The sequence below is a fragment of the Vibrio sp. 1069 genome, from assembly GCF_033340555.1.
The window spans coordinates 1-57,671 of the sequence record NZ_JAWOWP010000017.1; the positions used below are offsets into that span (position 1 = coordinate 1).

The window sequence follows — 57,671 nt, forward strand, 5'->3', positions numbered from 1 at the left end:
GTACAGTTTGGTATCAACCCGAAAGATGGTCGTATGGTCATCATCGAGATGAACCCGCGTGTATCTCGCTCTTCTGCGCTAGCATCAAAAGCAACAGGCTTCCCAATTGCGAAAATTGCCGCGAAACTGGCTGTTGGCTTTACGCTAGACGAACTACAAAACGACATCACAGGTGGTGCAACACCTGCGTCATTTGAACCAACTATCGACTACGTCGTAACTAAGATCCCTCGCTTTAACTTCGAGAAATTTGCTGGTGCAAACGATCGTCTGACAACTCAGATGAAATCGGTTGGTGAGGTAATGGCGATTGGTCGTAACCAACAAGAATCTCTTCACAAAGCACTGCGTGGCCTAGAAGTTGGCGCAACTGGTTTTGATGAGATGGTCGATCTGGAAGCGCCAGATGCACTGACTAAGATTCGTCACGAACTTAAAGAAGCAGGTGCAGAGCGTATCTGGTACATCGCCGATGCATTCCGAGCGGGTATGTCAGTCGACGGTGTGTTCAACTTGACTCAAATCGACCGCTGGTTCCTGGTTCAAATCGAAGAAATTGTAAAACTCGAAGAACAAGTCAAGGCGGGCGGCTACGCAGGTTTGACCAAAGAAGTGCTTCGTCAGATGAAACGCAAAGGCTTCTCTGATGCTCGCTTGTCTAAATTGCTTGGTGTCGCTGAAAGTGAAATTCGCCGTGCTCGTGAGCAGTTTGATATTCATCCGGTTTACAAACGTGTGGATACATGTGCAGCAGAGTTTTCTTCTGACACGGCTTACATGTACTCATCTTACGATGAAGAATGTGAAGCAAACCCAACAGACAAAGATAAGATCATGGTTCTTGGTGGCGGTCCAAACCGTATCGGCCAAGGTATCGAATTCGATTACTGTTGTGTTCATGCATCACTTGCGCTGCGTGAAGACGGTTACGAAACCATTATGGTTAACTGTAACCCAGAAACGGTATCTACTGACTACGATACGTCTGATCGTCTGTACTTCGAGCCAGTAACTCTGGAAGATGTACTGTCTATCGCTCGCGTTGAAAAACCAAAAGGTGTGATTGTTCAGTACGGTGGTCAAACGCCACTTAAACTGGCTCGTGCTCTAGAAGCGGCTGGTGTGCCAATCATTGGTACTAGCCCAGATGCTATCGACCGTGCGGAAGATCGTGAACGCTTCCAAGCCGCTGTTGACCGTTTAGGTCTACTTCAGCCAGAAAACGCGACAGTAACAACGATGGAGCAAGCGGTTGAGAAATCGAAAGAAATTGGCTTCCCATTAGTTGTTCGTCCATCTTATGTACTCGGTGGTCGTGCGATGGAAATCGTATACGACGAGCAAGACCTGCGTCGCTACTTCAACGAAGCAGTAAGCGTATCGAACGAGTCTCCAGTTCTGCTAGACCGTTTCTTGGATGATGCAACCGAAGTTGATATTGATGCTATCTGTGACGGTGAACGCGTCGTTATCGGCGGTATCATGGAGCACATCGAACAAGCGGGTGTTCACTCTGGTGACTCTGCATGTTCACTGCCTGCATACACGCTAAGTCAGGAAATTCAAGACAAGATGCGTGAGCAAGTCGAGAAGTTAGCATTCGAACTCGGTGTACGCGGTTTGATGAACACGCAGTTTGCTGTGAAAGATAACGACGTTTATCTAATTGAAGTGAACCCTCGTGCTGCTCGTACGGTACCATTCGTATCGAAAGCGACAGGCGCTCCTCTAGCGAAAATCGCTGCACGTGTAATGGCGGGTCAATCTCTAGAGTCACAAGGCTTTACTAAAGAGATTATCCCTCCTTACTACTCAGTGAAAGAAGTGGTTCTGCCGTTCAACAAATTCCCTGGTGTTGACCCTCTATTGGGCCCTGAAATGCGCTCAACAGGTGAAGTAATGGGTGTGGGTGCAACGTTCGCAGAAGCTTACGCGAAAGCAGAGCTAGGTTGTGGTGCGGTTTATCCTGAAGGTGGTCGTGCGCTACTGTCTGTACGTGAAGGTGATAAAGAGCGTGTTGTTGACCTAGCTTCTAAGTTAGTGAAACTGGGTTACCAGTTGGATGCGACACACGGTACTGCTGTAATTCTGGGCGAAGCGGGTATTAACCCACGTTTGGTAAACAAAGTACACGAAGGTCGTCCACACATTCTTGACCGCATCAAGAACAACGAATACACCTACATCGTAAACACGGCTGCTGGTCGTCAAGCGATTGAAGATTCGAAAGTTCTACGACGTGGTGCACTGGCAGAAAAAGTGAACTACACAACGACACTGAATGCAGCGTTCGCAACATGTATGTCTCATACTGCAGACGCAAAAGCGTCAGTAACTTCGGTTCAAGAGTTACACGCTAAAGTGAAAGCGAGTCTAGACGCGTAACAGATAAAAATCAGTAAGCTCATTAATCAGGGCTTACATGACAACCTCATTGCCCGCTCATTTGAGCGGGCTTTTTTATATCGAGGTTTTTCTAAAATGAAGAGCATTAAAGTGTGCTAGGAACGATTGGTATGCTTCGCTTTTGAAGATCATTAAGCTAATGATGGCAAGCAATGTACCCAAAGATGAAGAAATAGTACTACCACTTGCTGCAACAAAATTAATGCTGCAAGTGAGAATGATAAAAGAGATAGTAAGTAAGTTTATTTTTGCAGCAATACTTAATCCTTTGCTTATTGTCAGAATGTTTGGAATGCATACAACAACAACCGTAATAGCTCCCAATGTAAGAAGGTAAGTATCTAGAGCAATGTGTTGAGTGAAAGAAAACCAGTCATTCCAAATGCTCAAGCTAATAGCCAGACCAATAGTCAATGCCAAGTATAAACATATACTTAGTGAGATGTTTGCTATGCTAATTGATTTAGTATTCAACTTTCAATTCCTCATAGATTCCAATTGCAAGATTTCTTAACTCTCCCGAATAACCACTTCCTACTATGCTAATTGAGCCTCCAATTGCATCTAGAAGCTGATGAGAAATGGATGCGGATATTGTTGCTTGCGAATACCTCTTAGGAATTTCTCCTGACAACATTAGCTGTTTACGAGCTTTACTCGAAATACTCGGAAGGTTTTTACGGATGATTTCTTTAGTTAATCTTGTTCTCTCTTGTCTGTTTAAGCCTTTTAGAATCTCGGGAACGCCTTTCTTAGTGGTTTGCTTAAGAGATTGAACCATTTTTATCGTTTGATATCCGCTAGCACCCGCTCCAGCTAAGGATATGTAATCTAAAGCTTTAGTTGTATTTTGATACCACTCATTACTGTCTATATCCGATAATTTATCTGGTGATTTAGATACCATACGGGTTCTTGCTACTCCAATAGCACATTGGGCTGTGGCAGCAACAGTAGCGGCGTGTGAGATATAGGACATAGTTACGCCCACAGGACCACTTACTGGTATTGTTAGCCCCGAACCAACTACTCCAATCCAGCCAATTGCTGCACCAATACAGCTAATGCTCGCTGATAGAAGCTCTTGATTGAATCTTGATTTTGATTCTTCCTGTTTTATTTTTTTTGCAAATTCTTGAGATGATTGTAATTTTATCGGTTCTCGTAGAATGATAAAGGTAGGATTGATATGGCATGTGGATTTAAAGTCTCTTAAGCGTACAACGGTGAATTTGTTATCAATATAAATTACACCCGCACCGCTAGTCTCTGGTTTAGCGTCAATAACGTTGAATAGCTGATTAACATTCACTATCTGTTCGATTTTTAAGCGTAATTGCTGTTCTTTTATTGATGGTCGAGTCAGTAAGGCTTCCATTATTTTCGTTTTTTATCAGATTAAATATTTCCTATTAAGACAGCATTTTCTTTTTCTATCAAAATATTAAGAGGCTCTTGAGGTGAGGCTCTATATTTGGATGTAATTGATATTTTTAATGTATCATTCTCTAGATTTATTGACTGATGAAAACTAGGAATAGATTGGTGTCTTGACTTTCCATTGGTAGTTTTGTGAATAAGTGCTACCGTTTCTTCCTCTTTGATACCTCTTCAAAAAGGAAGTGTAGTGGAAATCACGGTTGAGATTTTGTTGGCCTTATTTTTGGTTGCGACTGCCGCAGGCTTTATTGATGCGATGGCTGGTGGGGGGGGGCTCATTACGCTCCCTGCGCTTTTGGCTGCGGGGTTGAGTCCGACTCAAGCTCTAGCAACCAATAAGTTACAAAGTTCGTTTGGCAGTTTCTCTGCTAGCTGGTATTTCGTGCGTAACGGTATTGTCAGCTTAAAGGAAATGCGTTTTGCGATACTCTGCACTTTTATAGGCGCTGCAATCGGTGCCGAGGCTGTGCAGTTTATTGATGCTAGCGTACTCACCAGTTTGATCCCTGTTCTTTTGATAGCCATTTCCCTCTATTTTTTACTCGCGCCAAGTACGCGAAAAATCGATGGAGAACCAAAGTTATCTGAAGCGATGTTTGCGCTATGCATTGGTGGCGGAATCGGTTTCTATGATGGCTTTTTTGGCCCTGGGACTGGATCTATTTTTACTGTTTGTTTTGTTGCACTAGGTCACTTTTCTTTGGTCGAAGCCACTGCTAGAACCAAAATTCTCAATTTCACGTCAAACATTGCGGCACTACTCTTTTTTATCTTCGCTGGGTTGCCTGTGTGGAAGCTTGGCTTAACCATGGCTGTTGGCGGTTTTCTTGGTGCTCAGTTAGGAGCGAAGGTCGTGGTAAGTAAAGGACAAAAATGGATTCGTCCTCTAGTTATAGTGATGTCGATGCTTATGGCAACGAAACTTCTTTGGCAACAACATCAGCAATGGATTCTGTCAGTGCTTTAACTCGTTCGCTACGATATGTGCTGTGACGTAAGCAGATATGTATTGGTCGAACTAACTGATCTAGCTCTTCAAAGTCATAGCAGAACTTAGATGTGATATTAAGTGTCGTTAGGATAGATTTAGGGATTAAAGCGGGAGCCATACCTCCCAAAGCCAGTTGTGCTGCCGCAGTATACGAATCCATTTCCATCAAAGGTTCGATTCCGTGTTTGGATAAAATAGCTTGTTGATATGTGTTGGCAGGGTTAGTTAAGTCATTGGTCAAAATAGCTTTAGGTAGTTGTGAAAGTGAATGTCGACTGACAATTGAGAAAGGTTCATCGGCGAGGTGAAGGCTCATTAATCCATGATGAGGTGGTAGATAGCCAGCGCAAAATCCCAATGTTGCTTTGCCTGATTTCACATTCTCAATAATGCGTGGCGTATGATTGGTCGATATTCGTATGTACTGATCATGGGCAAAGTGTTCTGCCATGATCATGCTGAGGTATCCCGCCACTAAGGTTTCAGAGCAGTCCATTTTGATTAAAGAAGTATCTTCTATTTGTTGTTGATCGTGGATTTTTCCTCTTAACTCATTGAACGTGGGTTCTATTGTGTTTATGAGGGCAAGGCCATCGGAGGTCAGCTTTATGTGCCGACCATTTGGCTCTATCAATTTTTTTCCTAACTTCTTCTCTAGATTTGAAATACGTTTACTCACGGCAGATTGACTAATATAGAGTTGACTGCCTGTGCGGCTCATGGTTTTTTCTTTACTGAGGACAAGTAACGTTTCAATACCTTCAAGCAACATAATGATTAATGAAAGTTAGGAATGGTTGAGATAATTTAGCGAATTGCCCAAGAATTGGCGAATCAAATGAGCATAAATGAGAGGAGCCGACACTTGGTCGACTCCATGGTGAGTGATGTTGTTGGTGTTTAACGGTTAATGGCGAAAGTTGGCAGGGATAGATGCCAACGAATCGCACCGAGACGTATAATGAGCGTTGAGATTACACCAGCGAGTAAAGCCGTTGAGTGGTCATAACCCATGTTTACCGCCATCGTATGGAAGATGCCGCCAATAATACATGCCGTAGCATAGACTTCACTTCTTAATACCATAGGAACTTCGCGAGCCAGCACGTCTCGTATAATGCCACCGCCACAGCCAGTAATAACCCCCATTATCACCGCGACCATCCCAGATGCATTGTAGGCGAGTGCCTTTTCTACTCCTATTCCCACAAATACAGCGAGACCGATGGCATCACAAACGGGTAATACCCACCATGAGAGTCGCTTGGGTCTTCGAATAACAAGCATGGTTAGTAGACACGTAACAAATATCACCCATAAGTAAGTCGTATCTGTTATCCAAAATACGGGAGTGGCACCAAGCGCCATGTCTCGGATTGTTCCGCCACCTATAGCAGTCACACTGCCGAGCACGATAACGCCGAATGGATCCATTTTTAAACGGCCCGCCAGTAATACGCCAGAGATAGCGAAAACAGCGGTACCGAACAAATCGATCATATAAAGCAGCATGGAGTCCATGTTACTTAGTACCTTTAAATAGTGTGAGAAAAAATGGGCGGAAATTGTACGGTATTTGCCACGAAATCGTTAGCGTTTTTGACGAACGCTTTTAAAGTGCTCACACACTTCCTTGATCGCGTTCAATGTGCGTGGTGTCGGACGGTTAATCCAATCAGAGTTTAGGGACCAGATGTGTTTGTTTTTAAGGGCAAGAAGCTCATTACTCCACTCAGCCCACATACCATCGTTACTCATTGCGTGACGAGAAGTAAAAATAACCTCTGGCTGGCGAGTAATGACTTGTTCGATGCTAACTTGAGGATAAGGCGCGCTGGATGCGGCGAAAATGTTCTCACCACCGCAAAAAGTAAAGACTTCACTTGGCCAGTTCTTTCCGGCGACAGTGATGATAGGCTTTTCACTCAACTGATAAAAGTAACGAACTTTCTCGTTCGTGTTGTACTGTTCTTTTAGTGTACTCAGCTGCGTTCTAAAATCTTCAGCGGCCTTTTTTCCTACTTGTGGAGTTTCGCTGTATTGGCTGAGTTGCTCGATATTATTGGCGATATCTTCTAATGAACCTGTAGTGGAGTAATAGATAGGAATACCGAACTGTTTAATTTTCTCCAACTCTTTAGCGGGGTTTCCGGCTGGCCAAGCAATCACTAAGTCCGGTTGAAGAGCAATAATGCGCTCTAATTTAATTCCTTGATAATTTGAGACTCTTTCTAGCTGCTTTGCCTGTTCTGGATAATCGCTCATTTCGCTGACAGCAACAAGCTGGTCTCCTAGCCCTGCAGCAAAGGCAATTTCGGTGGCATGTGGAGCTAAACTTATAATGCGTTGAGCGGGTTGAGCGACGGTCGCTGTCGAAACAAACAGCGTTAATGCGAAGCATAATTTATTCATCATAATCCTTGATAAATTATTCCTAAAAGCAAACTTTGGATTGCGATCCAAGCCAGGACGCGCCAAACGAGCAGCGTATGTATTTGTGAAAGGTGAATAGCCGATGGCGCAATGCGCCCACCGATTTTTGCGCGCTCTGCACGCACACCTTGATAGATAGCAGGGCCGCATAAAGACAGTTGTAGTTTGTGTCCGATAGTACATAACACCCAACTAGGTCCTGGTAAGGGCCAAGACTTCGCTTGCTGTTGTATTCCAGAGAGCACATTACTTGTATTCTTTCCGGCAGCTAAAAGTATGGCAAAGAGACGAAGTGGAATAATATCCAGAGTAGCAACCAGTTGAATCACAGGTTTACCAAAGGGCAAATATTGGCGTCGGCTAGAGGACCACACTCGCGCTAATTCTGTTGTGAGTCGATACATTAACGCACCAATACCACCTGTTAGTGCGTACCAAAATAGCACACCGATCACGTTGCGGCTGTATGCCATAATCAGGGTTTCTGAGCCAGCTTTACCTATGCCAACGAGCGAGAGGCTACCAGTATCGCGATTAAGGTATGGTCTCAGTAATGCTCGACACTGAGCTTTGTCTTCCGAAGACATACTAGTTACGAGCTGTTTCGTTAACGTTTCGCTGTTGCGCCAGTCTAGCGCAAGGATCAATAGAACCAGTTCATATAAAGGGATTTGCCAAACAAATGGCTTTACTGCAATCAGTAATATCAAACAAGGAAACAGTATCAAGCCTAGTGCAAGACTGCCTGAGATTACACTCTGTGAGTAATTGTGATTATTGTTCACTTTGTTGGCTAGCTGTTCTGCTAGCTTTCGCCATAAAGTGATGGGGTGCGCTGAATGGGGGATTGGCACTAGAAGGTGCAAGAGCAGTGCGCCCCACATTATAAGGAGCGCACCGTTGGCATAAAATGACTGAAAAACTTCTTCCATGAATGAGTCGTTTACTTAATGAGTTCCAGCATTTTGAATACCATTTCGGAAGAGCTTTTTGCTGCTAGAGGCAGGAACTCATCAAAGCTCATTGGTGATTCTTTATCAGCGACATCAGAGATTGCACGCACAACAACAAACGGAGTGTTGAATTGATGACAAGTTTGAGCGATAGCAGATGCTTCCATTTCTACAGCGATAACTGACGGGAAGTGTTTACGAATAAACTCTTGACGCTCAGCAGTACAAACAAACGCATCGCCAGTACAAATTAGGCCGCGAACCGCATGAGTGTTTTCCATTTGTGCTAGGGCTTTTTCGGCTAAGTCCATTAGCTTGTCATCCGCTTTGAATGCAGCTGGTTGACCGGCCATTTGGCCAATCTCATAACCAAAAGCGGTTACGTCTGCATCGTGATGACGAACTTCTGTAGAGATAACTACATCGCCAAGGTTTAAGCTTGAATCGAAACCGCCAGCAGAGCCTGTGTTAATCACAACGTCTGGTTGGTATTCATCAAGAAGGATTGTCGTGCCCACCGCCGCTGCAACTTTACCGATGCCCGATTGTAGTACGACGACTTCAACATCGTTAATTTGACCAGAGAAAAACGTACAACCTGCTTTATTTACAGTTTTGCAGTTTGTAATTGCTTGCTTCAGGATGGTCACTTCTTGTTCCATCGCACCGATGATACCAACTTTCATAACACTCTCTTTAAGTAAATATTTTAGTTGGCCGAGAGTATAGCACTCCCCGTTGGCAGTTTTCTATTTGATGAGCTTCGCTTGAGTGAGCTTTTCTCGTAATTGATCGGCGCGCTTTCTGTTTACGCCAAAGTCAGAGTAGCCCACACGAGATTCCGAGCGCACAATCAGTTGGTCTCCTGCTATTTTTAGTTCGAGGTCATCCACGAAGCGCATGATTTTAGATGTGCACTCGATACGAAGGTAGTTGCTTTCTTTCACCGCGGTTTTCGCGCCTGGCAGTTCAAGCGCAACTTGCTCAATAGCGTCGATGTTCGCTGAATCCACTAAGATGAATGGCGTTAGGTTGTATTTTTCTCGCGTGTCTTGGGTGGAGACGCAGTTTGGTTTGTCACCACAAGGTGATTGAGAACGATCCGTCATGGTTGTGACTCCTTGGCTACAAGCGGTTAAGCCGAGCAAAGTAATGGAAAGGAGAGCGGCTTTTTTCATTGTATTTACTCTTATAATTTTGTTTCTAATTATATGGATACAAAAGAAAAAGGATCCAATAACAGGACCCTTTTTGTGAGGTTAGCTGAGATTAAACTTCGAGGTAATCGAGAATGCCTTCTGCCGCTTTTCGTCCTTCATCAATTGCGGTTACGACAAGATCAGAACCTCGTACCGCATCGCCACCCGCGAAGATCTTTTCGTTGCTGGTCTGGAACTGGAACTCTTGCTTCGCTGGGGCTTTGATACGACCCCATTGATCCAAATCGACATCAAACGGTGCTAACCAGTCCATTTTGTGCGGCTGGAAACCAAACGCCATGATAACAACGTCTGCTGGTAGAACGTGCTCGCTGCCTTCAACGGGTTCTGGACGTCGGCGACCCGCTTCATCAGGTTCACCAAGTGCGGTTTTCACCACTTTGACCCCCGAGACTTTGCCTGACGCATCCACTTCCACTCCCAAAGGCTGAAGGTTGAACATGAACTTCACGCCTTCTTCCTTTGCGTTTTTTACCTCGCGACGAGAGCCTGGCATGTTGGCCTCATCACGACGATAAGCACAAACTACGTTGGAGGCACCTTGGCGAATTGAGGTACGAACGCAGTCCATTGCTGTATCACCACCACCCAGTACGACGACTTTCTTTCCTGCCATATCGATAAAGGGTTGGTTACTCTCAAGATCCATGACTTTGTAGGTGTTCGAAATTAAAAATGGCAGCGCGTCATACACACCCGGCGCATCTTCATTATCTAGACCTGCACGCATGTATTTATAGGTGCCAACGCCCAAGAAAACAGCATCGTATTCATCAAGTAGCTCTTGCATTTGGACATCTTTGCCTACTTCCATGTTCATGCGGAACTCGACGCCCATTTCAGTGAACACACGGCGGCGGTTTTCCATCACGCCTTTTTCAAGCTTGAAGGAAGGAATACCGAAGGTCAGAAGGCCTCCAATTTCAGGGTAGCGGTCAAACACGACTGGCTTAACGCCATTGCGCACTAGGATATCCGCGGCAGCCAAGCCAGCTGGGCCTGCTCCAATGATTGCGACCTTTTTATCGGTCCACTCCACCTTGGACATATCTGGCTTCCAGCCCATTTCAAACGCTTTGTCGGTAATGTACTTTTCTATGTTACCGATGGTGACGGCACCAAAGTCATCATTAAGCGTGCATGAACCTTCACATAGGCGGTCTTGAGGACAAACGCGCCCACATACTTCCGGTAGGCTGTTGGTTTGATGCGATAGTTCAACCGCTTCAAGAATACGACCTTCATTGGCAAGTTTTAACCATTGAGGGATGTAGTTGTGGACTGGGCATTTCCATTCACAATATGGGTTGCCACAATCTAAGCAGCGATCCGCTTGTGCAGTCGCCTGTTGTTTAGTGAACGGTTCATAGATTTCAACGAACTCGATCTTACGAACTTTGATAGGCTTTTTCGCAGGATCTACACGCTGCACATCGATAAATTGATAAACGTTCTGGCTCATGATTCAAACATCCTCCATGATTACTGTGCTTGAACACGCAGCTCTGCGGCACTGCGGCTCTGGTGACCAAGTAGCGTGCGAAGATCTGCCGCTTGTGGTTTCACCAAATAGAACTTTGGAATCCATTCATCAAAGTTCGCCAAAATATTTTCAGCATGACTCGACCCTGTTTCTTCAAGGTGTTCCGCAATTAGGCCACGCAAATGTTCTTGGTGGATGTAAAGATCGGACAATGAGATGGCTTCGACAGACTCAGTATTAACTCGACCTTCAAAGCTTTGGTTCTCATCCAGAACATAGGCAAAGCCTCCAGTCATACCCGCGCCAAAGTTCACACCTGTCGCACCAAGAATGGCAACAATACCGCCAGTCATGTACTCACAAGCGTTATCGCCAGCACCTTCAATGACGGCTATCGTACCTGAGTTTCGTACGCCGAAACGCTCACCTGCTTTACCGGCTGCAAATAGTTTACCGCCGGTCGCGCCGTACAGACAGGTGTTACCAATGATGGTTGCTTCATTACACTTAAATGCAGTGCCAAGGTGAGGTTTGATAACCACTTTACCACCCGCCATGCCTTTGCCCACGTAGTCGTTCGCATCGCCCGTGAGGTAAAGCTCTACACCACCTGCGTTCCAAACACCAAAGGACTGGCCTGCGGTGCCGTCAAGATAGATTTTGATAGGGGAAGCCGCCAACCCTTGGTTGCCATAGCGTTTTGCTATTTCGCCAGATAAGCGTGCACCAACAGAACGATCAGTGTTGATGACATTGTAGAAGAAACTTGCCGATTGACTGTTTTCGACCGCATGCATGGCATCATCAACGATCTTTTGGTTGAGCTCAGCTTTATCAAACGGTTTGTTTGGCTCTGTCCAAAATAGCGGATGGCCCTCAGGTGATACTGGAGCTTCTAGAATATTGGATAGATCCAGCTTGGTCTGTTTCGCTGTAAATCCCTCTACTGCCTCAAGTAAATCGGTACGACCAATCAAGTCCGTCAGCTTTTCAACGCCAAGTTCGGCGAGTAATCCGCGCACTTCGTCTGCCAGGCCGATGAAGTAATTCATCACCATTTCTGGTAGACCTTTGAAGTATTCTTTACGCAGTGTCTCGTCTTGAGTCGCAACCCCAGTTGCACAGTTGTTGAGGTGACAAATTCGTAGGAACTTACAACCCATAGCGACCATTGGCGCAGTACCAAAACCGAAGCTTTCTGCACCTAAAATTGCGGCTTTAACTACGTCTAAACCAGTCTTTAGACCACCGTCTACCTGTAGGCGGATCTTATGACGCAGACCATTAGCAACCAGAGCTTGTTGTGTCTCTGCCAACCCCAACTCCCAAGGGCTACCAGCGTATTTTACCGAAGTTAATGGGCTTGCTGCGGTACCACCGTCGTAACCCGAAATGGTAATAAGATCAGCGTAAGCCTTGGCTACACCCGTTGCGATGGTGCCGACACCTGGCTCGGAGACGAGTTTTACCGAAACCAGCGCATTCGGGTTGACTTGTTTAAGGTCGAAGATCAGCTGGGCCAAATCTTCAATCGAATAGATATCGTGATGCGGAGGAGGGGAGATCAGAGTCACGCCTTGTACCGAATAACGCAGTTTTGCGATTTCTGCGGTGACTTTGTGTCCTGGTAGCTGTCCACCTTCACCCGGTTTCGCACCTTGTGCCACCTTGATTTGCAGTACATCCGCATTAGTCAGGTAATGCGGCGTTACACCAAATCGGCCAGAAGCAATCTGTTTGATACGTGAGTTACGCTCAGTACCGAAACGGCGAGGATCTTCACCGCCTTCACCCGAGTTAGAGTAACCACCAAGACGGTTCATCGCCGTTGCAAGTGCTTCATGCGCTTCTGGGCTAAGTGCGCCAATGGACATTGCCGCTGAGTCAAAGCGTTTGAACAGTTCAGTGCGTGGTTCTATTTGCTCAAGTGGCAGCGGTGAGTCTGATTTTTTCAGCGACATTAAGTCACGCAGCATGGCAACAGGGCGTTGGTTTACCTGCTTAGCAAAGCTCTGATAGTCGTTACTTTCGCCAGATTTAACGGCCTGTTGCAGCGTGCCGACGACATCCGGGTTGTAAGCATGATACTCACCTCCATGGACGTACTTTAACAAGCCGCCATGATCAATCGATTTGCGTTTCGCCCATGCTTTACGAGATAAGTTTGTAAGATCTTGCTGGAAGTCGTCAAAATTCGCGCCTTCAATTCGAGTTGTGACGCCTTTAAAACACAGATCGACCACATTTTGGCTCAAGCCAACTGCTTCAAACAGTTGTGAGCAGCGGTAAGAGGCGATGGTTGAGATCCCCATTTTCGACATGATCTTGTACAGGCCTTTGTTGATGCCGTATTGGTAGTTTTGCATCACATCGCGGTAGTCTTTCTCTAGTGCTTTATCATCAATCAGTTTACCTAACGCTTCATAAGCAAGGTATGGGTAAACCGCAGTGGCACCAAAACCAAGTAAGACGGCAAATTGGTGTGGATCACGGGCTGTTGCGGTTTCGACAACAATGTTGGCATCGCAACGTAAGTTCGCGTCAATCAGACGAGTTTGAACGGCGCCGACTGCCATTGCTGCCGGAATTGGTAACTTACCTTTGACCAAGGCTCTGTCCGAAAGAACCACTAAAACCGTGCCTTCACGAACGACTTGCTCTGCTTGCTCACACAGATCATTAATGGCTTGTTTAAGATCTTTTTGTTGTGGGTCGTAGTTGATATCGAGAATGGTATTACGGTAATGATCGTCACTCAGCTCTAGTAGTTGCTGCATGTCAGAATAGAGCAGTACTGGAGAATCAAAGGTTACACGATGCGCGTGGCCATCGGTTTCACAGAAGACATTCATTTCCTGACCGATGCTGGTCGCCAGCGACATGACGTGTTTCTCACGCAGTGGATCGATTGGTGGGTTGGTGACCTGCGCGAACTTCTGACGGAAGTAATCAGTCACCAAGCGCTCTTTCGAAGAAAGAACCGCCATCGGGGTGTCATCACCCATCGAACCGACGGCTTCTTGCCCCATATCACCGAGGACACGCAATACTTGATCGACTTCTTCATTGCTCATAGCAAACTGCTTTTGATAAGTCTTAAGCAAGTCTTCATCAAAGCTGCGCTCACCTACTTGATCTTCAGGCAGCTGAGAGAACGGTGTTAGTTTGCGAACGTTGTTCTCCATCCATTCGCGATAAGGGTGACGAGATTTCAGGTCATTATCGATCTCGCTAGATTGCCAAAGCTTACCTTTACGAGTGTCGATGACGAGCAATTCCCCCGGACCTACACGACCTTTTTTGGCAACTTCATCTGGGGCGTAATTCCAAATCCCTACCTCAGACGCCAGAGTGATCAACTTGTCTTTGGTAATTACATAACGCGCAGGACGTAAACCGTTTCGGTCTAGGTTACAAGCAGCATAACGACCATCGGACAGTACGATACCTGCTGGGCCATCCCATGGTTCCATGTGTTTGGAGTTGAAATCGTAAAACGCACGCAAATCCGGATCCATGTCAGGGTGGTTTTGCCATGCTGGCGGCACAAGCATACGCATGGCACGGAAGATATCCATGCCGCCAGCTAAAAAGAGATCTAGCATATTATCTAGGCTAGACGAGTCTGAGCCTGTCTCGTTCACAAACGGTGCTGCAGTTTGTAGGTCAGGCAGCAGTGGTGACGAGAACTTGTAAGCACGAGCGCGTGCCCATTGTCGGTTACCTTCAATGGTATTGATCTCACCATTATGAGCAAGGTAGCGGAACGGTTGAGCTAATGGCCAACGCGGTTGAGTGTTGGTAGAAAAACGCTGGTGGAACAGACAGATAGCAGATTCCATACGTAGATCGGCAAGATCAAGATAAAAGCGCGGTAAGTCCGCAGGCATGCATAGGCCTTTGTACACCAAAACTTGAGTCGATAAGCTACAGATGTAGAAATCCGGATCTTCGGTGATTTGTTTCTCGATGCGACGGCGTGCGATGTAGAGACGACGTTCAATGTCGCGTTCGCGCCAACCTGCCGGTGCAGAGACAAAGACTTGCTGAATATTTGGAAGCGAGTTGGCCGCAATTGGACCGAGTACTTCTGAATTAGTTGGTACTTCACGCCAACCAGCCACAGTTAGCGTCTCTTGCGCCAGTTCTTTGTTGACGATGTCTTTAGCGAGTTGAGCTTTGACTGGATCTTGGTTGAAGAAAATCATCCCTACGGCGTATTGCTTGCCAAGGTTGAAACCATTTTCTTCGGCAATAAGACGTAAATAGGAATCGGGCTTTTGTAATAGAAGACCACAACCATCACCAGTTTTACCATCGGCGGCGATACCACCACGGTGAGTCATGCGGTCAAGTGCAGAAATTGCTGTACGTACCAGCTTGTGGCTTTGTTCGCCTTCCATATGCGCGATCAAGCCAAATCCACAGTTGTCTTTCTCAAGACTTGGATCATAAAGAGCCATTGCAATTCTCCCTTTGCTTATCCGTCATCCCGACAGATATATCAACACTGCTTACGTTGATATCGATGACTAACTATGCGTCATCTTTATAGCTTTATGTATAATTATTCAGTAAAAGTTGTGAAATATTTAACATTTTTTGAGTGTTTTATTTTCATCAACTTCACAAGCTATAGCTTATTGTAAAAAAGGTCAAGTTATTAGTGGATCATCACGTGAATATACGATTTACCATTTAATAAGCTAAAATAGTTTAATAATTTCAAATAGATAGAAAATTGATTGTTACAAAAAAGTAACATTTGATTCTGTGGGAGATAAAAAAGACCAGCATAAAATGCTGGTCAAAATAGAAAGATTGGAAGGAATTGTTTTCTTTCTTCACCGATAGCCATCGATATTGCTGATGGCTATTAGGCAATTGAAAGAGAGAAGCATGACTGCTTCGTTAAGCAGAAAGCATCAGTGAATCTGCTTTTGCTTCTAGGTTTGTGCCACCCATTAGGTAATCATCGATAGCACGGGCACATTCGCGGCCTTCATTGATACAACGAACCACCAAAGATTGGCCTGTTCGCATATCACCAGCAGCAAATACGCCTTCTTGGTTAGTAGCAAAATCTTGAGTTGCTACGTTACCGCGATCGTCTAGTGCGATATCCAGTTGAGCAAGTACGCCTGTTGGTTCAGGGTGTAGGAATCCCATCGCTAGAAATGCCATATCACATGGAATCACACGCTCGCTGCCTTCTACTTCTTTGAAGCTTGGACGCTCGCCTGGTTTCGCATCTTGCCAAACGATATCAGCTAAACGAAGACCGGTAACTTCACCTTTGTCATTGCCGATGAACTCTTTGGTTAGGATATTCCAGTGACGATCAACGCCTTCTTCATGAGACGTCGAAGTACGTAGGATCATCGGGTACTGTGGCCATGGCATATTGGCAGGACGTTTCTCTGGTGGAATCGGCATGATTTCAACCTGAGTGATGCTTGCTGCACCGTGGCGGTTTGATGTACCTACACAGTCAGAACCCGTATCACCACCACCGATAACGACAACGTGTTTACCCGCGGCGTGAAGTTCTTCACCCTTAAGATCCATGTCGTTGGCACGGCGGTTATTTTGACCTAGGAATTCCATCGCGAAGTGAACGCCTTTTAGTTCACGACCCGGAACGGGCAAATCACGTGGAACCGTTGAGCCACCGGTTAGTAGAACCACATCGAACTCTTGACGCAATTGTTGAGCATTTACATCAACACCGACGTGTTGGTTTACTTTAAACTCAATGCCAGCTTCTGCCATTAGATTGATCTTGCGATCAATGACTTCCATGCTCAGTTTAAAGTCTGGGATACCAAAACGTAGCAGACCGCCCACTTTCTCGTCTCGCTCGAATACCGTCACAGTATGACCAGCGCTGTTTAGCTGCTCTGCTGCCGCAAGGCCAGCAGGACCTGAACCAATGATCGCAACGGTTTTGCCAGTGCGAGAGCGTGGTGTTTTTGGTTTGGCGTACCCTTCACGATACGCCGTTTCTACGATGGTTTTCTCGATATTACAGATAGTGATTGGATCTTGGTTGATGCCAAGTACACAAGCACTTTCACACGGAGCAGGGCAAACACGACCAGTGAACTCTGGGAAGTTATTGGTTGAGCTTAGAATGTTCCAAGCTTCTTCCCAGCTATCACGATAAACCGCATCGTTAAACTCTGGGATGATGTTACCGATAGGGCAGCCGTTATGACAAAACGGCACACCACAATCCATACAACGAGAAGCCTGAGTATTGATCTTGTCACCAAACTCCTCGTTCAGAACGAACTCTTTGTTGTTCTTGATGCGTTCAGCTGGGTCGATCTTCTGTGGTAGTTCACGACCATGCTCTAAAAATCCAGTAGGCTTACCCATTATACGGCCTCCACTTGAGTTTCGTTTCCTTGAGACTGTGCTTCAGCTTTACGCTTTTGAAGAACCGCTTTGTAGTCACGCGGCATTACCTTAACCATAGAGGCTAGGCTTGCTTCAAAGTTGTCTAGGAAAGACTGAGCGACTTCACTTCCTGTGAATTGAACATGCTTAGTTAGCATGTCGAGTAATAGATCTCTGTCTTCTTGCTCGATTGGATCTAGGTCTACTAACTCTGGGTTCAGTTTTGACTCAAAGTCACCTGATTTATCCCATACGTAAGCCACGCCACCACTCATACCTGCGGCAAAGTTACGACCTGTTGAACCAAGGATGATGGCTGCACCGCCAGTCATGTATTCACAACCGTGGTCACCGACGCCTTCTACTACTACTTTCGCGCCTGAGTTACGAACACAGAAACGTTCACCAGCCATACCACGAATGAAAGACTCACCCGAAGTTGCACCGTAGAAGCACACGTTACCAACCACGATGTTGTCTTCCGCGACAATGCTTGATTTCGCATCTGGATAAAGTACTAAAGTACCGCCGGATAAGCCTTTACCCCAGTAGTCGTTCGCGTCGCCTTCCACTTCGAACTTCACGCCCTTAGCTAGGAATGCGCCGAATGACTGACCTGCAGAACCTTTGAACTTCACGTTCATTGGCTGAGGTAGACCTGCATCTTTGTACACTTTCGAGATTTCGTTCGACAACATGGTACCTGCAGAGCGGTCCGTGTTGACGATAGGGAACTCGGCATTCACCGCTTCGCCTTTCTCTAGTGCAGGAATCGCTGCTTGAATCAGCTTACGGTCTAGCACTTCTTCTAGGTTGTGGTTCTGTTGAGCTTGGTTGAATACACCATCAGCTTCACGTGGTTGCTCAACGTGGAGAACAGGAGACAGATCTAGGTTCTTGTATTTCCAGTGAGAAATGTCTTGGCGGATCTTCAGTTTCTGACCTTGACCGACCATTTCATCGATAGTGCGGAAGCCAAGCTCAGCCATGATTTCACGTAGACCTTGTGCCATGTATTGGAAGAAGGTAACGACGTCTTCTACGCGGCCATCAAAGCGCTCGCGAAGCGTCTTGTTCTGAGTCGCGATACCAACAGGACAAGTGTTCTTATGACACTTACGCATCATGATACAACCTTCAACCACTAATGCTGCGGTTGCTACGCCCCATTCTTCTGCACCAAGTAGTGTTGCCACTGCAAGGTCGCGAGGTGTCTTCATCTGACCATCTGCTTGAACCACGATACGGTTACGTAGACCGTTCTTCAGTAGCGTTTGGTGCGTTTCTGCCAAGCCAAGTTCCCAAGGAAGACCGGTATGGCGGATTGAAGACATTGGTGATGCACCTGTACCGCCGTCGAAACCTGCGATTAGTACAACGTCCGCTTTCGCTTTCGCTACACCAGAAGCGATCGTACCTACGCCTGCTTCTGATACCAGCTTCACGTTTACACGGCCTGCGCGGTTCGCGTTCTTCAAGTCGTAGATAAGCTGAGCCAAATCTTCGATTGAGTAGATATCGTGGTGTGGTGGTGGAGAGATAAGGCCAACGCCCGGAGTCGAGTGACGCGTTGCACCGATCCAGTCATCTACTTTATCGCCTGGTAGCTGACCACCTTCACCTGGCTTCGCACCTTGAGCCATTTTGATTTGCAGCTCTTCAGCGTTAGTTAGGTAGTAAGAGGTTACGCCGAAACGACCTGAAGCCACCTGCTTGATTGCAGAGCGTTCCCAATCGCCGTTCTCTTTGCGCTCGAAACGCATTGGGTCTTCACCACCTTCACCAGAGTTCGATTTCGCGCCAAGACGGTTCATCGCAACAGCCAGTGTGGAGTGTGCTTCGTAAGAAATAGAACCGAATGACATAGCACCCGTCGCGAAGCGTTTCACGATGTTGTCAATTGGCTCGACTTCGTCGATAGAGATAGAACCGGCTGGATTCTTAATGAATTCTAGCTGGCTACGCAGAGTTACCGCGTTGTCACCTTGTTTATCTACGGCTGTCGCGTATTGCTTGAACTGATCGTAGTTCTTGTTGCGCGTAGACTCTTGCAGTAGAGAAATAGTCTCTGGGTTGAATAGGTGCTTTTCACCACGCTGTTTCCATTGGTAAACACCACCAACATCCAGCATTTGAATTGGGATTTCGCGTTGTGGGTAACCGATGCGGTGACGGATCAGCACTTCTTTGGCGATATCATCAAGGGTGAGACCTTGGATACGAGAAACCGTACCAGTGAAGTATTTGTCTACCACGGATTTGTGGATGCCCAAGGCTTCGAAGATTTGTGCGCCATGGTACGACTGTAGCGTCGAGATACCCATCTTCGAGAAGATCTTCAGAAGACCGCCATTAATCGCTTTACGGTAGTTGTTGAACAGATCGCGCGGGTTCGCTTCTGGATCCAACTTCTTCGTACGTTGAAGTTCAATGATGGTTTCAATCACTAGGTAAGGGTTAACCGCATTCGCACCGTAACCAAGTAGCGTTGCAAAGTGGTGCGTTTCACGCGCGTCACCAGTTTCAACCACGATGTCACACTTCGCACGTAGACCTTTACGGATCAAGTGGTGGTGCACTGCGCCAACAGCCAGCATTGCTGGGATCGCCGCGTGGTTTGAATTCACTGCGCGGTCAGTGAGTAGGATGATTGAATAACCATCGATAACCGCGTCTTCTGCGTATTGGCAGATACGTTTTAATGCACGCTCAAGTTTGCCTTGATCTTCACTAGCTTGGAATACGATATCCAACGTTTTCGCTTGTAGGTGCTCGTTATCGATCGCACGCAGTTTTTCAAGCTCAGAGTTGGCTAGAACAGGCGATTCCAATTCTACTTTCTGACAGTGAAGTGGTGTTTCAGTCAGAAGGTTTTGGTCTTTACCCAAGTAAGTGTTCAGCGACATAACCATACGCTCACGGATCGGGTCGATCGGTGGGTTAGTTACCTGTGCGAACAGCTGCTTGAAGTAGTTTGAAAGATGTTGAGACTGATGAGATAGAACCGCAAGAGGCCAGTCGGCACCCATTGCTGATAATGGCTCTTTCGCATCATTCGCCATTGGAACTATGATTTCGTTCACTTCTTCAGTGCTTACGCCAAACGCTTGTTGGCGGTGTAGAAGGTGTTCTGGCTTAGGTTGGCTGAACTGGTTGCTCGCATCTGGCAGCTTCTTCAAGCTCAGTAGGTTTTCTTCTACCCACTTCTCGTAAGGCTGTGCCGTTGCGATGGTGTCTTTCACTTCTTCATCAGAGATGATTCGACCTTGTTCTAGGTCTGCAACGAAGATACGACCCGGTTGTAGACGACCACGGAACTCTACGTTCTCTGGTTCAATATCCACAACACCAGATTCAGATGCCATCACTAGGAAGTTATCTTTGGTCACTGTGTAGCGAGAAGGGCGCAAACCGTTACGGTCTAGTGTCGCACCAACTTGAACACCATCAGTAAAACATACTGAAGCAGGACCATCCCATGGTTCCATGATGTTCGCGTGGTACTGATAGAACGCGCGACGTTTAGGATCCATGTTTTTGTTTTCTTGCCATGCTTCCGGGATCATCATCATCAATGCGTGTGGCAGGCTGCGACCAGAAAGAACTAGGAGCTCAAGTGCCATATCGAAGTTAGATGAATCCGAGCTGCCTTCCTGACAGATTGGAAGAAGCATGTCGATTTCAGCCTGAGTAAACAGGTCTGATTCTAGGATTGCTTCACGGGCTTTCATCCAGTTCAAGTTACCGCGAACTGTATTGATTTCACCGTTGTGGGCAATGTAACGGAAAGGCTGTGCAAGACGCCATTTCGGGAAGGTATTGGTAGAGAAACGAGAGTGTACCAGCGCCAGTGCAGTCACCATGGTCGGGTTTTGTAGATCAAGGAAGTACTGAGGTACTTGCTCGGTCGTTAACTGACCTTTGTATACCAATGTCTTGTAAGACATGGAGTTAATGTAGAAGTCGTCACCAATGTTCGAAACGCTTTCTAGGCAAACACGTACAGTATAGTTACGAAGTACGTACAGTTTGCGCTCTAGCTCTTCAGGCGTGATGCCAGGGCCGCCGGAGATAAACACGTGCTCAAATTGAGGCTCTGTGCTTAGAGGGTCGGCACCAATCATGGAGTTGTCGGTTGGTAATACGCGGTAGCCGATAACTTCAAGGTCTAGACGCTGTGCGTTGCGTTCTAGAATGTCACGGCATTGTTCGCGTTTGTATTCGTCTTTCGGGAAAAGAACGACACCAACACCATACTTTTCAAACGAAGGCAGTTTAATGCCTAGCTTAACGGCTTCTTCTAATAGGAATTCATGAGGTTTTTGTAGCAAGATACCCGCACCGTCACCGCTGCATGGGTCACAACCTTGACCACCACGGTGTTCCATGCGAGCCAGCATATCCAATGCTTGAGTCACTACTTCATGAGATTTACGGTTTTTAAGGTGAGCAACAAAACCGATACCACAAGCGTCATGCTCCAGTTCCGGAGTGTACAGACCCTGTGGATTTTGCTCTCTATCTACCATAGATACATCCTTCCAGTTCAATGTCGACGCAAAAGTACCGGGCAGCAAATACTACCTAGACTATTGATTACGTCTTGTCCTTTATATTTATTATCGCCACCGATCTAGGTTGACCGGTCTTGATTCCTTTCCGTATCTCGCAGGAAAAGTTTTGCGAGAAAAACAATCCTTGGTGGTATCCCTTTATTTATTATCACTATCTAGTGATTTATATAGGTAGGAGTGGGATAACACCGACAAATCCCGCAGTGTGCTTTGTAATAAAAGTCACAAAAATAACGGGGTTGTGTAAGTATCCTACAATTTTGTCACTTCAGAATGCAATGAAAAAGTCGGCGTTGTGACCCAATTTTTTCGTTTAATTATGCATTTTTAGTTTAACATTTACGCAACATGAACGATTTTTGTCTTTAATTATGCAAGTTTATTGATTTTGACCTGCATGATGGGTGTTTGAATTGATTAATATTGTGTGTTTTTTCTTGCAGGGATGTAATTTATTTACACAGATCGTAGTGAGATTGATTACGATTTATTGTTGGTGAGAATTTATGCAGTTACATGAGTTGGTCAATACAATCGGCCAAGATCTTCAGCGTCGATACGGTGAAAAGGTTCATAAGTTAACATTGCACGGTGGATTTAGTTGCCCTAACCGCGATGGCACGATTGGGCGGGGAGGATGTACATTTTGCAATGTGGCTTCGTTTGCAGATGAAGAAGTCCAGATAAAAAGCATTCACGAACAGTTAAAAGATCGCGCAGGTGAAATTCACAGAGCGAAGAAGTATCTCGCTTATTTTCAGGCCTACACCAGTACCTATGCCGAAGTACAAGTTCTCAAAAACATGTATGAGGAAGCACTAAAGGCTGCAGACATAGTTGGTCTTTGTGTGGGGACGCGTCCTGATTGCGTCCCTGATGCGGTATTGGATTTACTGTCGGGCTATGTACAGCAAGGTTATGAAATTTGGCTAGAACTAGGTCTTCAAACCGCCAACAATGACACCCTAAAACGTATCAATCGTGGTCATGACTTTGAGTGTTATGCCGAAATCACTAAGCGTGCGCGAACACTCGGAATCAAGGTTTGTACTCACTTAATTGTGGGTTTACCCAAAGAAACCCGCGCCGAAAATATTGAAACGCTGCAAAAAGTGTTGGCCGTGGGAACGGATGGCATCAAGTTACATGGCTTGCATATTGTCGAAGGTAGCACCATGGCGAAAGCTTGGCGTGCTGGAAAGCTAGAAGCCCCTGAATTAGAAGAATATGTTGCGATCGCCAGTGAAATGATTCGTATGACACCACCAGATGTGATTTATCATCGCGTTTCATCAGCAGCCAGGAGGCCCACGTTATTATCGCCTCTGTGGTGTGAAAACCGTTGGCTAGCGATGACGGAAATTGGTCGAGATCTCAGTGCTCATGGTGCTCAAGGGAGTCTTACGGGGAATACCTTTATCTATACTAAACCGGAATTAATAGCAGATCGCTCAATAAATAACTGATATATTTTAACCAGTGTTCTTTGAAGGTTTAAACGATGGATCAGTTACTCAATTGGCTTTGGGGTGGTCAAGGCGGTTATGGCTATGTCGTCTTGTTATTAATCGCAGGCGTGTGTGCGTTAGCACTGATCTATTTGCACTTTCAGACGTCACTTAAGAAACTAGTAACGGATTCTCCCTATCCAGTCATAGTGGTGGACACTAGCCATGCTCAGCTCTTGCTATCTAACCAGGCTGCGATGCAGTTATTAGGCATTCGCTCTTTGGGAACGAGGTATTTGTATCCTGCTTTATTCGATATTCATGAGCTTGAGCAGTTTCTCGCTCGCTTCTCTAGTCGTCATTTTCGTCAGCAGGCTTTTGACTGGCGACTATCTGATAGTGAATCTATTAAAGTGGAGCTGTCAGGCAGAAAGAGTTTATTGCGCAATCATCGAGTTTGGATTCTTTATGCTCAGCCATATCAAGCCACTCACCAAGAGCAGCAACAAGAACTTGCGCAATTAATCATCGCACGTTCGGCATTAGACTCACTTTCAGAGCTGATTTGTACCCAAGACCGCCAAGGCAATCTGTTAACGACCAATCGAGCATTTGATCAATTCTGGCAAGGGCGAAGGGAAGAAGCTTGCGCACCCAAGACCTTGGGTGAGATGACCAGAAAAAGCGAACGTAAATGGACAACGGATCCACAAGGTCGAAGTTGCTTATTGGAAGTCAATCAAAACTCTCTTGTTTCGCCGAGTGGTGAGCTTATCGGAACGCTGTCTATTAGTCATGACGTGACTGAATGGCACAAGATGCAACAGAATCTGCGAGATGAAATGGAGCGTCGCAAAGATACAGAGGTGGCGCTAGCGCAAAGAGATACTATCTTACAAACGATTCTGGATGCCAGTCCGGACTCTATTGGTATTTTCAATGAGAACATGGTCTATCAAGCGTGTAATCAGCCTTTTGTTAAGGCGTTAGGCATTTCAAAAATTTCTGATTTGATAGGTAAGCGCCTCCAAGACGTGATTCCTAAAGAGATGTACGCGCGCTTAGCAGACAGTGACTTAGAAGCATTACGCCAGTTAGAGCCAGTTCGATACATAGATAAAGTCGTGAGTAGTGATGGTAAAAGTACGTGGTTTGATGTGGTGAAATCGCCTTTTAAAGATAAAGCATCAGGAACGAATGGTGTGCTGATCATGGCGCGTGATATTTCTGAGCGTTATCTTGCAGAACAAAAGTTGGAAAAAGCCAACCTAGAGTTAGAAAAATTGAGCTTTATGGATAGCTTAACTCAAGTATCGAACCGACGCCGTTTCGATGAACAACTGCAGGTATTGTGGTACCACCATGCTAGAGAAAAGCTGCCGCTCACCATCATGTTATGTGACATCGACTTTTTCAAAGATTACAACGACTGTTACGGTCACCAACAAGGTGATGAAGCGTTAGTCAGTGTTGCTACCGTGTTTACACAAGTCATCAATCGTTCTTCGGATTGTGTTGCGCGTTATGGTGGCGAGGAGTTTGGTTTTATATTGCCGAATACCACCACGGAAGGTGCGCGCAACGTAGCGCAGCGTATTCATGAGAAAATTCTACAGCTTGATATGGAACACGACAGTTCAGAAGCATCTGAACGCCTTACCGTCAGTATCGGTCTGGTCTCTTACATTCCTCAGCATGGTGATGAACCCGAAATGGGCATCGCTATGGCTGACAGTGCGTTATATCAAGCTAAAGCTGATGGACGTAATCGCACCTGTATTCACCCCAGTTCTTGCTAACGCTTTGTGACCGCTTGCTCTAAGTTGATAGCTGATTGTTTAAATCACCGTATTAAACACGTTAAAATTACAGAAGCCTGTGTGCTCGTTGGTTTATCTTTCTATCTCGTGTCACAAGCGCAGATCGCACCGTGTGTTTTTCACTAATCAAACAGACCTAAATTGCGTTAGGTCGAGTGCATTTACCTGTTTTTCATCATCGAATGGCGCTATCTAGCCACCACCATGGAGTAGTTAATGAAACCCATGAAAAATCTCGCCCAGTATTATGTCGACTTGCTAGTCAAACTGGGGATTGTTCGCTTCTCTATTTTGCTAGCCCTTGCGCTGGTGGCATTAGCTGTTGTGGTGCAGGTAGGGATTACTTTAGCTCTCAAAGGGCGAGTAGATGATATCGACATTGTCCGTTCGGTGTTTTTTGGTCTATTGATCACCCCTTGGGCGGTTTACTTCCTCTCTGTGGTTGTCGATCAACTAGAAGAGTCTCGCCAGCGTTTAACTAAGCTGGTGTCCAAACTGAAGGACATGCGTTCGCGAGATCAAGAGCTGAATTACCAACTTCAACAAAACATTGAAAAGCTTAACCAAGAAATTGAAGAGCGTATTAAAGCGGAAGAAGCACGTGAAGAGGCGATGCAAGACCTCGAAAACGAGGTGTTCCAACGCGAACGTACTCAATTAGAGCTGGCAGAACGTACCGCATTACTACGTTCATTTATTGATGCCTCACCAGACTTAATTTACTACCGCAATGCGGATGGTGTTTTCTCTGGCTGTAACCGCGCGATGGAAGAGCTAACGGGCAAGAAAGAGCACCAGTTAGTCGGATTAAGCCCTTGGGATGTGTATAGCAAAGAAATCGCCGAGCATATCGTTGATACTGACCAAAAGGTTTTTGCCGATAATCAAGCGATTACTTACGAGCAATGGCTCGAATACCCAGATGGTCGCAAGCATTACTTTGAGCTGCGTAAAGTGCCATTTTACAGCAAAGATGGCCGCCACCTTGGTCTCGTTGGGTTCGGTCGTGATATCACTGAACGTAAGCGCCATGAAGAGTCGTTAGAGAAAGCAAGCCGCGACAAAACTACCTTCATCTCAACCATCAGTCATGAGCTGCGAACGCCGCTGAATGGCATTGTAGGCTTAAGTCGTATGCTTCTAGATAGTCCGTTGACAGAAGAGCAGCGTAAACACATGCAGACCATCAATGTGAGTGCGATTACGCTAGGTAACATCTTCAACGATATTATCGATATGGATAAATTTGATCGCCGTAAGTTAGAACTATTACCTGCGCCACTTAACTTCGAAGACTTCGTCGCAGAGATTGAGAGTATCTCAGCTCTGATGGCGGAACAAAAAGGGTTACGCTTTGACTTAGAACGTTTAAGCGACTTGCCAAAAGCAATTGAAGTGGATGCAACCCGTCTACGTCAGGTGATTTGGAACTTGGTCAGCAACGCAATGAAGTTCACCAAAGAAGGTGGCGTTGTGATGACAGTGAGCGCGGATGTCGAAGACGATTTTGCGACCATTATTATGGAAGTGGAAGACACAGGTATTGGTATTCCAGACGAAGAGCTAGATAAGATCTTTGCGATGTACTACCAAGTGAAATCAGGCAAGGACAACCTGCATGCGGTCGGTACAGGTATTGGTTTGGCGGTATCTAAACAACTGATCAATATGATGGATGGTGACATTACGGTTACCAGTGAGGAAGGCTTTGGTAGCACTTTTACTGTATCGATCCACGTTCCGATTGTTGAACTAGCTGAGCCAGTCATTGATGCGAAACGCGACAATGTGCGCCTCAACATATTTATGGTCGAAGACATCGAGCTTAACGTAACTGTGGCTAAATCGTTACTTGAGAGCCTAGGGCACTCTGTCACCGTGGCAATGACGGGCCAAGAAGCGTTAGTGAACTTTGTGCCAGAAAAATACGACTTAGCGTTGTTGGATATCCAACTGCCTGATATGACGGGCTTTGATGTCGCCAATTATTACCGCGAGCATTATAACAATCTTCCTCCATTGGTCGCCTTAACTGCTAATGTAATGAAAGATCGTCGTGAATACTTAGATAACGGCATGGATGATGCGATCAGTAAGCCGCTGGCAGTGAATGCCATTCAGTCAGTGATTGATAAATTCTTCGCTCACCAGTTAGAACAACCTAAGGAAGTAGTGAGCGGTCCCGAAACAGTGGAAGAGCCAGTGCCTTCTCCTGTGATTGAGACACATTTGCTCGATATGGATATGTTAGAGTCTTACGTCGACATTGTTGGTGCAACACCTGTCTACGACAGCATAAAAATGTTTGAAGATATGATGCCAGACTATATCGATGTCTTAGATTCGAACATGACAGCGAAAGATCAAGATGGGATTGTTTCTGAAGCGCATAAAATCAAAGGTGCTGCAGGTTCAATTGGCCTGAAACGTATCCAAAGTGTGGCGCAAAAAGCGCAATCGCCTGATATGCCAGCATGGTGGGAAAACATTTCAGACTGGGTTGAAGAGATCAAAAATGAATACCAAAACGATATTCAAGTCCTCAAAAGTTGGTTGGAACAAAGGAAATAACATGAAAAGAATCGCACCATTGGCATTAGCCATGGCATTGATGGCAGGCTGTAGTTCCGTTCCAAATGTGAATTGGCAACAAAACAGTCAGATTACGATTAATGAGGTTAATGTTGAGCTCAAAAGTAATTTATGGGTTAACCTCATGCCGAATATTGGGGACGTGGAAGAGCAAAGTATTCAAGGTGCACTTTACCTCGAAGGAGATCAGTTACTTCCTGCAAATCTAACGGCAGAAGCTCTTATTATTAAACAGGGGCAAAAAGAGTGGTTGGTGGACAGTGCGTCTTTAGATACTCGAACGCACAGTGAAAGCCGATGGGAGGTGGCGTTCTCGTCTCACATTGATGTGAACACAGAAAAATCGGTTGATATCGCAGTGCTTCTAGACGATGCGGGTAAACAGCGTTGGTTAGTCGAAAAGTACGTGAAGATTAACAAGGTTTATTAACCGCAATGATGTTGCATTAGTCGTTAGACCTAAAACAAAAAGGGCTTGCTCAATGAGCAAGCCCTTCGGATATTAGCGGTTAAATCTAGTCTTCTAGATCGCCACAGAAGCGGTAACCTTCGCCGTGGATAGTGGCGATGATTTCTGGCGTACCTGAAACAGACTCAAAGTGCTTACGGATACGACGAATCGTTACGTCTACAGTACGGTCGTGTGGCTTAAGTTCACGACCAGTCATCTTCTTAAGAAGATCGGCACGAGTTTGAATCTTACCCGGGTTCTCACAGAAGTGCAGTAGTGCGCGGAACTCAGAGCGAGGTAGCTTGTAGCTATCACCAGCAGGGCTTACTAGAGAGCGGCTGTTGATGTCTAGTACCCAACCGTTGAATTCATACTTTTCTACCGAGCGCTTCTCTTCTTGCACCGCGTTAGAGCTCATTGAGCGACTAAGTAGGTTACGTGCACGAATAGTTAGCTCACGTGGATTGAATGGTTTAGTGATGTAGTCATCTGCACCAATCTCAAGACCTAGGATCTTGTCTACTTCATTGTCACGGCCTGTCAGGAACATTAAAGCAATGTTCGCTTGCTCGCGTAGTTCACGCGCTAGTAGAAGGCCATTCTTGCCTGGAAGATTAATGTCCATAATAACCAAGTTGACTGAGTTATCAGACAACACTTGGTGCATCTCTTCACCGTCACTGGCTTCAAAAACAGCGTATCCCTCTGCTTCAAAAATACTCTTAAGAGTGTTACGAGTTACTTGCTCATCTTCAACGATAAGAATCTGCGGGGTTTGCATTGGCGGTACCTAAATTTGTGACAAAATTGTGCTAATAGAATAAATTCTAGGCAAAAATATAACATACAGGTAATGTGATTTTGATAATAAATCAAGTTGATCAAAAAAACACTTCTTTCAGTTATCCGCCCTCCATGGAATTTTGCCAACTCACCAGTATCCAATGGCGACGTTTATTCTAAAGGGCTTGTTTACCTTTCATTTCCTGCTTTCAGTGGGGCCTGAAACGTAAACACCCTAAGATATTGAGCGGATTTTATATTGTTAACAGCATGCTAACAATGCTCAAATGTTAATTCCATTCAGTTTGTTGATTTATATCAATTGATGAAATGTAACTGTTATTAATCGTTTAAGACTTATGATAGAAAAAAGTAATACGAACATAGACGCATCGTTATGGAATGCTTATTCAGAATCTTTTTTCAGATTCGAAGCCGAGTGGCGTGTTTCAAACTATGCTGTGATAACCGCTTGGAACCCATACAGTAACTTGAGGTCCAAAGAAGAGAACAGCATAAACAATCACGCGTTAGAAAAACAGCTACAGCACGTTAATTACGCGCCTGTCACGGTAGGTGATAGCGCTTTTACATGGTATGAGGAAAGCTTTGCCGTCGAGTTGTCGCCAGAGGTAGCTGTTGAATTGGCGAATGACTTTCAACAAAACGCGATTTATTACGTCATTAATGACCAACTTTATCTTATTGCGTGCTCGCAGCCGAAAGTTTTTCATACGTTAGGCTCCATTAAACCTCGGCTCGTATAGAAGGTATAGAAAAGGATACTGCTCACTGAAGCATCGCTTGGGTGAGAAAATTCACGGAGGAAATATGAGAGACATTACACCCGATATTTGTGACCAATTTGAAGACCAAGTGAGCTTGCTTACTTTACCATTGCAGAACTTTGGTCAACGTAGCGCTTTTTACGGTGAAATCGTTACGGTGCGCTGCTATCACGATAACTCGAAAGTGCGTGAAGTACTGGGCGAAGATGGAACGGGTAAAGTATTGATTGTTGACGGGCATGGATCGTGTCAGAGAGCATTACTCGGCGATCAATTAGCGATACTCGGAATAGAAAATGGGTGGGAAGGCATCATTGTCTATGGTGCAATACGCGACGTAGCACAAATATCTCAAATGGACATTGGCGTTCAAGCTCTTGGAACTAACCCGTTTAAAACAGAGAAACGCGGGATAGGAGAGGTAAACGTAACCTTAACGATGCAAAACCAAATCGTTCAACCTAAGCACTACGTTTACGCGGACTGGAACGGTGTATTGATTTCTAAGCAAAAGCTGGACTTCTAAAAACGAAAGCCTAAACCAACCTCAAAGCCTTGTTGCCAATCTTGGTAATCAAGAGTCGCGTGAAGATCCAGTTTATCGGTAATTTTTACGCGACTTGATACTTCAGCCGCGAGGCTGCTGTCGTCTTGGCGAATACCTTCCGCTGTTTCGTTCTTGTAAGAGCGAACTGTACTTTTCAGCGTGACACGATCATTAAAGTGATAGCTGATCCCACTCAAAAAACCACTTTGATTTTGGGTAGGAGAGTTATTGACTCGCGCACCGACATAAACGTCTACCGAATCAAAAAGTTCGTAGGCGTAACCCGTATCGATATTCCAAACATCAAAACTGTCAGACTGATAACTGTCGCTGGAAATGAATAGTTTATGAGGAGAAGGGGATGTTTTACCTGGAAGCGGCGGAAGCACGTTGGCTAGACAAACACCAGGCACAAAAAACAGCAACAGAAAAAGCCATCTTTTCATGTTCACCACTCCTTGTGTCAACTTTTTTATTAGTATGCGCCCAAAGCTTCTCACTATTAAAGCATAGAATATGAAAGCTAGCTCACCTATTTTCTAAATAATTCGATCCTATGAACATAAGTCACAGTTAAGTTGTTGTTATGTGTCACAACCCTCTCGAATTATTTGATCGTACGTTTTATGGCACAGATTAGACTAGTTATTAGATAAAAAACCGAACTGGTGATGATAGTTAAGTCCTTTACAAAAACTAACTGTAGATTTCCAAATGATCAATAATGTGTAATTAACTATAAATATCAATGACATTGCTTAGCAGAAATCTCTGAAAGATGGAAAAACAAACAATTTTTTGTTGACTATGTATCAGAAACTCGGTAAACGTAGAGTTAAGCAAACACAATTAACGTTGAATATTTATTTATGCCATCTAACAGCCTAGTAGTAATGACCACGACCATTATTATTACCGACACGACACATGTTGGGGCAGGCTGCTGAGCGAAAGAAATTCACAAAAAAGGCCTGTATCCAACAAGATACAGGCCTTTTTTTATGCTTTTTTATCCAGAATTTAGACAAATTTAAGAAGATATACCGGAGGAAGGGATGCGAGTATTGAAGTTTGGCGGATCATCACTAGCTGATGCAGATCGCTTTTTGAGAGCGGCAGACATTATTGCCAATAACGCTCAACAAGAAGAAGTAGCGGTTGTTCTTTCCGCTCCTGGTAAAACAACAAACAAATTGGTTGCGGTCATTGAAGGCGCATTGCGCAATGGTGAAGCAGAACTACAAATCAAAGAGTTGGAGGAGTCGTTTAAAACGCTCTTCACTCAAATCCAAGCAGTACTACCCAATATCGATGGTTCAGCTTTCGATAACCAAGTGAAAACTTCTCTCTCTCAATTACGCCAGTTCGTTCATGGCATCAACCTTCTTGGCATGTGCCCAAATAACGTCAATGCACGCATCATCAGCAAAGGCGAACGCGTTTCAATTCAATTGATGAAGGCAGTGCTTGAAGCGAAAGGCCAACCTGCGCATCTTATCGACCCAGTCGAGTATCTATACGCAAAAGGCGATCACCTAGAAGCCATGGTCGATGTTGAAGTTTCGACTCAGAACTTCCGCCAGAATCCTCTTCCTCAAGGTCATGTGAACATCATGCCTGGTTTTACTGCCGGTAACGAGAAAGGTGAACTAGTTACACTAGGTCGTAATGGTTCAGACTACTCAGCGGCGGTTCTTGCGGCGTGTCTGCGCGCAGATTGTTGTGAGATCTGGACTGACGTAGACGGTGTATACAACTGCGACCCTCGTTTAGTGGAAGATGCTCGCTTACTTAAATCTCTTAGCTACCAAGAAGCAATGGAGCTTTCTTACTTCGGTGCTTCCGTTTTGCATCCGAAGACCATTGCTCCTATCGCGCAGTTCCACATCCCATGTCTGATCAAAAACAGCTTTAACCCACAAGGTGCAGGAACTCTGATTGGGCAAGACACTGGTGAAGACAATCTGGCGATCAAAGGTATCACGACGCTAAACGACCTAACCATGGTTAACGTCTCCGGCCCAGGTATGAAGGGTATGGTTGGCATGGCAAGCCGCGTATTTGGCGCAATGTCTTCCGCTGGTGTGTCTATTGTTCTTATTACTCAGTCTTCTTCTGAGTACAGCATTAGCTTCTGTATTGAGGCAGAAGATAAAGCAAAAGCGCAACAAGTACTGGCCGATGCGTTTGAGTTGGAACTGAAAGATAGCTTATTAGAGCCGGTCGAGTTTATTGATAATGTTTCAATCATAACGTTGGTTGGTGACGGCATGCGTACATCGCGCGGTGTTGCATCTCGCTTCTTCTCATCTCTTGCTGAAGTGAACGTAAACATTGTAGCCATCGCACAGGGCTCATCTGAGCGTGCAATCTCAGCCGTGATTCCTGAAGATAAAATCTCTGAAGCGATCAAAGCGTGTCACGAGAACCTATTCAACTCTAAGCACTTCTTAGACGTATTCGTGGTTGGTATTGGCGGCGTTGGTGGTGAGCTGGTGGATCAGATCGAGCGTCAACAGGCGAAGCTTGCGGAAAAAGGCATCGTTATTCGCGTGTGTGGCTTGGCAAACAGCAAAGGTCTTCTGCTTGATAGTGAAGGTCTGCCACTCGATCATTGGCGTGATCGTATGTCGGCTGCGACAGAAGAGTTCAGCCTAGCGCGTTTGATTTCTTTGGTTCAACGTAACCACATCATCAACCCAGTATTGGTTGACTGTACATCAAGTGAAGATATCGCGAACCAATACGCTGATTTCCTAGCTGCTGGTTTCCATGTCGTTACACCAAATAAAAAAGCAAATACAGCAAGCATGGCTTACTACCATCAGCTTCGCGATGTTGCGCGCAGCTCTCGTCGCAAGCTGATGTACGAAACAACTGTGGGGGCGGGTCTACCGGTAATCGAAAACCTGCAAAACCTAATCTCAGCGGGTGATGAGCTAGAGCGCTTCAGCGGTATTCTTTCTGGCTCTCTGTCATACATCTTCGGTAAGTTAGATGAAGGTATGAGCCTAAGTGAAGCAACTAATATCGCAAAAGAAAATGGTTTTACTGAACCGGATCCTCGTGATGACCTTTCTGGTATGGATGTCGCGCGTAAGCTTCTGATCCTAGCTCGTGAAGCTGGCATGTCTCTAGAACTAGAAGACGTTGTGGTTGATCAAGCACTGCCACCAGGTTTTGATGATTCTGGTAGCGTTGATGAATTTATGGCGCGTTTACCTGAAGCAGACGCCTACTTTAAAGAATTATCTGCAAAGGCAGCGGAAGAAGGCAAAGTACTGCGCTACGTTGGTGAGATTAATGAGGGCAAGTGCACAGTAAGCATCGCAGCGGTGGATGAAAACGATCCAATGTATAAAATCAAGGACGGTGAAAACGCACTGGCATTTTACAGCCGTTACTATCAGCCAATCCCACTAGTGTTACGTGGCTATGGTGCAGGCACCGAAGTAACGGCTGCGGGTGTATTTTCTGACGTGATGCGTACTTTAGGTTGGAAACTAGGGGTATAACAATAATGAGTTCAAGTGATATGGATGTAGTGGTTTATGCCCCAGCATCAATTGGTAATGTAAGCGTTGGCTTTGATGTGCTGGGGGCTGCCGTGTCTCCAGTGGATGGCACACTATTGGGTGACCGTGTATTGGTGAAATCTGGGGCTGATCCGTTCAGCCTTAAAACGGCGGGTGATTTTGTTGAGAAATTGCCAACTGAACCAAAAGAGAACATCGTCTACGACTGTTGGCTCGTGTTTTCTCGCGAGCTAGACAAAAAAGGCGTCGAGCTAAAACCACTTGAGATGACGCTAGAAAAGAACATGCCAATTGGCTCTGGTTTAGGCTCAAGTGCATGTTCTATCGTTGCTGCATTAGATGCATTGAACCGATTCCATGGACAGCCACTTAACGAGACAGAGTTACTGGCACTGATGGGAGAAATGGAAGGCAAGATTTCTGGTGGTATTCACTACGACAACGTCGCACCATGTTACCTTGGCGGTGTGCAATTGATGCTTGAAGAGTTGGGTGTCATCAGCCAAGAAGTGCCTTGCTTTGATGATTGGTACTGGGTGATGGCGTATCCGGGTATCAAAGTATCCACAGCAGAAGCGCGTGAGATCCTACCATCTCAATACCGCCGACAAGATATCATTGCCCATGGTCGCCACCTTGCAGGCTTTATTCATGCGTGTCATTCTGGTCAGCCAGAACTTGCTGCAAAAATGATCAAAGACGTGATCGCAGAACCGTATCGTGAGAAACTGCTTCCGGGTTTTGCGAATGCACGTCAATACGCAGCGTCTGCGGGGGCATTGGCTACCGGTATTTCTGGCAGTGGGCCGACACTGTTCAGTATTTGCAAAGAAAAAGATGTCGCTGAGCGAGTTGCTCGCTGGTTAGAACAGAACTACGTACAAAACGAAGAAGGATTCGTCCACGTTTGTCGTCTAGATAAGCAGGGTTCGAAAGTAACAGGAAGTGAGCTATGAAGCTTTACAATATAAAAGAAAATGATGAACAAGTTTCCTTTGGCCAAGCCGTTCGCCAAGGGTTAGGTCGCAATCAAGGCCTATTTTTCCCATCGGAATTACCAAAATTTGAAGATATCGATGCGCTGCTTGCAGAAGACTTTGTCTCTCGTAGCACTAAGATTCTATCGGCATTAATTGGCGATGAACTTGCAGAAGAGCAAGTGAATGCTCTTGTTGATGCTGCGTTCCAATTCCCTGCGCCTATCAACCAAGTAAAAGACGGTGTCTATGCACTGGAGCTGTTCCATGGTCCAACGCTTGCGTTTAAAGACTTTGGTGGTCGCTTTATGGCGCAATCTCTTGCTGCGGTTTCGGATGGCGGCAAGATCACTATTCTGACTGCAACTTCTGGCGATACTGGCGCAGCCGTTGCGCATGCTTTCTACGGTATGGAAGACATCAACGTTGTGATTCTTTACCCAAAAGGCAAAATCAGCCCGCTGCAAGAGAAGCTATTCTGTACGCTTGGTAAAAACATTCACACTGTTGCGATCGATGGTGACTTCGATGCGTGTCAGGCTCTGGTTAAGCAAGCTTTTGATGATTCTGCACTGCGTGAAGAGATCGGTCTGAACTCAGCAAACTCAATCAATATCAGCCGTTTGATGGCGCAAATCTGTTACTACTTTGAAGCAGCTGCGCAAATGAGCAAGCAAGAGCGTGAAAACCTAGTCGTGTCTGTACCAAGTGGTAACTTTGGTAACCTAACTGCTGGTCTACTGGCAAAAGCGCTGGGCTTGCCTATCAAACGCTTTATCGCTGCAACGAATGCCAATGACACGGTTCCTCGCTACCTAGAAACAGGTAAGTGGGAGCCAAAACCAACAGTCGCAACAACATCGAACGCGATGGACGTGAGCCAACCAAACAACTGGCCTCGTATTGAAGAGCTGTGTCGCGTGAAAGAGTGGGGCTTGGAGACGCTAGGTAAAGGTGCAGTATCTGATGAGCAAAGCGCACAGTCAGTAAAAGATCTATACAGCATGGGTTACCTGTGTGAACCGCACGGTGCGATTGCTTACCGCGTTCTTGAAGAACAATTGCAAGACGGTGAAACCGGTCTGTTCCTATGCACTGCTCACCCTGCGAAGTTCAAAGAAGTGGTGGATGATATTCTAGAATCAGATATCGACCTTCCTGCGCCACTAGCGAAGCACGCTGCGATGGAGCTGCTATCGGAAGATCTCGACGCAGACTTTGACGCACTGAAGCAAGTACTGCGCCGCGTGCAGTAAGCTTCAAAAATACAGTCAGTATCAAAAACACAAATAACGAGAGGTGAATGAGCAATCATTCACCTTTTTTATTGTCGGTAAGTTTTAACTCTCTTTATGATTGAGAAACGAACTTAACTAAATGAGATGGAAAGAGAAGCATGCATTTTTTGATTTTTCTAGGTTCGGTGAGAGACAGCACGCCACCAAGACCAGCCCGTTTAGGAATGCGAGTCAGTAGAGCGTGTGAAAAACTCATCGTGAGTCAGCATTCGCAACATACTGTCGAAATCATTGACCCATTGGACTATGACTTTGGCGATGTGTTTAAGCCCGAGTTTGCTTATCACCGCTCTAAAGTGCCAGAGCACCTAAGCGAGTTGGCAAACAAAATCAAACATGCCGATGGGTATGTGATGGTTAGCCCGGAATACAACCATTCGATGAGTCCAGCCTTGGCAAACATGCTTAACCATTTTGGCAGTTCGCTGTTTTCCTATAAGCCAAGTGCGATCGTGACCTACTCTGCTGGGCAATGGGGTGGTGCTCGTGCTGCAGTGTCGATGCGTACTTTCTTATCTGAGCTGGGGTGCTTGCCTGTGTCGGCAATGATCCATATTCCGAAAGCACAAGAGGTGTTTGATGAACAGGGCGTTGCTGCGGATGAGTCGGATCAGGTGCAGTGGGACAGCTATATGAATCGCACTATGTATCAATTGATTTGGTGGGCAGAAGGGGCGTCACTGCAAAGAGATAGGCTTGATCCAACCTCTTTAGCGCAAGCGTTTCAGAAAGATCCTTCGCAAAGAAATGCACCTTAGAGGCGAGTTGCTTTCCATTATAGAAAGGGTTTAGAAGGATTCTGAAACAAAAAAAGCTTGGTCATTGCTGACCAAGCTTTTTAAATTCTAGCGAGCTAGTTTACTGAGAGATTATAGAGTCTCAGTAAAAGTACGAGCGATTACATCACGTTGTTGCTCTGGAGTTAGCGAGTTAAAACGTACTGCGTAACCAGAAACACGAATAGTTAGTTGTGGGTATTTCTCTGGGTGTGCAACTGCATCTTCTAGTGTTTCGCGTTTAAGCACGTTCACGTTTAGGTGTTGGCCGCCTTCGATACGAGGAGCAGTTTCGATTGCAACTTCACGGCTTTCGTATTCACCTAGGTCGCTGATTGCGATAACTTGGTCTGCTTCGTAGCCAGCAGTTGCAGCAACACAGCGAGCTTCATTTTTTTCGCTATCTAATAGCCAGATAGAGTTTAGTAGGTCGTCGTTTGCCGCTTTTGTAATTTGGATACCTTGGATCATCACTATCTCCTAGACCACTTACGTGGTGATTATTGGTGTTAATTTTCGAATTTTCGTTGAGCTGAGTATTATATAGCTAATATCCACTATTTTAATATTGATTTAAGTCAAAAAACAACCAAAAACATTATTTTTATTAAGGTAATTTTATTGAGTTAAATCAATAAAACCTTTGAAAACAAAATAATTACAATTTATTTGATAATATAAAAAATATTTAATAACTGGTTTTGTTGTAAATTTACTACAAATTGAGATTAAAGTTTAAACTGGTTAACGCAACTATCTGTATTTAGGTAGCAATACTGAAAGTCTAAAGTGATTAAATGACAAACATGAAAAACAAGCTTGGGAATAAACTCATTGGTGCACATGTCTCTGCTGCTGGTGGGGTCGATCAAGCTCCGTTGAGAGCTCGTGAAATTGGCGCGAATGCCTTCGCACTATTTACAAAAAACCAACGCCAGTGGGTGGCGAAGCCTTTAGAAGCAAAAACCATCAGTGCGTTTAAAGCGAACTGTAAAATGCTGGGTTTCGGAGCAGAGCATATTCTTCCCCATGATTCTTATCTGATTAACTTGGGTGCGCCGGAAGAAGAAAAGCTGAATAAATCCCGCGCGGCATTTATTGATGAAATGGAGCGTTGTAATCAGTTGGGGCTGACTTTGCTTAACTTCCATCCGGGTAGTCACCTAAAGAAAGTCTCTGAACAGGAGTGCCTCGCGATGATCGCCGAGTCGATCAATCTTGCGCATAAAGCGGTGCCGAATGTGATCGCTGTTATCGAGAATACGGCAGGTCAAGGCACTAACTTAGGCTGGAAGTTTGAACACCTTGCTGAAATCATCGAGCAAGTGGAAGATAAAGATCGTGTCGGCGTTTGTATTGATACCTGCCATACCTTTACGGCTGGTTATGACTTACGTACAAAAGAAGATTGCGAGCGCACCTTTGCAGAGTTCGACCGTATCGTAGGTATGCACTATTTAAGAGCAATGCATCTAAATGATTCAAAAGTAGAGTTTGCCAGCAAAGTAGATCGCCACCATTCGCTAGGTAAAGGAGAGATCGGGTGGGATTGCTTTGAGTACATCGCGAAAGACCCTCGTTTTGATGGTATCCCTCTGATTTTGGAAACAATTGATCCAGATATTTGGCAGCAAGAGATCAACACGTTGCGTCAATTCCATTTAGCGGCCATTGCCAGTTAATGGCGTAACCACAAAGTTGGCACCTTTCTTTCTTAGTCATTGAACATCAATCTCTGAATTAGCAAAGAAGGATGCCAACATGTCTCGACCACTCTCTTTTACTCCTTATGCTTTCACTCGTCGCGTGCTTCGCTTACCGATTCCTAATCGTCACATTACCGGACAGGGGCATTTTCGAACGCCACAGAAGCATTAGTCTTTTATTGCTTGTCTCAAGTTCGTGGTAAGTTTTTGTTTGTTTGAGTTTCGCTCGTTAGAATAGAAGCAAAATTTAGGACAGGAACTTTCCATGAATCAGTCACCCACTTGGCACGATGTGATCGGCGAAGAGAAAAAGCAGAGCTACTTTGTAGACACCTTGAATTTTGTTGAAGCCGAACGCGCCGCAGGCAAAGCTATTTTTCCTCCCGCAAAAGATGTCTTTAACGCGTTTCGTTTTACCGAGTTCAAAGACGTTAAGGTCGTGATTCTAGGACAAGACCCATACCACGGCCCAAATCAGGCGCATGGCCTGTGTTTCTCTGTACTTCCTGGCATTAAAACGCCACCATCTTTGGTGAATATGTACAAAGAACTGGCGCAGGATATTGAGGGTTTCCAAATTCCTCAACATGGCTTTCTACAAAGCTGGGCTGAACAAGGGGTGTTGCTACTCAATACCGTATTAACAGTAGAGCAGGGCAAAGCACACTCACATTCGAAAACTGGCTGGGAAACCTTTACTGACCGCGTTATTGAGGCCATTAACCAGCATCAAGAAGGTGTAGTGTTCTTGTTGTGGGGGTCACATGCACAGAAGAAAGGTCGTTTTATCGATCGCAATAAGCACCATGTGTTAGCTGCCCCACACCCATCGCCACTCTCTGCACATCGAGGCTTTTTCGGTTGTAAGCATTTCTCTCAAGCAAACCAGTTACTTACATCACAAGAAAAAGCACCAATCAACTGGCATTTGCCATTAACGGTATAAATGAAGAGACAGCGATCATGGATGCTATGATCGCTGTTTTTTTGAGCACGCTCGAGGCTGATAGTAAATTTCTCATGTACACTTATTAAAAGTAGGTGTTAAGGAGAGACGCTATGATGATCGAAAGAATTCGACGCGAACATGGTTATATGGTTCGTCTGTTGGCGATACTGCGCCATAAGCTTAATGAGATAAAAAAAGAACGTGTAATCAACTATGCGTTAGTAAGCGAGATTGTTGATTACCTCTCTAATCATTCGGAGAAAGTACACCACCCGAAAGAAGATATCCTCTATCACCACTTTCTTGAACACTATGGTAAGCAACAAACCATGGAAAATTTAGAGAAAGAACATCTAGAGTTAGCGAGTAAAACCAGAGAGTTTTCATCCGTGATAGAGATGATCCTTCAGGATGCTGTTGTGCCACAAGACATGTTTGTCGCTCACCTAGAAGATTTCATAGAATCGCAAAGGCACCACTTGGAGCTAGAAGAGCGAAAAATTTTGCCTCTCATTGAAGAGTTATTTACCACAGAAGATTGGCAGCATGTCGAGAGCTTATGGAGCGTCAGTGAGGATGATCCTGTGTTTGGTGACACGATTGCTGATCGTTATAAGCAGTTGGCCGAACGTGTTCGTCAAAGTGATACTGAGTATGTTTAAGCCTGAGTGATGAAACCTGAGCGAGCGAAAGCCGTCTCTCGGGTTTGTGAGATACATTTCTTATTTATTGGGAATCAACCGAAAATTTAGTGTGCATATTTCTCGGCAAAAAGTACGGAAGATTCTCATTGAGTAATAATGGTATTCATACTTAAACCTTGGTACATAAACTCACGGTGTTTACGGTCACTGTAAACAAAAAACAAAAGGCACCTGTAAGGTGCCTTTTGTTTGAATTAGAGTTTAATGTCTTCCAAGTTATAATCGGTACAGACATCAAGTTCGCGCAGCTCTTTAAGCAAATTGCGTCTGTCGTTCATCTCTTCTATTTCACGCCACTTTCGCTTTACTGGTTTGGCACGAGATTTGGTTGTTGAGGTAGTATCCAGATTAAAAATGTCATCTAGTTGAAAGCCTTCCATAAGCCACCTTTACCTTTCTTAAGCTAAACTGTTGTAACCAGTCCTTGTGGAGTTTTTTAAGTACCACAATAGCCGTGAGAATAACCATGATATATTTCGCATTTGTGTCGGTAGCATGACATTTTCGTGCAAAAATATTCTCAAAATCACACTTTTTATTGCAACGATGTGGATAAAAAATGCACAAACGATCTCAAGAAAACGATTAAATAGAGAGATTTTCTATGTTAATTCGATTTGATGAATGGGTGTACTGCGCAAAGGTTAAAGTTGCATAAAATCAGTTTGATGAAATAGTGTTCAATTAGATGGTAAGTCACTAGCGTAAATTTATGTAACACCTTGTGAATACTAGCTTGTTCTTGTTTATACGGTTTACCATTCCATTTAATGAAGAATAATTATTTATGTTGGTGTTTGGTAATTGAAATGTTGCGCAGTTTGAGTGTTAAGTCTTCTATTTATGTTATTTTTTGGTGACTTTATAGTGAAAAATAACAATGTTATTCCTGTTGTTGCATATTGATTTTTGCGCTCCTAGGTTGCATTATCCGCCCGTCAAAAAATACGCTGGTACGTAAAATGGATGCATGAAGCGACGTTTACGATTCTAGATTGCCCATAAACATTACTTAAAAAGCTAAGCACACTTTGACACTTAGCAGGCAATTTGGTGGATGGCTAGGACGCATAGACTGGCGCAACTCACTTTGAGGTACACATGACAGACTTAATCAATTTGATGAACGATCTCCTCTGGGGTTCGATTCTGGTTTATCTTCTTGTTGGTGTTGGTATTTACTTCACCGTTCGATTAGGGTTCATTCAGTTCCGCCATTTCGGCCACATGTTCTCTGTTCTTAAGAACAGCCGTAAAGCAGACAAAGCTGGTATTTCTTCTTTCCAAGCGCTTTGTACTAGTCTTGCTGCACGTGTTGGTACAGGTAACATGGCGGGCGTTGCAGTTGCATTGACTGCGGGTGGTCCTGGTGCGATCTTCTGGATGTGGCTGATTGCAATGCTTGGTATGGCAACATCGTTTGCTGAGAGCACACTGGCGCAGCTATACAAAACCAAAGATGATGATGGCAACTACCGTGGTGGCCCTGCCTACTACATGGAAAAAGGCTTGGGCATGCGTTGGATGGGCGTGTTGTTCTCAGTTTTCCTAATCATCGCTTTTGGTTTGGTATTCAACGCCGTACAAGCTAACTCAATTGCCAATGCAATGAGCAACGCATTTGGTTGGAATAACCTGTATGTCGGTATTGCCGTTGTTTTACTGTCTGCAATTGTTATTTTCGGTGGCATCAAGCGTATCGCAAGAGTTGCTGAGATGATCGTTCCGATCATGGCACTACTTTATCTAGCCCTAGCGCTGTTCATCATGTTCTCTAACCTAGAGAAATTACCTGATGTATTGATGCTTATCTTTAAGAGTGCATTTGGTCTGCAAGAAGCAGCAGCAGGTGGTCTTGGTTACGCAATTGCACAGGCAATGATTAACGGTATCAAGCGCGGTCTATTCTCGAATGAAGCAGGTATGGGTTCGGCACCTAACGCGGCGGCTTCAGCAACACCTTACCCACCACACCCAGCGTCTCAAGGTTACGTACAGATGCTAGGCGTGTTCATGGATACGATCGTTATCTGTTCTGCAACAGTGGCTATCATCCTGATGTCTGGTGAGTATGTCGGTCAAGCAACAGAAGTGACGGGTATCGAGCTAACTCAGCGAGCATTGAGCTCACAAGTTGGCGATTGGGGCGGCATCTTTGTTGCTGTGGCAATCTTCTTCTTTGCGTTTACTTCAATCATTGCAAACTACTCGTATGCTGAAACGAACTTAATCTTCCTAGAGCACAATCATAAAGCGGGCTTAAGCATTTTCCGCGTTATTGTTCTTGGTATGGTGATGTTTGGTGCACTAGCTTCGTTACCAGTCGTATGGTCGCTTGCTGATGTCTCTATGGGTCTGATGGCGATAGTTAACTTAGTGGCGATCATCTTGCTATCTGGCATCGTGATTAAACTGGCCAAAGATTACAACCGCCAGCTTGGTGAAGGCAAAGTGCCAACATTTGATGCGAATGATTTCCCAGAGCTGAAATCTCAGCTTGAAGAAGGCATTTGGTACAACGATAAAAAAGACTAAGTGAGCTATCACTCATAGTTGAAAGCTATTAGTACGATGTAAAAAGCCATGCAGACAATGCATGGCTTTTTTTGTACCCTATTAAAAACAAAATTAGAGAAGGGAAAGTCATGCTTATCGTAGTTTCTCCAGCGAAGACTCTTGATTACGAGTCTCCGTTAGCGACAGAAAAATTTACTCAACCTGAGTTGGTCGAATACTCAAAAGAGCTTATCGATGTTTGCCGCAAACTGACTCCTGCTGATGTTGCCTCTTTAATGAAAGTGAGCGACAAGATTGCCGATTTAAATGTGGGCCGATTCCAAGAGTGGAGTGAAACGTTTACCACGGAAAACTCACGACAAGCCATTCTTGCATTTAAAGGTGACGTTTACACCGGGCTAGACGCCGAAAGTTTATCTGAAGCGGACTTCGAATATGCTCAAGATCATCTGCGTATGCTATCGGGTCTTTATGGTTTACTAAAACCACTTGATTTGATGCAGCCATACCGCCTTGAAATGGGTACCAAGCTTGCAAACGACAAGGGTACGAACTTGTACCAGTTTTGGGGCAATGTTATTACGGACAAGCTTAACGAAGCGATTTCTGCTCAAGGCGATAATGTCCTTATCAACCTTGCATCAAATGAATACTTTAAAGCGGTTAAGCCAAAGAATTTAGATGCGCAAGTGATCACGCCAGTATTCAAAGATTGTAAGAATGGTCAATACAAGGTCATCAGTTTTTACGCGAAGAAAGCGCGCGGTATGATGGCGCGTTACATCATTGAGAACCGTGTTGAGAGCGTGGCAGACCTGACTAAGTTTGATACGGCGGGTTACTACTTTGTGGAAGATGAATCGACGCCAACAGAGTTAGTATTTAAACGCGAAGAGCAAAAATAAAGCTGATTGAGACGTAGTCTACGTTAATCTCTATCAGCACAAACGAAAAAGGGTTGGCATTGCCAACCCTTTGTTATTTTTTAGCTTGAGCTACTTCGCCCCAACAAGGTTACTTCTTCTTAGCGGTTTTCTTTTTCGCTACTTTTTTATTGTCGTCTTTTTTCTTTTTCTTCTTAAACACAGGCTTTTTGTGTTTAGGACGCATCTCTTTCACGAAACGCTCTTTGATGTCTTCTTTCACGTAGCGCGCAACGCGATCCATCATTGGTTGGTCGTGTGCTTCTACGATTGAGATAGCGTTACCTTTTTTACCCGCGCGAGCCGTACGGCCGATACGGTGAAGGTAAACATCAGCCGTGCGCGGCATGTCGTAGTTGATAACGTGTGATACATCCGGAAGATCGATACCACGCGCAGCAACGTCCGTCGCGAGCAGAACGTTCACAGTTCCATCGCGGAAGCGAGAAATCGCATTGTTACGACGATCTTGCGGCATTTCACCTTGAATCCAAGAACATGGAATCTGTGCACTTTCAAGCTGCGCTCGTAGCTCAGCCAAACGCTCACGAGTCTTTAAAAAGACGATAGTGCGCTCAGCTTGCTGAGTAATAATGTGTTTTAGTAATTCTAGTTTGTGTTCAGCATCATCAGCTCGGTGATACCACTGAGCAATTTTCTTACGCTCACGCAGAGGTGATTTTGCATCGATCTCTGCTGGATCATTCAACAGATCAGCGGTAAAGCCTTCTACGCCTTTCCCTTCTAACGTTGCTGAGAACAGAAGGGTTTGCTTACGCCAGCGACATTCGTTAGATAGGCGATCGACAGTAGGAGCAAAACCCATATCTAGCATACGGTCTGCTTCATCAAGGATTAACCATTCGATTGCACGACAATCAAAACGTTCTGCATCAATGTATTCTTTTAAACGGCCAGGTGTCGCAACCACAATGTCTTGTGTTGTTGCAAGGATGTCGGCGTGCTCTTGGTACTGAACACCACCAGTGATGGTGAAAATGTTGAGTTTGGTATTTTTTGCCAAAGCACGTGCTTGATCGGCAATTTGCATCGCCAGTTCGCGAGTAGGCGTTAGGATCAAAATACGCGCAGGCCCAGGCTTACGACGAGGGAAGTCTTGCAAGTATTGCAATGCTGGCAGGACGAAGGCGGCCGTTTTACCAGTTCCTGTTGGCGCTGACGCTAGAATGTCACGACCGTCCAACGCTTGTGGAATCGCTTCTGCCTGAATTTTTGTTGGGCGTTCGTAACCCATCTCTTCAATGGCTTCAAGTAGGTTTTGGTCTAGATCAAGTTCAGCAAAGGTTCTGATCACAATGAGTTCTCCACAAGCAAAGCTTGGTTAATGGTTCGCCACAACAGCATAGAATACAAAAAGGTCGCACATTATAAAGTGATTGGTGATAAGGATCACATGTTATTTCACATCTTAAGATAAAACTCGCGGGTTAACTGGATGAAATCATCACTATAGCCGTCATTTGAACGGATAATTAAATGTGACGTCTGCAAATCGCAAGGTCGTTTTGACAGTTCAAATAACAGTCGGTGTACTGGTTTCTTTTCTGATGGTTGCACACGACAGATCCGCGATAGATACCAACTTTGGTTTAATGCTAGCTCAATGAACTGCTCGCCTTCGGTGATTGGCAACACAAAACTAGCTCTCCCTTCGTCATCAAGCAAATGATAGCAACGCTGTAGCAATGCGTTATGGCCTAGCGTATCAGTGTGCCTCGCGGTTGCACGTTGACTGTGTTTCGATTGCTCGCCGCTGTTGAAGTAGGGCGGGTTACAAATGATGCGTTGGAATGGATGTGTCGGCGTAAAGTGCAGTATGTCGGTGTGATGCACACTTACACGATCTGACCAAGGAGACTGGGCCATATTTTTTTGCGCGGCAGCAACGGCTGTTAATTCGATATCGACCGCGGTTATTTGAGCTTCTGTAAAGCGTTGAGCACACATCAGGGCAAGCAGGCCAGTGCCAGTGCCAATATCGAGAATTTTAGCGTCGTTAGGGCTTTGAATCCAAGCACCAAGCATTACCCCATCTGTGCTGACTGGCATACCACTCTCGCCGCCCTCAATACAAAATTGCTTAAAATTGAAGCCTTTAGTTTTCAGTTTTTTGTTCTTCATGATTGTTTTATATTTGCTCAATAATTAAGTGGATTGCTCTATTGTTTATTAATTGTATAGATTGTTGTTTTGTTGGTTACTAAATTGTATTGTTAATTGATCGAGATAAAGAACTGGTCTGTTATTTGGATCTGGTTATATCCACTGCTTTTAAGTTTGAAAACTAAATTAATATGGTGTTTTTTTCTTAAAGGTTGCCAAATGATGAGTCTTTCGTCATTATGCGGCGAAAATTTTATAGATTGAACCACGTGTACTTATTGACTTTAGGTATACAAAAAGTGGTCTAAGCATACACAACATTCATTAATTAAAAGACAAGGGTTATCTGTGAAGCAGACGTTAAAACTAACAGATATTATCGCAGTAGGCTTTATGCTATTTGCGTTCTTTTTAGGTGCGGGCAATATTATCTTTCCACCTCTAGCGGGTCAGTTAGCGGGTGAAAACTTAATGCCAGCTATGTTTGGTTTCTTGCTAACAGCGGTAGGTCTACCTCTTATTACTATCGTTGCTATTGCTGTTGCTGGTGGTTCTTGGGATCACTTGACGCAAGATCTTCCGAAAAAAGCGGCAGTTCTTATGGCTGCACTGATTTTCATCATCATTGGTCCTGCGTTTGCTGCGCCTCGTACTGGCCTAGTGGCTTACGAGATGGCGGTGAAACCTTTCTTCCTTGAAGCGTCACAAACGCATCTCACTGCATTTTCAGTGATCTTCTTTATTGCGGCGATGATGTTCTCATGGTTCCAAGGCCGTTTGATCGATCTTATCGGTAAAGTACTGACACCAGCATTGTTCGTTGGTTTGATCATTCTTGCTGTCGCTGTCTTCCTTGATCCTCAGGGCGATATGATTGGCGCGCACGGTGAATACCTAACGCAGCCTCTGACCAAAGGCTTCTTAGAAGGCTACAACACAATGGATACGTTCGCGTCATTGATGTTTGGTATGCTGATGGTTGATGCACTGCGCGGTAAAGGCATTACTGAGCGCTCTGCAACTACTAAATATCTGATCTATGCAGGTTGTATTGCTGCTGCTGGTCTTGCGTTTGTTTACATCTCACTATTTTACTTAGGTGCGACGAGTGCAACGGTTGCTGCTGGTGCTGATAATGGTGGCCTAGTGCTTAGCCAATACGTTCAAGCGTTGTTTGGTCCATACGGTCAAATCGTTCTGTCTGTCATCGTATTGCTAGCGTGTCTGACAACCGCGATTGGCTTGATTTCTGCGTGTTCAGATTTCTTCAGCTCGAAAACACCACTGTCATACAAGCAATGGGTACTGATTAATGGTTCTGTTTGTGCATTGGTTGCAAACGTTGGTCTTGCACAGCTGATTTCTCTGTCAGTGCCAGTATTGTTTGCGCTGTACCCTGTGGCGATTGCGTTGGTTGCACTAACATTTGTGCGCAGCAAACTGCCAAATCCACGTTTTGCTTACCGCGCGGTACTGCTTGTATCTCTGTTGTTTGCGTTGGTTGATGCGGCAAAAGTATCGGGTATTGATGTTTCTGCGTTTAACATGTTGCCATTATTCGAAGTCGGCATGGGCTGGGTGCTTCCAACATTTGCGGCTATCGTGTGCATGTTCTTCATCGCGAAACCTCGCCCAGAGCTAGCACAAGAAACCGCGTAATCACTTCGCGTTATCAAGATAATAAAAAGCCCGATGAATTACTTCATCGGGCTTTTTACTTTTTAATGATGACGTGTTTGCGCTATTAAAGCGTGTCGTGGAATTCCACAAGAACTTGTTCACACCATTTTTCGATGCGTTCATCACTCAGTTCGTACTGTGAGTCTTCATCTAACGCAAGTCCAACAAACTTGCTGCCATCTTCGATCAATGCTTTTGATGCTTCAAATTCGTAGCCTTCATTTGGCCAGTAACCGATAAAGGTTGCGCCTGTGGCTTGCAATTCATCGTGAAGTAAGCCCATCGCATCTAAATACCACTCTCCGTAACCTTCTTGGTCACCCAGACCAAACAGCGCTACAACTTTGCCTTTCAGTGGTGTGGTCGCGATGTCTTGCCAAATCGCGTTCCAATCTTCTTGAATTTCACCAAAATCCCAAGTTGAGATGCCAAGGAGTAATAAGTCGTAGTCCGCCATTAGTGATAACGGTGTCTCTTTCACATTGTGAATGTCGACAAGGTCTTCACCAATAAGGGTACGAATTTTCTCTGCTGCCATTTCGGTGTAGCAGGTCGTTGAGCCGTAAAAGAGTCCGATTTTCATTATATTCGTCGTTATTTGTGTTGCTGTTGTGGAAGATTCTAACCATAAATTGAGGAAGATTGCAGCGAATATCCTATGTGGGATGATTTTTTATGGTATTGGATTGGCAGGTGCTTTAATCTAAATACTGTAAATATAAACAGATAAGGAAGCATTCATGACGGCACAACAGCCTGTCAATCAACAAGATTTTTCGCTTGTTGAGCAATTCTTAGATGCGATGTGGATGGAGCGTGGTCTATCAGAGAACACGTTGGCTTCCTACCGAAACGATTTAATGAAGCTGCTCGTGTGGATGGAAAAACATCGATACCGTCTTGATTTTATCAGTTTGTCTGGCTTGCAAGAATATCAAAGCCACCTTGTAGACTTAGATTACAAACAGACGTCCCGTGCGCGTATGTTGTCGGCTATTCGTCGTTTATTTCAATACCTGCATCGTGAGAAGGTGCGTGCTGATGACCCGAGTGCGCTCTTGGTTAGCCCTAAACTGCCACAACGTTTACCCAAAGATATTAGTGAAGAGCAAGTGGACGCGTTGCTCGAAGCGCCAGACCCGAATGACCCTATAGAATTGCGCGATAAAGCGATGCTAGAGCTACTCTACGCGACAGGGTTGCGTGTGACAGAGCTCGTCAGTTTGACCATGGAAAATGTTAGCTTGCGCCAAGGGGTGGTGCGCGTGACTGGTAAAGGTGGTAAAGAACGCCTGGTTCCTATGGGGGAAAACGCGGTCGATTGGATCGAGACGTTCATTCAACAAGGGCGCCCTGCGTTACTTGGTGATACATCATCTGATATTGTTTTTCCTAGTAAACGCGCAAGACAAATGACTCGTCAGACGTTTTGGCACCGTATTAAGTACTATGCTTTGATAGCAGGGATTGACACGGATCAGCTGTCGCCGCACGTACTGCGTCATGCCTTTGCCACGCATTTATTGAACTATGGCGCAGATCTCAGGGTCGTACAGATGCTTTTAGGACATAGTGACTTATCGACCACGCAAATTTATACTCACGTGGCGACTGAACGATTGAAGCAGATCCACAGTCAACACCACCCAAGAGCATAACAATGGTTAGATTCATCCATGTCTTCTTGGAAAAACGATTTTACATTAAGGTGAATTTCATGAGCGTATTACGCCGACTAACTCTGCTGACTTTACCATTTTTTGTTACCGCTTGTGGTGCAGAAGAAAGTCAGGCTCAAACGGAGACTCCTGCGCAACAAGTGGCGCCAGCTGCACAAAGCGGCTTTGATGAAGCAGCATTAAAAACTAAGTTCTCAAAGCTTGGTTTATCTATCGTTGATATTCAACCATCAGACGTCGCTGGCTTATTGGAAATTCAAACCAATGGCGGGATCCTGTTTGCTTCAAATGATGGTAGCCATTTTATCGCCGGTACGCTTTATGCCATTAATGATGATGGCAGTTACAAAGATGTCATAGCAGAGCGTCAAGCGCCGCTTAACGCCGAGAAAATTGCGCAGTTCTCCGATAGCATGATCGAATACAAAGCCGACGATGAAAAGTACGTTGTGACCGTATTCACCGATATCACCTGTGGTTACTGTGTGCGTCTGCATAGCCAAATGCAAGGCTATAATGATCTAGGTATTACAGTGCGTTACATGGCTTACCCTCGCCAAGGTGCAACTGGCCCTGTAGCGGAGCAAATGGCAACGATTTGGTGTGCTGAAGATCCGGCGTCGGCAATGCACAACGCGAAAGTGAATCGTACATTTGATAACCCTGCGAAAGACTTGAAACAGTGTAAAGAAACCATCCAGGCGCATTACAATCTAGGTCGCCAATTGGGTATTTCTGGTACGCCAGCAATCTTCTTACCGAATGGCGAAATGGTTGGTGGCTACCTACCACCTGCAGAGCTATTGAAACGTTTAAAGCAACTATAATCCATTAGGAGCAGAGCCGGCAAAGTTGTCGGCTCTTTTAAGCATGATAGAAATTCAACGACGTCCTGAACCTGATCTTTCCCTTCTTCCTGATTCCATTCCTCCGATTCTTAAACGTATCTACATCAACCGTGGGATAACGGATCTTTCACAATTAGAAACGTCGGCCCGTGGGTTGCATTCATATCAAAAACTCGGGGGGATTGAGCAAGCTGTCGATCTTTTGTTTCAGGCGATAAAAGAACAAAAACGCATCATCGTTGTCGGTGATTTTGACGCTGATGGCGCGACAAGCTCAGCATTATCAGTGCTCGCGCTGCGTATGCTTGGTAGTCACAATGTGGATTACCTAGTGCCAAATCGTTTTGAAGACGGTTATGGGTTAAGCCCAGAAGTCGTTGACCAAGCCTTAGAGCTTGGCGCTGAGATGATCATGACGGTGGATAACGGCGTCTCATCAATCGAAGGCGTGCGTTACGCAAAAGAAAATGGCATTACTGTGCTTGTTACCGATCACCACTTGCCAGGACAAGTGTTGCCTGATGTGGATGCAATGGTGAACCCAAACCTTGAGAGCTGTAGCTTTCCATCTAAAGCGCTTGCGGGTGTAGGGGTCGCGTTTTATCTCATGATGGCACTATGCGTTCATATGCGAAAACACAATTGGTTTGCAGAACAGGGGATGCAAGAGCCCAAATTGATGGAACTGATTGACCTTGTTGCACTGGGTACCGTCGCCGACGTCGTTCCATTGGATGAAAACAACCGCATTCTTGTACACCAAGGCTTGCAACGTATTCGTGCTGGCAAAGCGCGTCCCGGCATCCAAGCATTAATTGAGGTCGCGAAGCGCGATGCGCGTCGTTTAGTTGCGTCTGACTTTGGCTTTGCTTTAGGTCCACGTATTAACGCTGCAGGTCGTCTTGATGACATGTCTTTCGGTGTTGAACTGCTGATGTGTAACAACATCCACGCTGCTCGTCGCATGGCAAGTGAATTGGATGGCTTGAACCAAACTCGTAAAGAGATTGAAGAAGGCATGAAGCAAGAAGCGATGGCTTTCTGTGAGCGCCTTCAGTTTGGTGAAGGCAATGAGCTTCCTTATGGCTTAGCCTTATTCCAGCGTGATTGGCACCAAGGTGTGATTGGTATTTTGGCTTCGCGCATTAAAGAGAAGTTTCACCGTCCAGTCATTGCATTTGCTGATGGCGGAGAAGGGACGATTAAAGGCTCGTGTCGTTCTATTCCGGGGCTACACATGCGCGATGCGTTGGATTTCATCGACACACAAAACCCGGGTTTGATCATCAAGTTTGGTGGACACGCCATGGCAGCAGGCTTAACGATTAAAGAGCAGGATTTTGAGCGTTTCAGTCGTTTGTTTGATGAAGTGGTAAAAAAGGAACTCGATGAAGCGGCGCTAAAAGGCGTGATCATGTCAGATGGTGAACTTAAGCCGGAAGAGTTCTCTATGCATGTTGCTGAACAGCTGCGATCGGGTGGCCCTTTTGGACAAGCTTTCCCAGAGCCAATCTTTGATGGTGAGTTTAAAGTACTGCATCAAAAGCTGGTGGGTGAGAAGCATCTTAAATTGATGTTAGAGCCGCTTTATAAAGGTCACCCTACCAATGTGATGATCGACGGCATTGCATTCAATGTTGATCTACGCCGATGGCCAGATGCATCGGTTAAAACAGTACGTCTCGCGTATAAGCTGGATGTGAATGAATTTCGTGGTAATCAATCATTGCAATTGATGATCGACCATATCGAAGCTAAGTAATACCTAGATTAACCTTTCTTATAGAGTACGGTTGCCCCTAAGTGGGCGTAAAATTTTATGACCGTGCTCTCTCTCACCGCAATCTGATTTCTCATCCGAAATTTTCCTGTATCTCGGTCACATTTTTCAGTAGAATTTCTCGGTTAAATTCTATTCTAAAATGTTGAGTAAACATGTTTGAAATCAATCCAATTAAAAACCGTCTGCAGGACGTGTCTCAGCGCACAAATGTCCTGAGGGGGTATCTTTGACTATGACGCGAAGAAAGAGCGTCTAGAAGAAGTCAACGCAGAACTTGAACAACCAGATGTATGGAACGAACCTGAGCGTGCGCAAGCACTGGGTAAAGAGCGTGCATCACTAGAAGCGGTTGTTGAAACCATTGATCAACTAGAGCAAGGTGTGGAAGATGTAGAAGGTCTTCTTGAGCTGGCTGTAGAAGAAGAAGATCAAGAAACATTTGACGAAATTGAACCAGAACTTGCTGAGTTGGAAGAGAAGCTAGAAAAGCTTGAATTCCGTCGTATGTTCTCTGGCGACCACGATAGCTCTGATTGTTACATCGATTTGCAAGCAGGTTCTGGTGGTACAGAAGCACAAGACTGGACTAACATGCTGCTGCGTATGTACCTACGTTGGGCAGAAGCGAAGGGCTTCAAAGCTGAAGTGATTGAAGTCTCTGAAGGTGAAGTCGCGGGTCTTAAGTCGGCAACAGTTCGCATCTCTGGTGAGTATGCGTACGGTTGGTTACGCACTGAAACGGGCGTCCATCGTCTTGTTCGTAAATCTCCGTTCGATTCAGGCGGTCGTCGCCATACGTCATTTGCTTCTGCGTTCATCTATCCAGAGATTGATGAAAACATCGACATCGACATTAATCCTTCCGACCTACGTATTGACGTTTACCGTGCGTCAGGCGCAGGTGGTCAGCACGTAAACACCACAGAATCTGCGGTACGTATTACGCACGTACCTACGAACACAGTGGTTCAGTGTCAGAATGACCGTTCTCAACATAAGAACAAAGATCAGGCAATGAAACAGCTTCGAGCGAAGCTATTTGAGCTTGAATTGCAAAAGCAAAATGCGGAAAAACAAGCTAATGAAGACGCTAAGTCTGACATTGGCTGGGGTAGCCAGATCCGTTCTTACGTATTGGATGACTCACGTATTAAGGACCTCCGTACGGGCATTGAAAACCGTAATACTCAAGCGGTTCTTGATGGCGATCTGGACAAATTTATTGAAGCTAGCCTGAAATCAGGTCTATAAAGCTTTTCACCGACAAAAACAGGATACATCGAAAATGACTGATGCTGTTCAAAACGAAACTGTACTAGAAGAAAATAAGCTGATTGCTGAACGCCGCGCTAAACTGGATGCAATCCGAAAGAGCTGCAAAGCGAACGGCCATCCAAACGACTTCCGTCGTGACGCACTAGCGGGCGACCTTCAGAAAGAGTTCGGTGAAAAGACGAAGGAAGAGCTAGAAGAGCTTAACCACGTAGTAGCAATCGCTGGCCGTATCATGGCTAAACGTGGTCCATTCTTGGTAATTCAAGAAACTTCTGGCCGTATCCAAGCTTATGCTGACAAAGCGGTTCAAAAAGTACTTAAAGAAAAATACCAAGGTCTAGATATCGGTGACATCATCGGTGTTAAAGGTGCACTTCATAAGTCTGGTAAGGGGGACCTATACGTGAACATGGAAGAGTACGAGTTGCTAACCAAAGCACTACGTCCACTTCCAGAAAAGTTCCACGGTCTAACTGACCAAGAGATGCGTTACCGCCAACGTTACGTTGACCTGATCGTTAACGAAGACTCTCGTCAAGCGTTCGTAGTACGTTCTAAAGTAATGTCTGCAATCCGCAACTTCATGATCTCTAAGCAGTTCATGGAAGTTGAAACGCCAATGATGCACGTTATCCCTGGCGGTGCGAGTGCGCGTCCATTCATCACGCACCACAACGCACTAGACATGCCAATGTACCTACGTATCGCGCCAGAGCTATACCTGAAGCGTCTAGTTGTTGGTGGTTTTGATCGCGTATTCGAAATCAACCGTAACTTCCGTAACGAAGGCCTTTCTCCACGCCACAACCCAGAATTCACAATGATGGAATTCTACATGGCGTACGCAGACTACAAAGATCTGATGGACCTAACTGAAGAACTACTAAGCTCAGTGGCGCAAGAAGTCCTAGGTTCAACGTCAATGCCTTACGGTGATGAAACGGTTGAGTTTGGTGGTACTTACACTCGTATGAGCATGTTCGAAGCAATCAAGCACTACAACCCAGACCACGCGCAAATCCAAGCGCTAACAGAAGAAGACCTACAAAACCGTGATCTAATGGTTTCTATCGCGAAATCTGTTCACGTTGAAGTAGAACCTTTCTGGACATGCGGTCAGCTTCTTGAAGAGATCTTTGGTGAAACAGCAGAACCTAAGCTAATGCAGCCTACGTTCATCACTGGTTACCCAGCAGATATTTCTCCGTTGGCTCGTCGTAGCGATGATAACCCGTTCTTTACAGACCGCTTTGAGTTCTTTATCGGTGGCCGTGAAGTAGCGAACGGTTTCTCAGAGCTTAACGATGCTGAAGACCAAGATGCACGCTTTAAAGCACAGGTTGAAGCGAAAGAGTCTGGTGACGACGAAGCAATGTTCTACGATGCAGACTACATCACTGCTCTAGAGCACGGCCTACCGCCAACAGCAGGCCAAGGTATCGGTATCGACCGTTTGGTTATGCTACTGACTAACACGCACACTATCCGTGACGTGATCTTATTCCCTGCAATGCGCCCGCAAGCGTAATTCGATAGGATGAGTAAAAAAACCACCTTCGGGTGGTTTTTTTTTGCCTTTTAGTTAAGGTAATTCAAGTTGTTGCACTTGCCTTTTAATGGGATATGCAGATAAACATTCGCCAAATCTCAATCTATTGCATAGTCTTAATACTGAGACAGACGTGAGGGGGCGGAGTCTCGATAATGTTACCCGCTCGCAAAGATAAGTTTGTGGCACAAAATTTCTATTAACAATGAAAAAGGGTTAGAGAATGGCTGGGCAGTTTAAGATGGATTCCATCCCGGGATCGCTTGTGGTAGTTGGCGGTACTTATGAGCCTTGGTTATCGGTACTGGAGCAAGTGGGCTGGAAGTGTCATCAAGTAGGTGACTTACGCAAAGCTAATACGCTGTTAGAAGATATTGGTCCATGTATCGGTATTGTTGATCTCAGCCATGACGAGTTCAGCTTGAATGGTTTGGCGAACTTAGTCAGCTCTCACAAACACGTACGTTGGTTAGCGTTTATTCGTGAATCTCAGCTTGGCACTGACACCATATGCCAGTTCATTGTTAACTTTTGTATCGATTTTTTCACAGCGCCGATCCCAGATGCACAGTTATTAAGCACAATAGGTCACCAGCTTGGCATGCTTAAATTGGAGAAAAAAGTTTGGCCTAGTTTTGGTAGCAGTTTAGATATGGGTTTGATCGGTGAATCTATCCCGATGAAACGTTTACGCGATCAAGTGAAGCGCATTGGTCCAACGGACGTCAGCATTCTGATTTCTGGGGAAAGTGGGACTGGTAAAGAGGCGGTTGCTAGGGCCATCCATAAAGTCTCTTCACGCTCTCATAAACCGTTTATGGCAATTAACTGTCGCGCACTCAATGAACAACGTTTCCAAGCTGAAGTATTTGGTATTAACGCCGATGAAGATATGGAAGCATGCCTGCTTGAACAAGCAGATGGTGGCACCGTGTTGTTTAATGACATTCTTACCATTTCAAAAGAGCAGCAAATGAATCTGCTGAGATTCTTGCAAGAAGGCACCATTGATACCAAAGATGGCGTAAAAGCGGTTAACGTGCGTATTCTTGCTGCTAACTCGTCGGATGTTGAAAAAGCTTTGATTGACGGTGACTTCAATGAAGAGCTTTACCATTACATCAACGTTCTGCGCATCAATGTCCCTAGCTTGAAAGAACGTGCGAGTGACATCGCATTGCTGGCTCGTTTCTACTTACAAGAGTTCTCAAAAGAGTACAACTCGCAAGCAAAAAGCTTTTCTGAGGATGCATTCAAGGCACTGACACGTTATTTCTGGCCTGGAAATGTGCGTGAGCTGATGAACCAAGTGAAGCGAGCGGTATTAATGTCCGACAGCGTAATGATTGAAGATCATCACTTAGATTTACCTCAACGTAATGACTCAAAGCGCAGCTTGAAATCAATCCGAGAGAAGAGTGAACGTGATGCGTTGCTGGTTGTTTTGGAATCTCATTCTGGTCAAGTTTCAAATGCGGCGAAAGAGCTCGGAGTTTCGCGTGCAACCATGTATCGACTACTTAATAAACATAACTTGATTTCCGAACAAGCCATGTAGTTGGCCTTTCCCTGTGTTAAATAGGCGAATAAATACAATAAAAGAGAGTGGCCACAGAGCCGCTCTTTTTATTTTTGTTTGGTTTGATTTATAAAATCCGCAAATTTATATATTCCTCAGGTGAATATGTTATACATAAAAGTATATGAAACTAAATTGCGGTGTATTGATTTGTTTTTAATCAAAAAGGCAAAAAATGTTTGATATATATTCATCAAAGCTTACAATTTAACCGTAACTCAATGAGTTATACCTTTCATAAACGGATTAATTTTTAGCTAGGAGGCGCAAGATGAAACATTACGTTGTTAACACCACTGCTTGCGCTGATCGTATGCCTATCGCTCCGATAACCCTTAAATCGGATGATACCAATACCACTGGCTCACAAGATAAAAATTAATCCGTAACCTATCATATTTATTACTAGGCTGCGGGAAAGTAGCGGCTTAGTATCAACAGAATATTTCTGTTCATTTTACGCACTATTTTTTCCCAGTCGAATACATCGATAATCGGAGAAAATATTATGCGTCACTCTATTTACCTACAATTGGCCACTTTGCTATTGAAAGCAGACCTTAAACGCGAAGAAAAACAATGGCAGCGTACCATACGCCGAACTGCTCATGATATTCCATGGACGAATGTTCATCTATTGAGGGATATTGGTTTAGATCGCGATGGTCGTTCTACACGTGCCAATGTTCCGGATGCAGTAAAAGTTGAACGTCGAGTTCGTCACCTTCGTCGAGTCTTAACGTCGCGAATAATGACGTAATGGTTAGCGTGTTGGACTGACTGAGTTGCTAACGAGTCATTCAACACGCTTAACTTTTTATATGAAGTATGACTTCATTGGATAAACAGCTGATCTTGAAGATCAGCTGTTTTCGTTTGAAGGGAGCTTTACTGTTAAGGGCAAGGATTCGAGTAAGTTGTACCTATTGCTTGAATTTCAGTAAGTAGCTCGTCGCTAAGTTGCAAATCAATACTGTCGATATTGGCTTTTAATTGGTCTAGGTTTGTTGCTCCGATAATGTTAGAAGCAACAAATGGACGCTGATTGACAAACGCGAGCGCCATTTGTGCAGGGTTTAGACCATGCTCTTGAGCTAAATTGACGTAAGCTTCGGTCGCTTTAACACCTTGTGGAGTGAAGTAGCGCGCAAAACGCTCCCACTTAGTGCATCGAGCGCCTTCAGGTTTTGCCCCGTTTAGGTATTTACCACTCAGGCAGCCAAATGCCAAAGGAGAGTAGGCAAGTAACTGAACGCCTTCGTAATGGCTGATTTCAGACAAGCCAACTTCGAAGCTGCGGTTCAATAAGTTATATGGGTTTTGAATGGAGACAATTCTTGGCAAATCGTGCTTTTCTGCCAAACGCAGTAGCGACATCACCCCCCACGGCGTCTCGTTGGATACGCCGATATAGCGCACTTTACCTGCATTCACTAA

The 57,671-nt window shown here is 45.1% G+C and carries 46 protein-coding genes and 1 other annotated feature (1 of these 47 running past the window's edge); of the genes, 26 read left to right on the forward strand and 20 right to left on the reverse strand.

The features are described 5' to 3' along the window. A partial coding sequence (gene carB, locus R7040_RS20085) for a carbamoyl-phosphate synthase large subunit (protein WP_318096941.1) occupies positions 1 to 2,385 on the forward strand: 2,385 nt, incomplete at its 5' end. Between the two features lie 75 nt (positions 2,386 to 2,460). Here the strand turns inward: carB and R7040_RS20090 are convergent. Together R7040_RS20090 and R7040_RS20095 are read right to left on the reverse strand one after the other, a co-directional pair. Next, positions 2,461 to 2,880, reverse strand: a complete 420-nt coding sequence (locus R7040_RS20090; RefSeq protein ID WP_169644219.1) for a hypothetical protein — start codon at positions 2,878 to 2,880, stop codon at positions 2,461 to 2,463. Then, the gene (locus R7040_RS20095; RefSeq protein WP_318096943.1) at positions 2,870 to 3,784 is read right to left on the reverse strand and encodes a hypothetical protein; all 915 of its coding nucleotides are present in this window, start codon (positions 3,782 to 3,784) and stop codon (positions 2,870 to 2,872) included. Before R7040_RS20095 ends, R7040_RS20090 begins: the two co-directional genes overlap by 11 nt. 249 nt (positions 3,785 to 4,033) lie before the next feature. Between R7040_RS20095 and R7040_RS20100 the strand changes: the two genes are divergently transcribed. Continuing rightward, positions 4,034 to 4,813: a TSUP family transporter gene (locus tag R7040_RS20100; protein WP_005381847.1), complete on the forward strand. Its 780-nt coding sequence runs from the start codon at positions 4,034 to 4,036 to the stop codon at positions 4,811 to 4,813. Here R7040_RS20100 and R7040_RS20105 read toward each other — a convergent pair. The 10 genes from R7040_RS20105 to gltB (R7040_RS20150) form a co-directional block, all read right to left on the reverse strand. Next, a complete protein-coding gene (locus tag R7040_RS20105; RefSeq protein WP_064353625.1) occupies positions 4,755 to 5,609 on the reverse strand; it encodes a LysR family transcriptional regulator in 855 nt (284 codons plus the stop codon). The two genes, R7040_RS20100 and R7040_RS20105, sit on opposite strands and share 59 nt — an antisense overlap. Positions 5,610 to 5,737: 128 nt before the next feature. Then, complete coding sequence (locus R7040_RS20110; RefSeq protein WP_005387377.1) at positions 5,738 to 6,358, reverse strand: TRIC cation channel family protein; 621 nt, start codon at positions 6,356 to 6,358, stop codon at positions 5,738 to 5,740. A gap of 69 nt (positions 6,359 to 6,427) precedes the next feature. Continuing rightward, positions 6,428 to 7,249, reverse strand: coding sequence for a vitamin B12 ABC transporter substrate-binding protein BtuF (gene btuF / locus R7040_RS20115; RefSeq protein WP_025768416.1), 822 nt, complete (start codon positions 7,247 to 7,249; stop codon positions 6,428 to 6,430). Next, complete coding sequence (locus tag R7040_RS20120; RefSeq protein WP_318096944.1) at positions 7,249 to 8,202, reverse strand: cobalamin biosynthesis family protein; 954 nt, start codon at positions 8,200 to 8,202, stop codon at positions 7,249 to 7,251. The genes btuF and R7040_RS20120 overlap by 1 nt, the downstream gene beginning before the upstream one ends. Positions 8,203 to 8,213: 11 nt before the next feature. Then, complete coding sequence (mtnN, locus tag R7040_RS20125; RefSeq protein WP_005381837.1) at positions 8,214 to 8,909, reverse strand: 5'-methylthioadenosine/S-adenosylhomocysteine nucleosidase; 696 nt, start codon at positions 8,907 to 8,909, stop codon at positions 8,214 to 8,216. A gap of 63 nt (positions 8,910 to 8,972) precedes the next feature. Beyond that, entirely contained in the window at positions 8,973 to 9,401 is a 429-nt protein-coding gene (locus R7040_RS20130; RefSeq protein ID WP_025768418.1) for a DUF1499 domain-containing protein, read from the reverse strand. Between the two features lie 91 nt (positions 9,402 to 9,492). Next, positions 9,493 to 10,905 carry an FAD-dependent oxidoreductase gene (locus R7040_RS20135; protein ID WP_064353627.1) on the reverse strand — a complete coding sequence of 471 codons (1,413 nt, stop codon included), beginning with the start codon at positions 10,903 to 10,905 and terminating at the stop codon, positions 9,493 to 9,495. Between the two features lie 20 nt (positions 10,906 to 10,925). After that, a complete protein-coding gene (gltB, locus tag R7040_RS20140) occupies positions 10,926 to 15,389 on the reverse strand; it encodes a glutamate synthase large subunit (RefSeq protein WP_053306880.1) in 4,464 nt (1,487 codons plus the stop codon). Positions 15,390 to 15,837: 448 nt separating this feature from the next. After that, positions 15,838 to 17,307 (reverse strand): glutamate synthase subunit beta, encoded by a 1,470-nt coding sequence (locus R7040_RS20145; RefSeq protein ID WP_104975856.1) that lies wholly within the window; start codon positions 17,305 to 17,307, stop codon positions 15,838 to 15,840. After that, positions 17,307 to 21,857 (reverse strand): glutamate synthase large subunit, encoded by a 4,551-nt coding sequence (gene gltB / locus R7040_RS20150; protein ID WP_213896354.1) that lies wholly within the window; start codon positions 21,855 to 21,857, stop codon positions 17,307 to 17,309. The genes R7040_RS20145 and gltB (R7040_RS20150) overlap by 1 nt, the downstream gene beginning before the upstream one ends. Positions 21,858 to 22,408: 551 nt before the next feature. Here gltB (R7040_RS20150) and R7040_RS20155 point away from each other — a divergent pair. From R7040_RS20155 to R7040_RS20170, 4 genes are all read left to right on the forward strand, one after another. Beyond that, positions 22,409 to 23,368, forward strand: a complete 960-nt coding sequence (locus R7040_RS20155; protein WP_137281717.1) for a TIGR01212 family radical SAM protein — start codon at positions 22,409 to 22,411, stop codon at positions 23,366 to 23,368. 35 nt (positions 23,369 to 23,403) lie between these two features. Then, positions 23,404 to 25,149 (forward strand): GGDEF domain-containing protein, encoded by a 1,746-nt coding sequence (locus R7040_RS20160; RefSeq protein ID WP_053306884.1) that lies wholly within the window; start codon positions 23,404 to 23,406, stop codon positions 25,147 to 25,149. A 237-nt stretch (positions 25,150 to 25,386) separates the two neighbouring features. Continuing rightward, positions 25,387 to 27,741 (forward strand): aerobic respiration two-component sensor histidine kinase ArcB, encoded by a 2,355-nt coding sequence (gene arcB, locus R7040_RS20165; protein ID WP_053306885.1) that lies wholly within the window; start codon positions 25,387 to 25,389, stop codon positions 27,739 to 27,741. A 1-nt stretch (position 27,742) separates the two neighbouring features. Then, a complete protein-coding gene (locus R7040_RS20170) occupies positions 27,743 to 28,192 on the forward strand; it encodes a hypothetical protein (protein WP_005381825.1) in 450 nt (149 codons plus the stop codon). A gap of 85 nt (positions 28,193 to 28,277) precedes the next feature. Here the strand turns inward: R7040_RS20170 and arcA are convergent, their stop codons facing one another. Beyond that, positions 28,278 to 28,994: a two-component system response regulator ArcA gene (gene arcA, locus R7040_RS20175; RefSeq protein WP_005381824.1), complete on the reverse strand. Its 717-nt coding sequence runs from the start codon at positions 28,992 to 28,994 to the stop codon at positions 28,278 to 28,280. A 361-nt stretch (positions 28,995 to 29,355) separates the two neighbouring features. Between arcA and R7040_RS20180 the strand changes: the two genes are divergently transcribed. Beyond that, complete coding sequence (locus R7040_RS20180; RefSeq protein ID WP_053306886.1) at positions 29,356 to 29,763, forward strand: DUF3293 domain-containing protein; 408 nt, start codon at positions 29,356 to 29,358, stop codon at positions 29,761 to 29,763. Positions 29,764 to 29,827: 64 nt separating this feature from the next. After that, complete coding sequence (locus R7040_RS20185; protein ID WP_005381822.1) at positions 29,828 to 30,310, forward strand: putative 4-hydroxy-4-methyl-2-oxoglutarate aldolase; 483 nt, start codon at positions 29,828 to 29,830, stop codon at positions 30,308 to 30,310. Here the strand turns inward: R7040_RS20185 and R7040_RS20190 are convergent. After that, complete coding sequence (locus tag R7040_RS20190; RefSeq protein WP_053306887.1) at positions 30,307 to 30,777, reverse strand: hypothetical protein; 471 nt, start codon at positions 30,775 to 30,777, stop codon at positions 30,307 to 30,309. The two genes, R7040_RS20185 and R7040_RS20190, sit on opposite strands and share 4 nt — an antisense overlap. A 423-nt stretch (positions 30,778 to 31,200) precedes the next feature. Here R7040_RS20190 and thrL point away from each other — a divergent pair, with 423 nt between their 5' ends. The 5 genes from thrL to R7040_RS20215 all read left to right on the forward strand — a co-directional run bounded on the left by thrL (position 31,201) and on the right by R7040_RS20215 (position 36,900). After that, positions 31,201 to 31,278 (forward strand): thr operon leader peptide, encoded by a 78-nt coding sequence (gene thrL, locus R7040_RS20195; RefSeq protein WP_074192076.1) that lies wholly within the window; start codon positions 31,201 to 31,203, stop codon positions 31,276 to 31,278. Then, positions 31,214 to 31,333 (forward strand) — a sequence feature (Thr leader region). Its footprint overlaps the gene before it by 65 nt. A 53-nt stretch (positions 31,334 to 31,386) precedes the next feature. Beyond that, positions 31,387 to 33,846 (forward strand): bifunctional aspartate kinase/homoserine dehydrogenase I, encoded by a 2,460-nt coding sequence (gene thrA, locus R7040_RS20200; RefSeq protein WP_053304351.1) that lies wholly within the window; start codon positions 31,387 to 31,389, stop codon positions 33,844 to 33,846. Between the two features lie 20 nt (positions 33,847 to 33,866). Then, complete coding sequence (gene thrB, locus R7040_RS20205; protein ID WP_064353631.1) at positions 33,867 to 34,823, forward strand: homoserine kinase; 957 nt, start codon at positions 33,867 to 33,869, stop codon at positions 34,821 to 34,823. Then, positions 34,820 to 36,100, forward strand: coding sequence for a threonine synthase (gene thrC / locus R7040_RS20210; RefSeq protein ID WP_061007749.1), 1,281 nt, complete (start codon positions 34,820 to 34,822; stop codon positions 36,098 to 36,100). The genes thrB and thrC overlap by 4 nt, the downstream gene beginning before the upstream one ends. 140 nt (positions 36,101 to 36,240) lie before the next feature. Then, positions 36,241 to 36,900, forward strand: a complete 660-nt coding sequence (locus tag R7040_RS20215; protein ID WP_054822993.1) for an NADPH-dependent FMN reductase — start codon at positions 36,241 to 36,243, stop codon at positions 36,898 to 36,900. A 111-nt stretch (positions 36,901 to 37,011) separates the two neighbouring features. Here the strand turns inward: R7040_RS20215 and grcA are convergent, their stop codons facing one another. After that, the gene (gene grcA, locus R7040_RS20220) at positions 37,012 to 37,389 is read right to left on the reverse strand and encodes an autonomous glycyl radical cofactor GrcA (RefSeq protein WP_005381814.1); all 378 of its coding nucleotides are present in this window, start codon (positions 37,387 to 37,389) and stop codon (positions 37,012 to 37,014) included. A gap of 326 nt (positions 37,390 to 37,715) precedes the next feature. Between grcA and nfo the strand changes: the two genes are divergently transcribed. The 3 genes from nfo (at position 37,716) to R7040_RS20235 (ending at position 40,235) form a co-directional block, all read left to right on the forward strand. Continuing rightward, positions 37,716 to 38,600 (forward strand): deoxyribonuclease IV, encoded by an 885-nt coding sequence (gene nfo / locus R7040_RS20225; RefSeq protein WP_176311275.1) that lies wholly within the window; start codon positions 37,716 to 37,718, stop codon positions 38,598 to 38,600. A 289-nt stretch (positions 38,601 to 38,889) separates the two neighbouring features. Beyond that, complete coding sequence (gene ung, locus R7040_RS20230) at positions 38,890 to 39,570, forward strand: uracil-DNA glycosylase (protein ID WP_005382846.1); 681 nt, start codon at positions 38,890 to 38,892, stop codon at positions 39,568 to 39,570. A 113-nt stretch (positions 39,571 to 39,683) separates the two neighbouring features. Then, positions 39,684 to 40,235, forward strand: a complete 552-nt coding sequence (locus R7040_RS20235; RefSeq protein WP_005381807.1) for a hemerythrin domain-containing protein — start codon at positions 39,684 to 39,686, stop codon at positions 40,233 to 40,235. 236 nt (positions 40,236 to 40,471) lie between these two features. On the opposite strand, the gene R7040_RS20240 is transcribed toward R7040_RS20235, so the two are convergent. After that, positions 40,472 to 40,657 (reverse strand): DUF3545 family protein, encoded by a 186-nt coding sequence (locus R7040_RS20240; protein WP_005381805.1) that lies wholly within the window; start codon positions 40,655 to 40,657, stop codon positions 40,472 to 40,474. 721 nt (positions 40,658 to 41,378) lie between these two features. On the opposite strand from R7040_RS20240, the gene R7040_RS20245 reads away from it, so the two are divergent. Together R7040_RS20245 and yaaA are read left to right on the forward strand one after the other, a co-directional pair. After that, the gene (locus tag R7040_RS20245) at positions 41,379 to 42,812 is read left to right on the forward strand and encodes an alanine/glycine:cation symporter family protein (protein WP_005381800.1); all 1,434 of its coding nucleotides are present in this window, start codon (positions 41,379 to 41,381) and stop codon (positions 42,810 to 42,812) included. A gap of 110 nt (positions 42,813 to 42,922) precedes the next feature. After that, positions 42,923 to 43,699, forward strand: a complete 777-nt coding sequence (gene yaaA, locus R7040_RS20250) for a peroxide stress protein YaaA (protein WP_005382848.1) — start codon at positions 42,923 to 42,925, stop codon at positions 43,697 to 43,699. Between the two features lie 109 nt (positions 43,700 to 43,808). On the opposite strand, the gene srmB is transcribed toward yaaA, so the two are convergent. Further along, positions 43,809 to 45,032, reverse strand: a complete 1,224-nt coding sequence (gene srmB / locus R7040_RS20255; protein ID WP_064353633.1) for an ATP-dependent RNA helicase SrmB — start codon at positions 45,030 to 45,032, stop codon at positions 43,809 to 43,811. Positions 45,033 to 45,139: 107 nt separating this feature from the next. Next, complete coding sequence (locus R7040_RS20260) at positions 45,140 to 45,859, reverse strand: tRNA1(Val) (adenine(37)-N6)-methyltransferase (protein WP_017635070.1); 720 nt, start codon at positions 45,857 to 45,859, stop codon at positions 45,140 to 45,142. Between the two features lie 330 nt (positions 45,860 to 46,189). Here R7040_RS20260 and brnQ point away from each other — a divergent pair, with 330 nt between their 5' ends. After that, complete coding sequence (gene brnQ / locus R7040_RS20265) at positions 46,190 to 47,500, forward strand: branched-chain amino acid transport system II carrier protein (RefSeq protein ID WP_005381792.1); 1,311 nt, start codon at positions 46,190 to 46,192, stop codon at positions 47,498 to 47,500. Positions 47,501 to 47,585: 85 nt separating this feature from the next. Here brnQ and fldB read toward each other — a convergent pair whose 3' ends face one another. Then, positions 47,586 to 48,104 (reverse strand): flavodoxin FldB, encoded by a 519-nt coding sequence (gene fldB / locus R7040_RS20270; protein ID WP_005381790.1) that lies wholly within the window; start codon positions 48,102 to 48,104, stop codon positions 47,586 to 47,588. 157 nt (positions 48,105 to 48,261) lie between these two features. On the opposite strand from fldB, the gene xerD reads away from it, so the two are divergent. The 7 genes from xerD to R7040_RS20305 all read left to right on the forward strand — a co-directional run bounded on the left by xerD (position 48,262) and on the right by R7040_RS20305 (position 56,994). Continuing rightward, the gene (gene xerD, locus R7040_RS20275; RefSeq protein ID WP_005381788.1) at positions 48,262 to 49,179 is read left to right on the forward strand and encodes a site-specific tyrosine recombinase XerD; all 918 of its coding nucleotides are present in this window, start codon (positions 48,262 to 48,264) and stop codon (positions 49,177 to 49,179) included. Between the two features lie 59 nt (positions 49,180 to 49,238). Then, positions 49,239 to 50,027, forward strand: coding sequence for a bifunctional protein-disulfide isomerase/oxidoreductase DsbC (dsbC, locus tag R7040_RS20280; RefSeq protein WP_005381786.1), 789 nt, complete (start codon positions 49,239 to 49,241; stop codon positions 50,025 to 50,027). Between the two features lie 43 nt (positions 50,028 to 50,070). Beyond that, positions 50,071 to 51,810, forward strand: a complete 1,740-nt coding sequence (gene recJ, locus R7040_RS20285) for a single-stranded-DNA-specific exonuclease RecJ (protein WP_017821504.1) — start codon at positions 50,071 to 50,073, stop codon at positions 51,808 to 51,810. A gap of 173 nt (positions 51,811 to 51,983) precedes the next feature. Then, positions 51,984 to 53,082 (forward strand): peptide chain release factor 2 gene (gene prfB / locus R7040_RS20290; RefSeq protein ID WP_100068604.1). Its coding sequence is split into 2 segments (ribosomal slippage): positions 51,984 to 52,058 and positions 52,060 to 53,082, totalling 1,098 coding nucleotides; the frame shifts between segments, so codons are not numbered across the junction. 34 nt (positions 53,083 to 53,116) lie between these two features. Beyond that, a complete protein-coding gene (gene lysS / locus R7040_RS20295; RefSeq protein ID WP_005382861.1) occupies positions 53,117 to 54,634 on the forward strand; it encodes a lysine--tRNA ligase in 1,518 nt (505 codons plus the stop codon). A 244-nt stretch (positions 54,635 to 54,878) separates the two neighbouring features. Then, entirely contained in the window at positions 54,879 to 56,213 is a 1,335-nt protein-coding gene (gene vpsR / locus R7040_RS20300; RefSeq protein WP_005385970.1) for a cyclic-di-GMP-binding transcriptional regulator VpsR, read from the forward strand. A 529-nt stretch (positions 56,214 to 56,742) separates the two neighbouring features. Beyond that, complete coding sequence (locus R7040_RS20305) at positions 56,743 to 56,994, forward strand: hypothetical protein (protein ID WP_005381776.1); 252 nt, start codon at positions 56,743 to 56,745, stop codon at positions 56,992 to 56,994. 134 nt (positions 56,995 to 57,128) lie between these two features. On the opposite strand, the gene R7040_RS20310 is transcribed toward R7040_RS20305, so the two are convergent. Further along, positions 57,129 to 57,671, reverse strand: partial view of an NADP(H)-dependent aldo-keto reductase gene (locus tag R7040_RS20310; RefSeq protein ID WP_005381774.1) — the 3' portion only. 492 nt of this gene lie beyond the right edge of the window; only the last 543 of its 1,035 coding nucleotides appear in the window; its start codon lies beyond the right edge, outside the window; the stop codon is at positions 57,129 to 57,131.

Bases quoted from the DNA above. Each gene is read 5' to 3' on its own strand.
- R7040_RS20305 (WP_005381776.1), top strand. From the start codon at position 56,743: ATGCGTCACTCTATTTACCTACAATTGGCCACTTTGCTATTGAAAGCA.
- R7040_RS20190 (WP_053306887.1), bottom strand. From the start codon at position 30,777: ATGAAAAGATGGCTTTTTCTGTTGCTGTTTTTTGTGCCTGGTGTTTGT.
- R7040_RS20170 (WP_005381825.1), top strand. From the start codon at position 27,743: ATGAAAAGAATCGCACCATTGGCATTAGCCATGGCATTGATGGCAGGC.
- R7040_RS20135 (WP_064353627.1), bottom strand. From the start codon at position 10,905: ATGAGCCAGAACGTTTATCAATTTATCGATGTGCAGCGTGTAGATCCT.
- thrC (WP_061007749.1), top strand. From the start codon at position 34,820: ATGAAGCTTTACAATATAAAAGAAAATGATGAACAAGTTTCCTTTGGC.
- fldB (WP_005381790.1), bottom strand. From the start codon at position 48,104: ATGAAAATCGGACTCTTTTACGGCTCAACGACCTGCTACACCGAAATG.
- R7040_RS20110 (WP_005387377.1), bottom strand. From the start codon at position 6,358: ATGGACTCCATGCTGCTTTATATGATCGATTTGTTCGGTACCGCTGTT.
- R7040_RS20145 (WP_104975856.1), bottom strand. From the start codon at position 17,307: ATGGGTAAGCCTACTGGATTTTTAGAGCATGGTCGTGAACTACCACAG.
- mtnN (WP_005381837.1), bottom strand. From the start codon at position 8,909: ATGAAAGTTGGTATCATCGGTGCGATGGAACAAGAAGTGACCATCCTG.
- ung (WP_005382846.1), top strand. From the start codon at position 38,890: ATGAATCAGTCACCCACTTGGCACGATGTGATCGGCGAAGAGAAAAAG.
- lysS (WP_005382861.1), top strand. From the start codon at position 53,117: ATGACTGATGCTGTTCAAAACGAAACTGTACTAGAAGAAAATAAGCTG.
- R7040_RS20240 (WP_005381805.1), bottom strand. From the start codon at position 40,657: ATGGAAGGCTTTCAACTAGATGACATTTTTAATCTGGATACTACCTCA.
- btuF (WP_025768416.1), bottom strand. From the start codon at position 7,249: ATGAATAAATTATGCTTCGCATTAACGCTGTTTGTTTCGACAGCGACC.
- thrA (WP_053304351.1), top strand. From the start codon at position 31,387: ATGCGAGTATTGAAGTTTGGCGGATCATCACTAGCTGATGCAGATCGC.
- R7040_RS20130 (WP_025768418.1), bottom strand. From the start codon at position 9,401: ATGAAAAAAGCCGCTCTCCTTTCCATTACTTTGCTCGGCTTAACCGCT.
- thrL (WP_074192076.1), top strand. From the start codon at position 31,201: ATGCCATCTAACAGCCTAGTAGTAATGACCACGACCATTATTATTACC.
- vpsR (WP_005385970.1), top strand. From the start codon at position 54,879: ATGGCTGGGCAGTTTAAGATGGATTCCATCCCGGGATCGCTTGTGGTA.
- gltB (WP_053306880.1), bottom strand. From the start codon at position 15,389: ATGGCTCTTTATGATCCAAGTCTTGAGAAAGACAACTGTGGATTTGGC.
- R7040_RS20235 (WP_005381807.1), top strand. From the start codon at position 39,684: ATGATGATCGAAAGAATTCGACGCGAACATGGTTATATGGTTCGTCTG.
- R7040_RS20095 (WP_318096943.1), bottom strand. From the start codon at position 3,784: ATGGAAGCCTTACTGACTCGACCATCAATAAAAGAACAGCAATTACGC.
- grcA (WP_005381814.1), bottom strand. From the start codon at position 37,389: ATGATCCAAGGTATCCAAATTACAAAAGCGGCAAACGACGACCTACTA.
- arcA (WP_005381824.1), bottom strand. From the start codon at position 28,994: ATGCAAACCCCGCAGATTCTTATCGTTGAAGATGAGCAAGTAACTCGT.
- R7040_RS20260 (WP_017635070.1), bottom strand. From the start codon at position 45,859: ATGAAGAACAAAAAACTGAAAACTAAAGGCTTCAATTTTAAGCAATTT.
- R7040_RS20155 (WP_137281717.1), top strand. From the start codon at position 22,409: ATGCAGTTACATGAGTTGGTCAATACAATCGGCCAAGATCTTCAGCGT.
- recJ (WP_017821504.1), top strand. From the start codon at position 50,071: ATGATAGAAATTCAACGACGTCCTGAACCTGATCTTTCCCTTCTTCCT.
- R7040_RS20105 (WP_064353625.1), bottom strand. From the start codon at position 5,609: ATGTTGCTTGAAGGTATTGAAACGTTACTTGTCCTCAGTAAAGAAAAA.
- R7040_RS20160 (WP_053306884.1), top strand. From the start codon at position 23,404: ATGGATCAGTTACTCAATTGGCTTTGGGGTGGTCAAGGCGGTTATGGC.
- xerD (WP_005381788.1), top strand. From the start codon at position 48,262: ATGACGGCACAACAGCCTGTCAATCAACAAGATTTTTCGCTTGTTGAG.
- R7040_RS20245 (WP_005381800.1), top strand. From the start codon at position 41,379: ATGACAGACTTAATCAATTTGATGAACGATCTCCTCTGGGGTTCGATT.
- thrB (WP_064353631.1), top strand. From the start codon at position 33,867: ATGGATGTAGTGGTTTATGCCCCAGCATCAATTGGTAATGTAAGCGTT.
- R7040_RS20120 (WP_318096944.1), bottom strand. From the start codon at position 8,202: ATGGAAGAAGTTTTTCAGTCATTTTATGCCAACGGTGCGCTCCTTATA.
- arcB (WP_053306885.1), top strand. From the start codon at position 25,387: ATGAAACCCATGAAAAATCTCGCCCAGTATTATGTCGACTTGCTAGTC.
- nfo (WP_176311275.1), top strand. From the start codon at position 37,716: ATGACAAACATGAAAAACAAGCTTGGGAATAAACTCATTGGTGCACAT.
- R7040_RS20185 (WP_005381822.1), top strand. From the start codon at position 29,828: ATGAGAGACATTACACCCGATATTTGTGACCAATTTGAAGACCAAGTG.
- gltB (WP_213896354.1), bottom strand. From the start codon at position 21,857: ATGGTAGATAGAGAGCAAAATCCACAGGGTCTGTACACTCCGGAACTG.
- R7040_RS20180 (WP_053306886.1), top strand. From the start codon at position 29,356: ATGATAGAAAAAAGTAATACGAACATAGACGCATCGTTATGGAATGCT.
- yaaA (WP_005382848.1), top strand. From the start codon at position 42,923: ATGCTTATCGTAGTTTCTCCAGCGAAGACTCTTGATTACGAGTCTCCG.
- R7040_RS20215 (WP_054822993.1), top strand. From the start codon at position 36,241: ATGCATTTTTTGATTTTTCTAGGTTCGGTGAGAGACAGCACGCCACCA.
- dsbC (WP_005381786.1), top strand. From the start codon at position 49,239: ATGAGCGTATTACGCCGACTAACTCTGCTGACTTTACCATTTTTTGTT.